Here is a 54,009-nt window from a genome sequence, read left to right as displayed (position 1 = left end):
CACTGTCTCGCCGTTCAGCCGCGTCTGCAGCCGCAGCGCACGCCCGGGCTCGATCTCGTCGGCCGTCACCATCCACGGGCCGAACGGGCCGGTGCCCTCGAAGTTCTTGCCGGAGGCGATCTGCTTGGCGTGGAACTGCCACTCGCGCACGCTGACGTCGTTGTAGATCGAGTAGCCGGCCACGTGCTCCCAGGCGCGCTCGGCCGGGATGTCGCGGCCGGGCTTGCCGATGATCACGGCCAGCTCGCCCTCCCAGTCCAGCGTATCGGACACACGCGGCTTGACCACCGGCTGCCCGTGGCCGACCTGCGAGCGCCAGACGCGCAGAAAGATCGGCGGCTCTTCCGACAGCTCGCGCTGCATGCCCGCGGCCAGCACTTCCTGGTGATGGTCCATGTAGTTGCGCACCGCGCAGACGATCTTTTCGGGCCGCGGAATCACCGGCAGGAAGCTCAGACCGGCCAGCGGCCGTTCGGCTTTCAGGCCTTCAGTGACCTGCGCGCGGCGGCCGTAGGCCTCGCTGCCGAGGAACTCGGCCAAGGTGGCGCATCCGGTGCGTGCCGACAAGGGCGCGACGCCATCACCGATGACCACGCCCCACTCTTCACGGTCTCCATCGAGATAAGACAGCAACTTCATTCGTTTCTCCTGTGAGTTCAGTAATAGGCTTAAAGATACGTTTTACACATAAAACGTTGCATGGGCATAAACCCTTAATAAACCTGCAAAATTGGCTGATGGACAATGCCTGCCCATGGACAAGAAGGTCGAATCACCGGACGCAGCCGCACCGCTGGCCGTCGAGCGTGCCTACCGGGAGCTGCGTCGCGCACTGGTGCGCGGCGACTACGCGCCTGGAGCGCGGCTGCGCATGGAAGAGCTGACGCAGCGGTTCACGGTCAGCAGCAGCCCGCTGCGCGAGGCGCTGAACCGGCTCTCCGGGCAGGGGCTGGTCAAGATCCTGGAGAACCGCGGCTTCCGTGTCGCGCCGCTGACGGCCCAAGGCGTCAGCGATCTGGCGCGCGTGCGCTTGCTGGTGGAGTGCGAGGCGCTACGCGACGCCATCGGGCATGGGGACGACACCTGGGAAGCGCAGGCGGTGGCCGCCGGACATGCGCTGGCGTTGTGCGAGCGCCGCCTGGGCGACGAGCCGCGCGCGCTGGACGACGACTGGTCCGCGCGGCATCGGCAATTTCACCTCTCGCTGTACGCCGCCTGCACCTCGCCGATGCTGCTGGACCTGGCGGACATGCTGTTCGACAACGCCGAGCGCTACCGTCTCTGGGCTGCACGCCATCGACAGTCGCCTCGCCACAAGCACGATGAGCACCAGCAGTTGCTGAAGGCTGTGCTGGCCCGCGAGGCAGACAAAGCCGTGGCGCTGCTGCGCACGCACATCACGCGCACGGAGCAACTGGTCGTTGCCGCGCTGCAAGGCGTGGCAAACGACATGCTGTAGGCTGAAGCGGCCACCCGGTACCTTTTGGAGGAAGAGCGAGCCGGCAAGGCATCGCTCTCGACGGCGTGCTACCTGCTGGATCCGGTGGTCGCGTGCATCGGCCATCTGCAGTTCGACCAAGTGCGCGACGGGACGCCGAGACCTTGTCGTGGACAAGCGGCTGGTAGACGGCAAATCAGCATCCGCATGGCCGCCAGGGTCTGCGTGCCGACGCGCAGGCCGATCACATCGCGCACATCGCGCACATCGCGCACATCGCGCCTTCAGCGTACTGGGCGCGGATGTTGGCAAAACGCTGATTCGTTTTGCCCGCGATGTGCTTCACAACAGGCTTGGGGACAAGTACTACGTGGCCGCTATCGCCTCCTACGGCGGCGCCTCGGCGAACGACTCGATGCTCAAGAGCATGCTCACCGCAGGTGTGGCTTCGCTTGAATCTTCCGGCCCGCCACGCTACTATACGTTTCGTATAGTCATTTGAGCCGTCGCCAACATCAACATGAAGATCGGACATGAAGCCACCGCACCTGCTGCAGATCCGCGCCTTCGGAGTTCAGCATGCCGTCGGCGCTCCGGCGCCACGCGAAAGCGCCGCCGCACGTCCGAGACAGCGGCCGTTGCCGCGGGCCCGCTGGCCGGGCCGGACAGCTACCGGGTCCCGAGTCGGCGGAATACGGCAAGCGACATCGTCGGCTCACTCACGGCGGCCTTGCCTGCAGCCCAGCCAAGCATGGAGGCCATCGGGTCAGCCCCAGGCAACCCCGCCGTCTTTCGATGCCGACTCGCTTCAGCTGAGCGAGGCCATTTGATAATGAGACATGGCAAACAAAACCTATGGTCAGCTCTGCCCAATGGCCAGGGCGCTGGACATCCTGGGCGATCGCTGGACACTTCTGCTGATACGCGAGCTGCTGCTGGGCCCCAAGCGCTTCAAGGACTTGTTGGCCATGCTGCCCGCGATGGGCACGAATCGGCTTTCCGAACGCCTGGCCATGCTGGTGGACAACGGCGTCATTCGCCCGACCACTCTGCCGGCATTGGCTGCCGCGCCGGCCTACGAGCTGACCGAGTTGGGCGAACAGTTACGCAAGCCAATGATTGCACTGGGCTTGTGGGGCTTGAACCTGCCCGTGGACGAGCGCATCGACCCCTCGAGTGCACGCGCAGAGTTGATCGCGCTGTGTCTGACCGGCGTGAGCGATCCCACGACCAGCGCCGGTTTGCACGAGGTCGTCGAGTTCCGGATCGGCGCAGAAACCTTCCACATACAGATCAACGACGGCAAAGTGCTGGCGCGCTCCGGGGCGCCTGCGGAGCCAGCCGACCTGCAGGCAGAGTGCGACATGGACACGTTCATGGCCTTGGCCTTGCGGCAGATCACGCCCTCGAGCGCGCTCCGCAAGGGGCAGGTCAGGCTGTTGCGCGGCAGCCAGCCGGCCTTCACTCAAGTATTCAAGATCCTCGAGTACAGGCCCTGAGGCTCGCTGCCCGGTCACCGGGCAATCGACATCGGCATTCATTTGAAGCGGACCGACAAGCGCTTGCCGCCCGTGCCGTCGCGCCCCGCCGCCGGAGGGACTAGCGATGAGTGCCTCCTACGACTTCGACTACATCGTCATTGGCTCGGGCTTCGGCGGCGGCGTATCGGCTTGCCGGCTGACCGAGAAGGGCTACTCCGTCGGCGTGATGGAGATGGGTCGGCGCTGGAAGGCCGAAGACTTTCCCAAGTCCAACGGGGACTCGGGCCGCCACATCTGGCGGCCGGGCATGCGCATGTTCGGCTTCGACAACATTCGACTGCTCCGCCACATACAGCACTACGCGACGGCAGAGCCCATGCTGGGCGTGACCGACAACAAGCTGCTGGGAGAGGCCGATAAAGCAGCGAGGCTCGCTGCCGCGCATCCGCGACGATCTCGGCAAGCGGATTCGCACCAACGCCGAGTCCCTCATCGGCGTGCGCTTTCCCGCGCATGACAAAAGCATGTCAGCGGGCGTGGCGGGCGGCGCCGCCGTCTACATCGACGAGCAAACCCACATCGCATTCCCACGAAAGCCACCCTTGAAGCCACACCACCCCCGAGAACTCGCCATGGTCACGCCGCGCTTGTCTGAGCCAGATCTGTTGAATCGGCCCTTGCATCTGCCCAATGGCAGCGTGCTGCGCAACCGTCTCGCCAAGGCCTCGATGAGCGAGACGCTGGCCACCTATGACAACCATCCGACGGCCAAGCATGTCGAGTTGTACCGGCGCTGGGCCGCCTCCGGTATCGGATTGCTGCTCACCGGCAACGTGATGATCGACCGGCGCGCACTTGGAGAGCCCGGCAATGTGGTGATCGAGGATGAGGCCGACCTGCCGATGCTGCGGGCATGGGCGCGCGCCGCCACGGACCAGGGCACGGCCTTGTGGGTGCAGCTCAACCATCCCGGCAAGCAGTCGCCGAAGGGGCTGAATGCCGTCAATCTGTCGCCATCGGCCATCCCCTTTCGCGAAGACATGGCGTCGTTTTTTGACACGCCGCGCGAAGCCACCACCGCCGAAATCCTGGACATCATCCAGCGCTTCGGACGCAGCGCGGCGATCTGCAAGAAGGCCGGCTTCAGCGGGGTGCAGATCCACGGCGCCCACGGCTATCTGGTCGGCCAGTTCCTGTCTCCTCATCACAACCATCGCACGGATGAGTGGGGCGGCAGCCCGGAAAACCGTCGTCGCTTCGTCATGGCCGTCTACGCCGAGATTCGCCGCCAGGTTGGCCCGGATTTTCCCGTCACCATCAAGCTCAACTCAGCGGACTTCCAGCGCGGTGGCTTCACCGAAGAGGAGTCGATGGCGACCATCCTCGAGCTCGCCGGTGCCGGAATCGATCTGATCGAGATCTCCGGCGGCACGTACGAGGCCCCAGCGATGAGTGGCGCCTTTCAGCAGCCGAAGACGGCCTCGACGGCAGCACGTGAAGCGTATTTCCTCGAGTTCGCAGCGAAAGTGCGGGCGAAGGTGCAAGTGCCGCTGATGGTCACCGGCGGCTTCCGTACCGCGGAGGGCATGAACGCGGCGCTGCGTACCGGCGCACTCGACATCGTCGGACTGGCTCGATTGATGGCCATTGACCCCGACGCGCCTGTTGCCCTGCTGCGCGGGCGCGACAGCGTGCAGCGCGTACGACCGATCACCACGGGGATCAAGCCAGTGGACCGCATGGGCATCATGGAGATCCTCTGGTACACGCGGCAGCTCAAACGCATCGCAGAGGGAAGCAGCCCTCGTCCCGGCGAAAGCGGCTTGGTGGCGCTCATCAAGGGTCTGATGACGAGCAGTTGGGGAACCTACCGCACCAGGCGCATGCGCGCTTGATCGGTGGCGGTCGTCCCTTCAATCACTGGAAACTCACCTCGTGCGCAACCTACTCAAAGCAGTCGCCCTGATCTTCGCGTTGGCGACACCGTTCACTTCCTGGGCAGCGGACCCGGGTGATGGTTCGCAAGACAATGCCAAAGCCAGTCAGCCGGCAGCGTCGCAGACAACGGGAGTCACGTGGACCAACGTGCCGACGCAAACCCTTTCCGCGGGAGGCGTGGACTTCGCATACCGCGAACTCGGGGAACGAAACGGCGGGACGCCGCTCGTGTTCCTGAACCACCTGGCCGCGGTGCTGGACAACTGGGACCCCCGCGTTGTCGACGGTATTGCGGCAAAGCACCACGTGATCGTGTTCGACAACCGCGGTGTCGGCGCGTCCACTGGTACGCCAGCCAATTCGATCGAGCAAATGGCGGACGATGCCATCACCTTCATCAAGGGGATGGGCTTCAAGCAGGTCGACCTCTTCGGCTTCTCGATGGGCGGAATGATTTCGCAGGAAATCGTGCTGAATGAACCACAACTCGTTCGCAAGATGATCCTGGCGGGGACCGGCCCGGCTGGCGGAGAAGGCATCAGCGCGGTGGCCGGCGTCGCGAACTATGACCTGGTCCGAGGTCTGTTCACGGGCCAGGATCCGAAGCAGTACTTGTTCTTCACTCGCACGCCCAATGGCATCGAGGCGGGCAAAGCGTTTCTGGAACGATTGAAGGAGCGCTCGCAGAACCGTGACAAAGAGATCGCCGTCAGTGCCTATGTGGCGCAGCTTCAGGCGCTCAGCGCTTGGGGTCAGAAGAAGGCCGCCGATCTCTCGCTGATCAAGCAGCCCATCCTCGTCGTCAATGGCGATGACGACCGGATGGTCCCGACGCCCAATTCGCGCGACCTGACGCGGCGGCTTCCGAACAGCACCCTCGTCATCTATCTCGACGCCGGCCATGGCGGAATTTTTCAACACCACACCGACTTCGTGCCGAAGGCTCTCGACTTCCTCGCGCGTTAAGGCTGCAGCCGGCGCGGCCGCAGCGACGCACACGGCCTTGGCAGAGACACACCTACCTCACCTGATGGAAGACCAGATCATGACCGATACGCACCTTACCGCTCCGACTCGATTCGTGGACGTCGATGGCAACAACTACGCCTATCGCCGCTGGGGCGATACCACGACGGGGCAGCCGCCACTGTTCCTTCTCCAGCACTTCCGCGGTGGCATGGACCATTGGGACCCTCTGATGACCGACGGCCTCGCCGCGGGACGAGAGGTGATCCTCTACAACGGGCGCGGCGTCGCATCGTCCTCGGGGAAGCCACGTACCCGCATCGAACACATGGCTGACGATGCGGCGGCCGTCATTCGCGCACTTGGCCTGAACAAGGTCGACGTGGTGGGGTTCTCGCTGGGTGGCTTCCAGGCCCAGGACCTGACGCGCCGTCATCCTGATCTTGTGCGCAAGCTCATGCTGCTTGGCACCGGGCCACGAGGCGGGAATCCAGATTCGGACCCAGGCGTGCTCGAGGCGGCTCCGCGTCCGGTGCCGACTCTGGAGGATTTCCTGTTCCTGTTCTTCGGTCGATCAGAGGCCGCAAAGAAGGCCGGCCGCGATTTCTGGAACCGCCGTCACCAACGGGTGGATCAGGATCCTCCGAGTTCCCCGGAGGTGATTCAGGCGCAAGTCGAGGCCAACATGTACTACCTGCCGAAGCTCGATGTGAATGACCCGTTTGCTCACCTGCGCGAGATCAAGCAGCCGACGTTCATCCTGAACGGCGTCAATGACGTGATGATCCCGACCCTCAATTCCTGGCACATGGTTCAGAACATTCCGAATGCTCAACTGTTCGTCTACCCTGATGCCGGGCACGGCGCCCAGTTCCAGTACCCCGACCGATTCCTGAACCACGCCATTCAGTTCCTTGACCGAGAGTGAAGCAAGACGTCGGCACTCGGCTCACACACTCATCGAATACACCCACAAGACGATCATGCTGAAATTCAAACTCCTGCTGTGGGCTCTGACAAAGTTGTTGCAGAGGACCATCAAGAACAACCCCGGCTGCGCCAACTACGTGAAAGGCAAGGAGTTGACGTTCCAAATGCAAACGCTCGCTGGAGTTGGCCGTCATTTCACCATCAAGAATGGCGCAATCAAGTCTGCTTCGGGGCTTACCAAGTCACCGCAGTTCACGATGACCTTCAGAGACGCGGCCAAGGGCTTCGCGATTCTTTCTGCAAAAGACGGCAAGGAGGCATTTCTCGGAGCGTTGCGCGATGAGGACCTTGTCATCAAAGGTGATTTTGTCGAGGTGATGTGGTTTCAAGGATTGACCGAGTACCTGCAGCACAAGAAGCAGCAGGGAATCTAGTGTAGTGCGCCACTCTGTTCTGTACTTATCCAGCGGCGGTGGCGAGAGCGGCCTTCGCCCGCGTAACCTTTGTCAGGATGTCGGACGCACTGGCGGTCCAGATGAACGGCTTGGGATCGATGTTGTGATGGGCGACGTACAAGTCAATCGCCAGTTCGAGTTCTGCGACGCTGGTGAAGCTGTCACGCCGGATGCGCCTGTCGGTGATGTCGCGGAAGAAGCGCTCGACCCTGTTCAGCCACGATGCGCTGGTCGGTGTGAAGTGCATGACGAAGCGCGGGTGGCTGGCCAGTCACTTTTGCACCTCGGGGTGGCTGTGCGTGGCGTAGTTGTCGACGATCAGGTGCAGGCTCAGGTGCTTGGGTGTACGGCGATCAATGAGCGGCTGGCCGGTGGTGCCGCCCCTGTGGATAACGGGTCCCGCAGCGGTCCCGCAGTGACAAAAAGGACTTGGATCTTTCAACCCAAGTCCTTGTCACATGGTGCGGCTGGCAGGAATCGAACCCACGACCCCTTGGTTCGTAGGCGGTCATCGAAAGTTGCGACGCTGTCGCAAGATTCGTAGCTCGCATGGTGCAGTGCATCGGCGAAATCGATGCCAGCTTCGCAGTTGAAGAGCGCTTGCTCGACGGCACCACGGTCTTCGACGGTGATGTGTGCCTGCTCAAACAGGTGCCGCATGACGGATGCCACCTCGGCCTGGTCGAAGCCATCAGGATCGCGTCGCATCGCCGCACCGCCTCGACCACATCGCGCCGGGTCGATCGCGCCGGTCGAGTTCGTCAGACTGCAAGGCGTCAGCCCTCTTGGCGACAAGTCGTGGGCGTCATGCCCCAATGCCGCCCTTCCCTCTCGGTCAATCGAGCGTCAAGTTCGCCGCGGTGATGACATCGCGCCAGGAGGCGGTCTCCTGTCGAATCAGTTCCGCGAATGCCGCAGGCGACATCTTGGGCAGTTCGTAGCCGAATGTGCGATAGCGCTCGGCCACCGTGGGATTGGCCAACACTTCGGCGATGTCGGCAGCAACGCGAGCACGCACCGCGGCAGGCGCCGTTGCCGGAGCGAACAGGCCGGCCCAGGCGCTGACTTCGAATCCACGCACAAAGGCCAATTCGGAAGTGGCAGGCACGTTCGGGTGTTGAGCATCCCGGGCGGGAGCAGCCAGCGCGATGAATCGCAGACGACCTGCCTTCTCCAGCGGTCCCGCACTCGCGATGCTCCCCAGCGCCCAGTTCACCTCCTGCGATGAAACCGCGGCGTAGAGCGCACCGAAGTCGCGGAACGGAACATGAACCATTTTCGTGCCTGTCATGGACTGCAGGCGCAGCGCCCCAATGTGGCCCGGACTCCCCACGAACCACGATCCGTAGAACATGGCGTCCTGCTTCTCTCGGGCTTTGGCGATCAAGTCATCCAGGGTCTTGATGGGACTGTCCGCAGCCACAGTCACAAAGAACGGCGTGCGCAGAATCATGCCCAATGGCGCGAAGTCCGCCGCCACGTTGTAGGGCAGCTTCTTGTAGGTGTGAGGGTGGGTCGTGATGTGGTTGCTGTCCAGTTGGATGAGATCGTGGCCATCGGTCACGCCCTGCTTGAACTGGCTCACGGCGATGAACCCGCCGCCGCCGGGCTTGTTGTCGACCACCACCGGCTGACCCCACTTCTTTCCCAGGTGCTCGGCGACCAGGCGCAAAGCCGCGTCAGGGCCGCTTCCCGCCGGGAACGGCGTCGTCGTCCGAACGGGTTTGCTGGGAAAGGTCTGGGCCATGGCCCGTTCAGCCAGAAGCGGCGAGAGTGCGGCTGCACCACAGCCGGCGATGACCTGGAGTGCTTTGCGGCGATCGTTCATGGGTTTCAGTCTCCTTGGATTCGATGTCGTCATGCCACCGCGGGCGCGCTCGAGCGGGTCTTCAGGAGATCGAGCGCGACGTCCACGATCATGTCTTCTTGCCCGCCGACCATGCGCCGGCGACCCAACTCGACCAGGATGTCCACGGTCTTGAGCTCGTACTTCCTTGCCGCCAACTCGGCGTGGCGCAGGAAGCTGGAATACACGCCGGCATAGCCCAGCGCGAGCGTCTCGCGATCCACGCGCACCGGCCGGTCCTGCAAGGGGCGCACGATGTCGTCGGCGGCATCCATGAGCTTGTAGAGGTCACAGCCGTGGTTCCAGCCGAGTCGCTCTGCCGCGGCGATGAAGACCTCCAGCGGCGCATTGCCGGCGCCGGCGCCCATGCCGGCGAGACTCGCATCGACGCGGTCGCAACCTTCTTCGACGGCGACGATGGAGTTGGCGACGCCGAGACTCAGGTTGTGGTGGGCGTGCATGCCGGTCAGCGTCTCGGGCTTCAGCACGTCCTTGAAGGCTCGGAAGCGCTCGCGCACGTCGTTCATGCCGAGCGCACCGCCGGAGTCCACGACGTAGCAGCAGGTGGCGCCGTAGCTTTCCATCAGCTTGGCCTGCTGCGCCAGTGCCTGCGGCGTACTCATGTGGCTCATCATCAGGAAGCCCACCGTATCCATGCCGAGTTCGCGCGCGTACTCGATGTGCTGGCGCGAGATGTCGGCCTCGGTGCAATGGGTGGCGATGCGGACCACGCGCGCACCGGCCTGGTAGGCCGCCTTCAGGTCATGCACGGTGCCGATGCCGGGTAGCAGGAGCGTCGCAATCTTCGCGTGCTGCACCACGTCGGCCACGGCCTCGATCCATTCGATGTCGGTGTGCGCGCCGAATCCGTAGTTGAAGCTGCCACCCTGAAGACCATCGCCATGGGCGACTTCGATCGAGTCGACGCGGGCGTCATCCAGCGCCTTGGCAATCTGGCGCGCGTGCTCCACCCTGTACTGATGGCGGATGGCGTGGCTGCCGTCGCGCAGCGTGACGTCGGAGACGTAGATCTTCTTTGCCGGATCGTGGACCATGGTCGTCTTTCGTCAATCGTGAGTCAGCTTGGCCAGCATGCGCGCAGCCACCCTGTCCGCCGTGCGCAGCGCTGCGCTGGTCATGATGTCGAGGTTGCCGGCGTAGGCGGGCAGGTAGTGCGCGGCGCCCTCCACTTCCAGGAAGATCGAAGTCTTCAGCCCATGCATGCGCAAGCCCACGCCCGGAATGCGGATCGGGTTCGCGGCATCGATGCGGTCGAACTGCAGCTTCTGCTTCAGCCGGTAACCTGGCACGTAGCTCTGAACCGCAGCGACCATCTGCGCCACCGATTCGGCGATCCGCGCCGCGTCGGCGGGTTCGCTGAGCGTGTAGACCGTGTCGCGCATGATCAGCGGCGGCTCGGCCGGATTGAGCACGATGATGGCCTTGCCACGGGCAGCGCCACCCACGCCCTCGATCGCACGCGAGGTGGTCTCGGTGAACTCGTCGATGTTGGCCCGCGTGCCCGGCCCGGCGCTGCGGCTGGAGATGCTGGCGACGATCTCGCCGTAGTGCACCTTGGCCACCCGCGACACAGCGGCCACCATCGGAATGGTGGCCTGGCCGCCGCAGGTCACCATGTTGACGTTCTGCGCGTCGAGGTGGTCCTGCCCGTTGACGACCGGAATGCAGTACGGCCCGATGGCCGCAGGCGTCAGGTCCACCATCCGGATGCCGGGCTTCAGAGAGCGCAGGAAGGCATCGTTCTTCACATGCGCGCCGGCGGAGGTCGCATCGAACACGATGTCGATGTCCGCAAACACCGGCAACCGAACCAGCCCTTCGACGCTTTCGTGCGTGGTGGCAACGCCGAGTCGGGCGGCACGCGCCAGGCCATCAGAGGCGGGGTCGATGCCGACCATGGCGCCCATGTCAATGTGTTGGCCATGGCGAAGGATCTTGATCATCAAGTCCGTGCCGATGTTGCCGCTGCCGATGATGGCAACCTTCAGTTTGCGCTCAAGCATTCTTGGCTTCTTTCGTCGTGCTGGCTTTGCACACACCGCCGACACCCCAGTGCGCCGGCGGCACCTCCTGGAGGATCACGCGGATGGATTCGCGCGGCGCGCCGATGGCATCGACAGCCGCTTCGGTGAGCCGGAAGATCAGCGCGGCCTTCATGTCGGCGCTGCGTCCTTCGAGCAAGGTGACCTGGATCAGGGGCATGGGAATCTCGTTTGGAACGCGACGACTGCTTGCACGGCCACCTCAGGCAACGGTGTTGAACTCGACACGGCCCAGCCCTTGCATTTCCAGCATCACGTGCTGTCCAGGCAGCAAGGCCTCGGCGGCGGTCGCGCCACCGGCCATGACGATCCATCCCGCCTGCAGCGGCTCGCCCGCAGCGGCGCTCAAACGCGCGGCTGCGACGAGTGAGCGCAGCGGGTGGCCGAGGATGCCGGCGGTACTGCCGACCTGCCGCGCCGTGCCGTTGATCGACATCAGCAGCCCGCGGTTGGCGAAGTCCTGGCGCGGATCGCACCACGGCCCGATCACATAGCCCGAAGACGATGCGTTGTCGGCGACGACGTCGCCGAGCGTGAACTTGAAGTTGTCGAAACGCGAATCGATGATCTCGAGCGCCGGCGCAATGGCGGCCACGGCATCGAGCGCCTCGGGCAGGCTCACGGCAGCCGGCAGCGGCTTGGCCAGCAGGAAAGCCAACTCGGGCTCCACGCGCGGATGCACGAAGCGCCGTAGCGAAACAGGCGCACCGTCCGTTTCGGCCATCGCGTCGGTCAGGCGCCCCCAGATCATGTCGAGCACACCCATCTGGACCATCTTTGCGCGGCTGGTGAAGCCCATCTTCATGCCGGTGCGGCGCTCGCCGCGTGCAAGCCGCCGAGCGATAGAGGCGGCCTGGATGGCGTAGGCCTCGGTTTCGCCAATGCCTTCCTGCTCCGCGAATTGCGCGATGGCGCGTGCGTGGTACGCCGCGGAGTCGACCACTTCGGCCAAGGCGGCGATGCGTTGCTCGTTCATGCCTGCTGCTCCTCGAAGACGGCGCGCACCGAGCCCAGCCCTTCGATGCGCGCCTCGAAAACATCACCGGGCCGGACCGGGACCATCGGTCCCAACGCGCCGGTCAGGACCACGTCGCCGGCCCGCAGGCCCCGACCGAGCTCGGCCATCTTGTTGGCCAGCCACAGCGCGGCATTCAACGGGTGCCCCAGGCAGGCCGCACCAGCGCCCAGCGACACCTGTTCGCCAGCGCGCTCCATCACCATGCCGGCCAGGCGCAGGTCCAGGCCAGCCAGGCTGACGGGCGTGTTGCCGAGCACGAAGGCGCCGCTGGAGGCGTTGTCGGCGACGGTGTCGACGAAGCGGATATTCCAGTCCGCGATGCGACTGCCCACGATCTCGATGGCCGGCAGCGCGAACGCGACCGCGCGGATCAGCTTGGCGACGGTGATGCCGGCCTCGGGCAGGTCGCGCTCCATCACCAGCGCGACTTCGGCCTCCACCTTGGGCTGCATCAACCGACGCCAGGGCACCGGCTCGCCGTCAGCAAAGGCCATGTCGGCGAAGAGCATCCCGAAGTCGGGCTGGTCGACCCCGAGCTGCCGCTGGACTGCACGTGCGGTGAGACCGATCTTGCGTCCCACGAGACGCGCCCCGCCCTTCAGCCGGCGTTCGGTGTTGAACGTCTGGACGGCGTAGGCGTCCTGCGCCGTCATGCCCGGATAAGCGTCGCGCAGTGGCGCGACAGGCTCGCGGCTCGCTGCTGCGTTCCACAGCAGGTTCGCGGCCAACCCGACCTCACTGTCGTTCATTGGGACTCTCCATGGAGCTTGATGCACACGTTCGACAACTCCGTATAGAACTCGAGGGAATGCACGCCGCCTTCGCGCCCGATGCCGGACGCGCCGGATCCGCCGAAAGCCGTGCGCAGGTCACGCAGGAACCAGGTGTTGACCCAGGCGATGCCGACGCGCAGCGCGGCGGCGAAGCGATGCGCACGATCGATGTCGCGGGTGTAGACGGAGGCCGCCAACCCGTACGGCGTGTCGTTGGCCAGCATCAGCGCCTCCGACTCGGTATCGAACGGAATGACCGCGCAGCACGGCCCGAAGATTTCCTCGCGGGCCACACGCGAGTCGTGCTGCAGACCTGTCCAGACCGTCGGCTCGATCCAGGCGCCGCGGGCGAGATCACTGGGCATGCCCGGCACGCCGCCCCCCGCCACGGCCAGGCCACCTTCGTCGCGCGCGAGTTGGTAGTAACTCAGCACCTTCTGCTGGTGCTCCGCCGAGATCAGCGGGCCGAAGTTCGCGGCCGGGTCATCCGGGCGGCCCGGCTTGAGCTGCCGAGCGACTTCGGCCAGACGCTGGACGACGGCCTCGTAGACGGGCCGCTGCACATAGACGCGCTCCGTGCCGAGGCAGACCTGGCCGGTGTTCTCGAACACCGAGCGCGTGAGCCCGGCCATCACGACATCGAGATCGGCGTCGGCAAACACGACGGCCGGGTTCTTGCCGCCCAACTCCATCGAGACCGGCTTCACGCCGGCCGACGACGCGCGGATGATGGCCGCGCCGGTGCGGGTCTCGCCGGTGAAGGTGATCGCATCGATGTCCGGGTGGGTGGTCAGGAACTCGCCGGCCGAACCCGGCCCGAAGCCGTGCACGACGTTGTAGACGCCCTTCGGGATGCCGACCTTGTTCATCACCTCGCCCAGCAGGGCTGCAGTGGCCGGCGTTTCCTCGGAAGGCTTGACGATCACCGTGTTACCGCAGGCCAGCGCCGGCCCGACCTTCCAGGTCATCAGCAGCAGCGGCAGGTTCCACGGACAGACGACGGCCACCACACCCTTGGGGCGCCGCAGCGCGTAGTTCAGCGCTGGCTTGCCGTCGGGCGCGTGGCCGATGAAAGTCTCGGTCGCCACGTTGCGCACGACATCGGCGAACACCCGGAAGTTGGCCGCCCCACGCGGGATGTCCAGATGCGACGCCAGCTCACGCGGCTTGCCGGTGTCGGCCACTTCGGCGGCGAGGAAATCCTCGGCGCGCCGGTCGATCTCGGCGGCAACCGCGTACAGCAGGTCACAACGCTGAGCCAGCTTCAGCGCGGCCCAGGGGCCGCAGAGCGCACGACGCGCCGCGCGAACGGCGTCGTCGACATCCTCACGAGCGGCCTCGCTGACTTTGGCGATCAGCGAGCCGTCCACGGGGTTGATGTCGTCGAAGCTGCGCCCGCTGCGCCCCTCGCGGTACTCGCCATCGATGAAGTTGAGAATCACGATTCGTCCTTCTGTCACTGCGCCTCGGGATCACCGGACGTCAGGTAGTCCCACATGCGTTCGAAGATGCCCCCGGCCGACGTGGCGCGGCGCTCGCATTCGGCCGGCGTGAGCACGGCGGATGCGTCTTCGAGCCCCGCACCCAGCACGGTCAACTCGAGCCGTGCAGCCTCTTCCAGGTACCACGTCAGGCAGACCACTTTCTCCAGCGAGTCGGCGGCCACGACAAGCCCGTTGCCGCGCATCACCACCGCGTTGGCCTGACCCATCGCATCGATCACCGCGACCGCATTCGTGTCCTCACGGACCAGTTGGGGGTCATCCCACAGAGCCGCCCCGGCTCCGAAGTAGGAACCGAGTCCATGCCGTGGTCGCGGCGTGCGACGCGCCGTTCCCAGCGCCATGACGAACGGCGGCATCGTGCGAGCGACCGCGCGGATCTCCGACCGTCGGCGGTAGATCTGCTGGTGCAGGCGAACCTCGCCCAATACGCCAGCCGGAAGGGGGCCGTCGACAGGCACGACCACACCCGGCTCGCCGGCTCCGATCAATCCCATCGGGCGTGACGCGCACACCAGGAAGTGGCTGTCGTCCAGCCGCACGCTGCAGTGACCGTAGGCATGCGCGAGCCCATGCCGACCCAGCGCGCGAGCGGCCATGCGCAGCCGTCGCTGCACAGCTTCGGTCGGCGTCATGCGGCCTCCGGCGGCTTGCGGAATTCCGCGATGTCCGGCACGGCGCCCCACATGCAGAACGACTCGTTGGTCCGGGGAAACTGGCGCGGCCGGTAGAACGGCTCGTCGGCGGCCGTGATGTGCCGCACGCCGGTGGAGTACTCGTACACCATGCCATCCGGGCCCTCGAAGTACAGGAACATCGCACCGGAAGTGGGATGCCGGCCGGGGCCGAAGACGACTCGCACGCCGCGGTTCTGCAGGTGGTACCAGGCCCGCATCAGGTCGTCGATGCTCTCGACCTGGTGGTTGATGTGCTGCACGCCGTTGCGTGCGGCGGGGAACAGGGCCACCTTGTGGTGGACCTCGTCGATGCGCAGCAGTGGCGCGTCGCCGATGCGGTCGCTCACGCGTGCGCCGAGCACCTCGGTCCAGAACTTCTCGTCGCGCGGCGCATTCGTGGTGCACAGCCCGACGTGGCTGAATCCGGTGATGCCGGCATCGCGCGACGGAAAGTAGCGGCGGCCGCTGTGGTGCGGCCTGACGACCAGGTCGATGCTGTTGCCGCTGGGGTCGCGGAAATTGGCGAAGGCCTGCACGTGGCGCTGCTCGCACTGCTCGGTGCTGCCAGCGTGCACATCGACCCCTGCGTTGCTGAGCAGCGAAGCCGCCTGGTCCAGTTCGTCCGCTGTGCGCAGCTCGAAGCCGACCACGTGGTGGGTCGGATCGCCCTCGAAGTACACGAGCGTGTGGTCGCGACTGTCGCTGCGGTAGTAGTGCGCACCGGCCTCGATGCGCACGAGCTCGAGCCCGAGGATGTCGTGCGCATACTGGTTCGCCACGGCGACGTTTCGCGTGCCGAGGCGGACGTAGCGGATGTCGTGAAGGTCGATCACGGGCAGGCCTCTGGAGTGCGAAGTCGAGCGGGAATGTCGACAATGTAGGGAGGCGGCCGGTATCCGTGAAATGACAAATCAGGAATCGTGATATGCGCATGCGTGATGACAGCGGGAAGTTGGCACCGCATCTCGACCTGAACCTGCTCGAGCTCTTCGAAAGCATCTGGCGCACCCGCAACCTGACGGCGACCGGCGAGCGGCTGGGCCTGTCGCAGCCGACGGTCAGCCGGGGATTGGCACGCCTGCGCCAGACCTACGGCGACGAGCTGTTCGTGCGCCAGCAGCGCGGCGTCGAGCCGACGCCGTTCGCCGCGATGCTGGCCGAGCCCGTCTCGGCGGCGCTCGCCATCGTGCGCAGGACGATCGAGAAGCCGCGCTTTTCTCCCGCCGAGGACGTTCGCCGCTTCCGTGTGGCACTGAGCGACATCGGCGAGCGCTACTTCCTGCCGCGAATGGCTGCCTGGCTGGCGCAGCACGCACCCCACGTCAGCATCGACACTGTGTCGGCGTCGCGAGAAGGCTTGCTGACCGGACTCGCCTCCGGTGAAATCGACCTGGCCGTGGGGTTCCTGCCCGGCCTGGGCAAGCAGGTGCACGAGAAGCGCCTGTTCCGCGAGACTTTTGTCTACATCGCACGACGCGGCCACCCTGCGGTCGATGGTCGACTGCAGGCGAGCAAACTGCGCGAGTTGCCGCATGTCGTCGGCAGCCCGCACGGCACACAGCACGCGGCGGCCGTGGAGAAGGTCTTGATGGGCCCGCACGTGCGCGCAGTCGTCGCGATGCGCGTCAGCAGCTTCTTGAGCATCGGCCCCATCGTTGCCGGCAGCGACCTGGTGGCCGCCGTCCCGAGCAACCTCGCTGCACTCGTTTCAGAACACGTCGCGCTTCAGCTCATCACACCGCCAGTGCGCTTTCCCGGCTTCGACGTCTCGATGGTCTGGCACCGGCGCTTCAATGACGACCCGGCCGGGGTCTGGCTGCGGGGCGTCTTCGCCGAGCTCTTCGGCGACTAGCACGACGGGCATCGATCTGCGGGGACGCTCGCACTGCCGAGCACGCGCAGTGCAGCACCGCACCGCTCGGCTCGCCAATCACTGCACGAGCCCTGCCCCAAAGCGGCTGAGCGCTACTTGACCAGCAGGAGCTTCTGCAGGTTCGCCATGTTTTCCTGCGTCCGGTCGCGCACGACTTGCCAGGCGTTGTTGCGCGACTGCGTTTCCATCTCCGCCAGTTCGCGCACATGGTCGATCGCCTGCTGCAGCCCGAGCTTGGCGCTGTCGGCCTGCTTGGCGAGCGCGTCGGTGCCGATGGCATTCTTCAGTGCCTCCTGCCATTGCACGAGTGTCTCGCGCAGGATCTCGTCGCGGCGTTCGGCGAGTGCCTTGATGCCGGCGTAGGCCTGGCGGTTAGCCTCGGCCAGCGCGTCGAGGTCCTTGCGCTGCCACGCGATGAGCGCGTCGGCATCGACGCCGGGCAGGCGAAAGCGCTCGAGCAGCTTCACCAGATCGTCGAGCGAAGGCAGTTCGTTGGTCGTGCTCGCGGCCGCGGCGTCCGGTTTCTTGGTGGTGGTGGTTGCCATGGTGGTTCCTTGTGGTACAGGGTTGGGAAAGCGGGGATTCGAAAGTCTTGTCAGGCCGGCAGCGCGGAGTGCCGCGCCGGCACCTTGGCCGAGCGCGCGGTGACGAACAGCAGCAGCACGCCGGCCAGCAGGTACAGCGCGATGACCAGCACCATGCTGTAGACGGTGCTGCCGGTGCGCTGCGTGATCAGCCCGTTGAGGGTCGGCGCGATCGCCGGCCCGAGATTGCCGAAGCTGCTGATCAGCGCGATGCCGACGGCTGCCGCAGCGGGCGACAGGTATTCGCTGACCTGCGTGAAGAAAATCGGCGTCGCGGCTGCAATGCCGACCGTCGCGAAGCACAGCGCGACCAGAGAGCCGGTCAGGTTGCCGGCGAGCATTGTTGTTACGGCCAGGCTCGCGGCCGCCAGGCCGACGCAGCCCGCGAAGTGCCAGCGGCGTTCACGCCGCTTGTCGGAACTGCGACCGATCAGGATCATGCCGGCGACACCGAAGGCGTTCGGGATCGCGGCCAACAGCCCGATCGTGAGCATGTCCTTGACGCCCCAGCTCTGGATCAGCGAAGGCAGCCAGAACACCATCGTGTAGGTCGCGCCGAGCAGGAAGAAGTAGGTCAGCGCGAGCAGCCAGACCTTGGGGTCGCGCAGCATCGTGCGCGGCGTCGCGCCAGCGGTATGCGTTGCGTCCGACGCGAGGCTGTCGAGCACCTGCTTCTTTTCGCCGGCCGACAGCCACTTCGCGTCGGCGGGCTTGTCTTCGAGCAGCAGCCAGATCAGCGCGCCGAGCAGCACCGCCGGCAAGCCTTGCAGCAGGAACAACCATTGCCAGCCGTGCCAGCCGCTGACGCCGTGAAAGTACTTCAGCATCGCGCCGCACAGCGGGCCGGTGATGACGCTGACGATCGTCGTTGCCGACATGAAGATCGCGATCACCTGGCCGCGCCGAACCGACGGATACCAGTAGGTGAAGTACAGGATGATGCCGGGGAAAAAGCCGGCCTCGAACACGCCGAGCAGGAAACGCGCGATGTAGAACTGCGTCGGCGTCTCGACGAAGGCCATCGCCGCGGCGACGAAGCCCCAGCAGACCATGATGCGCAGCAGCGTCTTGCGCGCGCCGATCTTCTCCAGCAGCATGTTGCTCGGCACCTCGAAGAGGAAGTAGCCGATGAAGAACATGCCGGCGCCGAGGCCGTACACCGCATCGCCCCACGACAGCGTTTGCTTCATCTGCAGCTGTGCGTAGCCGATGTTGACGCGATCGAGGTAGGCGATCATGTACGCGATCAGCAGGATCGGCAGGATGCGCCAGCTGATCTTCGAGAACACCGCATCGGTGCTCGACGGGGTGGGATGGGGCATGGGCAGGGCGGCCCGTGTCGCGCTTGAGGTCATGGCTTGTCTCCAGTCTGGTTGTCGTCGGTCTTCAGTGCATGCCGCTGGCGGTGGCGTTGCCGCGTGTCTTTGCTGCGGCCGGCTTGGCGGTCGGCTTGGCTGCCTTCTTCTTCGCGGCCTTGGCGGGTTCCGGCAGCGCGGGCAACGGCGCCGCGGCGGCGGCGACATCGGCGCTCTGCTCGACGCTCGGCAGGCGGCGGATCTCTTCGAGCGCGTCGCGCAGGTAGCCGACGATCTCGTACGACTCCTCCTGCGACAGCACGCGGCGGCACGCCGTGAGCGCGAACTCGAGCGAGCCGGCGTAGCTTTGCACGGTGATGTTCAGCGCCATGCCGTGGTACGGGATCGACACCGGGTAGTAATGCGTCATGCGCGCGCCGGCCATGTAGAGCGGCATCGCCGGTCCGGGGACATTGGAGATCAGCACATTGCCGATCTGCGGCAGGCGCCGCGCGAGCTTGGAGCGGCCGTACAGCGAGGCCAGGCCGGTCATCAGCCAGGGCGCGCCGGTCACCGGCATGTCGACGCCGAGCACCGGCTTGAGCTCGCGCACCACCGCCTTCGCGGCCTCGGACGATGCATGAATCGCCTTGAAGCGCTCGGGCAGGTCGGCGATGTCGGTCGCGAGGTCGACACGGATCCCCGACACCTGGTTGTTCATCGAGCTGTCGTCGGCGCCGCGCAGGCTCACCGGCACCGACGCGATCAGCGTCTGCTTGGGCAGCAGCTCGCGCTCGCTGAGGAAGCGGCGCAGCGCGCTGCTGCACATCGCCATCACGATCGTGTTCACGGTGCCGCCGACGCGGGTGCCGAGCGCCTTCAGATCCGCCAGCGGCAGCGACAGCGTGCTGTACGAACGCTGGTTGGTGATCGAGTCGTTGAAGATCGACTTCGGTGAGAGGCCGAGGTTCAGCGAGCGCGCGCCTTTCGGCGTGCGTTGCGAAACCAGCACCTTGCCGGCCGCGCCGAGCGCCTTGGCCGCGGTGGGCAGCAGTTCGGCGACCTTCTTGTACTGCCGCGCCGAGTTGGCGACGGCCGCCTGCAGCAGTTCGGCGACGCCGAGCTGGTAGCCGCCATCCCGCTTGCGCCGCGCCGGCGCTACCTCGCGCATGCGCGGCGAGACGTCGTACAGCACCTTCGCCAGCTCGACGCCGGCCTTGCCGTCGACGCCGCTGTGGTGGGCCTTGCTGTAGAAGGCGACCTGGCCGTTGTCGAGGCCGTCGATCACGACCATCTCCCACAGCGGGCGGCTGCGGTCGAGCAGCGTCGCGTGCAGCCGCGAAATGAGCTGGTGAAGCTGCGCCAGCGTGCCGGGGCGGCGCAGGCTGACGCTGCGCACGTGGTAGTCGAGGTCGATGTCGTCGTCGTCGATCCACACCGGCTCGGCCAGCTCGAAGGGCATCGGCGCGAGCTTGCGTGTCAGCACGGACGACAGGTGCAGGCGCTTGGCCAGCATGGCCTTCACGTCCTCGTAGTAGTCGCCTTCATAGCCTTCGGGCAGATCGAACAGCATCAGGCTGCCGACGTGCATCGGTGTCTCGGCGGTCTCGAAATGCAGGAACGAGGCGTCCATGCTGCTCAGGTGTTCCATGACGTGTCTCCGGGTTGGTGTTGCTGTTGGTGTTGCTGTTTGAGTTGGTGTGCGTCGCGCTTCGGATCGGGGTAGACGAGGCTGCGCAGGCCGCTGCGGTCGAAGGGCTGCCAATGGCCTTCGGGTTGCGACAGCCGGTCGGCAATCGCGTACAGCACGACCGGGTTGTGGCCGAGGCCGCTGTGGCTGCCTTCCACCTCGATGTTTTCCGAGCGCGGGCCTTCGCGCTCGAGGCAGCCCTGCCAGGCGACGATGCCGTCGCTGCGGCTGAAGATCGCGGTGGCCGGCACGGGCGGCGGCTCCTTCATGCGCTGGCGCTCGGGCCAGTCCTCGGCGCGGCGGCCGCTCGCCAGCTCGTACAGCTGCCAGGCGTTGCTCGCGCGCGGCTCGCCGGCGAACGGGCTGCCCAGCGTGATCACCGAGCGCACCTGCGCCGGTGCGCTGCGCGCCAGCTCGCGGGCATAGACGCCGCCCAGGCTCCAGCCGACCACGCTCACCTTGCGCTCGTAACGCGCATGCAGCTCGGCCAGGCGCGCCTGCATGCCGGCCTCGACGCCCGGACGCGGGCCGAGATTGCGGCCGAGCTTCCAGCCGTGCGCGCGGTAGCCGCGGTCGGCCAGAAAGGCTCGCAAGGGCCGCGTCGAGACGTCGCTTGCCGCGAGCCCCGGCAGCACCAGCACCGGGTGGCCGTCGCCCGCCGGCGCCAGGCGCAGCATCGGCAGCATCGAGAAGAAGGCGGCCAGCTCCGCGATGGCGCGTGCCTCGAGCAACAGCAGTTCGCGCGAGGGGGGAGTGGCGGGATCGGTGCTTGTCATGGTCGTGGTGCAGTTCACGACCGTGATCTTTCCCGAGCTGCGCCCATCGAAAAAGGTTCGAACTGGCCGCTTGCCGGGTGAATTCGGGACGGGCCCGATTCCCGGGCTCCCGGCGCTCGGCTATTCTGGCCGCCGATGCTTCCGCCGCCCGCCTTCGACCAGCCCGCTTATTCGCCGCAGAAGATCGCCGTCGTCGTCGCCGAACTGGCCGAGCAGGGGGTGGCGCCCAGCGCTGCGCTCGAAGGCACCGGGCTCGATCCGGCGCAATTGCGGACGGCATCGACCCGCGTGTCGTATCGGCAGTTCGACACCGCGTTCCGCAATGCCTTGCGCTTGTCGCGCGATCCCGCGATCGCGCTGCGTGCGGGGCAGCGCATGCACATCACCGCACACGGCATCTACGGTTATGCGCTGATGAGCAGCCCGACCTACGCGGACGCGGTCGACTTCTCGGCGCGCTACTTTCGCGTCATGGGGCCGCTGACCGACATCGAGTGGGCAAGCGCCGACAGCAGCGTGACCTACACCTGCGAGCCGGTGCATTGGCCCGACCCGACGCAGCCGATCTACCGTTTCGTGGTCGAGTTCGCGCTGTCGATGCACCTGACGGTGGCGCTGGACATGGCGGGCGATTCGTTCGCCTTCTCGCGCGTCGACCTGGCCTACGCCGCGCCGGCACACGCCGAGGCTTACACGAGCCTGTTCCAGTGTCCGGTGCGTTTCGGCCAGCCCCATAACGGACTGCAGTACGACGGCGCTTGGCTCGCGCGTTCGGTGACGCTCGCCGACCCGATCACCAACGCAACGGCGCGCGAGATGTGCGAGCGCATGTTGAGCGAGGTGAGCGACGCCGGCGGCATCGCGGCCAACATCCGGCGCGCGCTGATGGCGCAGCCGGGTCGCTTCCCGAACGTCGAGGCGATGGCCGAGACGCTGGCGATGCACCCGCGTGCGCTGCGCCGCCGCCTCGAGACCGAGAACACGTCTTACCGCGACCTCCTGGCAGAGGTGCGCATGCGCCTGGCGATCGAGTACCTGCGCAAGACGCGGATGACGAACGAAGACATCGCCAGCCGGCTCGGCTACAGCGACGCCGCCAACTTCAGACATGCGTTTTCCCGCTGGACGGGCAAGAGCCCGTCGGAGTTTCGTGGCGGGTAAATTGCGGGTTCTGTCGCAATAACAGCGTTTTGACAAGGTGGCCGCGGCGAGGTCTCGGTGGGCACGGAGCAGGAAGTCAGTGGTCTTGCCATCGCGGTCGACCGCGCGCCTATCGCTGGTGATCCATCCAACTCAGCAATGCCCGAGACACAGCGGCTGGCTGCTCCATCGTGCTCATGTGACCGCTGTCCTCGATGACGACCAGGCGCGATCCCGGGCACAAGGCGTGCATCTCTTCGTGACGTGACAAAGGACTCCAGTTGTCCTGCCGACCACACGCGAAGAGGGTCGGACAGGAAATGCCCATCAGGGCGTCGCGTCCATCCGGCCTGTTCAGCAGCGCATCGATCTGAGCTTGAAACATCTCCGGCGTCTGCCTCTCGATCATGTCGAGGATGTCCTCGAAGACCGGCGTCTCGAGCCTCGCAGGGTGCACCATGCCGCGGGCCCACTGCTCGCCCATGTGCCGCATGCCCTGCTGCTGTGCTACCCGCAACAACGCCATCCGATTCTCACGTTCGTGCTCACCTGCCGGGCCTTCGGCAATCGGATCGAGGCCACTGTCCAGCAGGGCGAAGCGCTCGATCCGCTCCGGGACCAGGCGCGCGATCTCGAGCGCGACACGTCCGCCCATCGAATGGCCGGCCACCGAGAACCGCGGTGTCGACACCGCGTCGATCACGCTGCGTGCCATGGCCGTCAGGGAGGCCAGCTTCCCGAACGAAGGCACCACGCAATCGGCGAAGCGCAGCGCAGTGCACTGTTCGCGCCAGACGGCAGCGTCGCACAGCAGACCGGGCAGCAGAACGACACAGGGTCTAGCCATCGATTGATCCACCCACGTGATGACCTTCAGGTCGCCGTTCGGACAGCATCAGTCCCCTCCACCGGCGTCGACCCCGTGCTCTCATCGACGTGCGGTGACCGCCCCCCACGCAGCATCATCTGGCGGTAGTCGTCTTCGGACATGTTGGCCATGCTGGCGCACATGCTCTGAACGCTGACACCGTCGGTCGCACCAATCTTCACCAGGAAATAGATGTTGCCCCCGAGGGAAATGCAGCGATTCAGGTCACGGTCCAGCACCGCCTGCACTTGCTGCTCGGTCATGGCCCACTCACCCAGATAGGCGCGCTCGTCCGCCTTGAACCGTGCCCGGTTTTCCGGCTTCATGAGCGACATGCAGAACTGATTGAGCCAATAACCCTTGCGGGCCTCATCGGTGTCGAACACCGTAGTCCCGGGGACATCCTTGTACGGCTTGTGCAGCGCCATGGGGGGTCTATCTCCAGCAATGTGGGAACGCAGGCAAAGACGATCTGTGCCTGCAGCTCATAGGTCGAGCACCTTGCCGTCGACCTTTGTCACGCACGGCGTCTCGTCCATCGCCTTCTGGCCGATGCTGAAGACCATGGCCTCGTTGCAGATCTTGCGCCCGAGAGGCTTGCCTTCGATCTCCTCCGGCTTGCAGGCGACGTACCAGGTGTTTTTGAGGAACATGATCGCTTCCTTGAACGCTGACGCAGGACGGTGTGATGTCAGTGGCTTGCGGCGACCCCCAGCCAGGTGTCCAGAGGGCTCGGGTCATCCAGCAACGCTGCGCTTTCGGCTCGGTAGGCGATGCTGCCGCGGTCGAGCACGATGGCATCGTCGGTCACGCCCAGAACCATGTGCGGATGCTGTTCCACGACGATGGACGACAGCCCGTCTTCGCGTGCGACGCGGCGGATGGCGCGCAGCAGTTCCTCGACGATGATGGGCGCCAGGCCTTCGAGCGGCTCGTCCAGCAACAGCAGCTTGGGATTCAGAACCAGGGCGCGGGCGAAGGCCAGCATCTGCTGCTCGCCGCCGGAAAGTTGCTGGCCCAGGTTGCGCTTTCGTTCGGCCAGCCGCGGGAACAGTTCATAGGCGCGCTGCGCCGTCCACGGCCCGGGCCGTGCGACAGCGCTGAGGTTCTCGTCGACAGTCAGCGACTTGAAGATGTTGCGCTCCTGGGGCACCCAGCCGATGCCGGCCGCCGCGCGCTCGTAGATCGGCAGCGACTGGATCTCCCGCCCGCCCAACACGATGCGGCCGGCATGCCGGCGCGTCACGCCCACGAGGGTGTCCAGCAGCGTGGTCTTGCCGGTGCCGTTGCGCCCCAGCAGCGCCAGCGAACGCCCTTCGCGCAGCGCGAAGCTCAGGTCGGAAAGCACCACCGCCTCGCCGTAGCCGCAGGTCAGTCCGCTCACTTCCAGCAATAGCGCTTCAGCCATGGTGCATCACCTCCGATTCACCCAGGTAGACCGCACGCACCTGCGGATCCGCGGCGATCTGTGCCGGCGTGCCCTCGGTCAGCACCGCACCGTTGACCAGCACGGTCATGCGCTTGGCGAAGCTGAAGACGAGATCCATGTCGTGCTCGATCAGCAGCACCGAGACGTCGTCGGGCAGGGCCGCCACGGTGTCGAGGATGTCGCGCCGCTCGGCCGCCGGCACGCCGGCCGCCGGTTCGTCGAGCAGCAGCACGCTGGGCTTGAGGGCCACTGCGAGGCCGATCTCGAGCAGCCGTCGCTTGCCATAGGGCAACTCGCGGGTCAGGCGGTCGGCATGCTCGGTGAGGCGGAACTGCGCGAGCAGCTTCTCGCATTCGGCGGCGATGTCCGGGTCGTGTCCCATCGGCTGCCACCACCGCCGGGCCGCGTCGCGCCGGCTCGCCACCGCGACAGCCAGGCTCTGCAGCGGCGTGAGTGAGCTGAACAGCTGGTTGATCTGGAAGGTGCGCACGAGCCCCAAGCCCACCCGCTGGTGCGGTGCCAGGTCGGTGATGTCGCGTCCATGCAGCAGCACGCGGCCCTCGGTCGGGGGTAGCACGCCGGTGAGCTGGTTGATCAGCGTGGTCTTGCCAGCGCCGTTGGGGCCGATCAGTGCATGGCGCGCGCCACGCTCGATCGTCATCGAGACGTTCTGCGTCGCGGTGATGCCGCCGAAGCGCTTCACCAGATTGCGGGTTTCGAGAACGACGCCGCTCATTGCAATCCCCGCCCGAACCAGCGGCGCGGCCTGAACAAGCGCTCTCGCCCGACCAGCATCAGCACGACCAGGAACACACCGATCCAGAACGTCCAGTACTGGGGCGTGAAGGCCGACAGCACGTCGTGCATCACCTTGAAGGCGATGGCGCCGATCAAGCCGCCCCAGAGCCAGCCGGCGCCGCCGATCACCAGCGCCAGCATCACGTCGGCACTGCGATGGAACTCCAGCACGTCCAGCGACGCGAAGCCGGTGGTCTGCGCCAGCAGCGCCCCCGCGGCACCTGCCAGCGCCGCCGCCAGCGTGTAGACCGCGGCCAGCCGGCCCTGCACCGACAGCCCGATCGCCATCAGCCGCAGCCGGTTGTCGCGCAGCGCCTGCATCGAGACGCCGAGCGGCGAATGCACGATGCGGCGCAGCAGCAGAAAGGCCGCGAACAGCACCGCGAGCGAATAGAACGAGCCGACACGAGCGCCCAGGTCGAACTCGAAGTGCCCCAGCAGCGGCCCCATCACGACGCCCTGCAGCCCGTCGGCGCCGCCGGTGAGGGTGTCGAACTTGTTCGCCAGCTCGAGCAGCACGAGCGCGACGCCCATCGTCACCATCAGCCGCGTCAGGTCGGTGCCGCGCACGATCATGGGGCTGGTGATGATGCCCAGCACGGCACCCAATGCCGTGCCGACCGCCAGGCCCACCAGCGGATCCGGCATCACGTGCTTCGCGAACAGCGCCGCCCCGTACGCCCCAACGCCGAAGAAGGCGGCGTGGCCGAGCGAGACGATGCCGGCATAACCCAGGATCAGGTCGAGCGACAGCGCGAACAGCGCCAGGATGGCAATCTCGTTGATCAGCGCCGCATGCTGGCCGAAGACCACGGGCATCGCCCAGATCAGCAGCCAGAGCGCGATCTCCCACGGCCGCCAGCGCGACGGTGCGAGCAATCTTGCAGCGGCCGGCACGGCAGTTCGGCCTGTGGCCGCCACACCGGGCGCCGCCTGGTCCGAGAGCACTTCATTCATCGCTTCGCCTCACGGGTGAAGAGGCCCTGGGGGCGCCAGAGCAGGATGGCGATCATCAGCATGTAGACGATGAAGGCGCCGAGCTTGGGAACGTAGTACTTGCCCACCACGTCCGCGATGCCGAGCACCAGCGCCGCCACCAGCGGCCCGGTGATGGAGCTGGTGCCGCCGACGGCGCAGACGATCAGGAAATAGACCATGAACTTGAGAGGAAAGCTGGGGTCCAGGCCCAGGATGTCGGCGCCGAGCGCGCCGCCCAGACCGGCCAGCCCCGAGCCCACGGCAAAGGTCATGAGGAACACCCGGTTGACCGGGATGCCGAGACCCGCCGCCACGCGCGGATCGTCCACGGCCGCGCGCAGCCGGCTGCCGAAGCGGGTGCGCGTGAGCACCGCCTGCAGGCCCAGCGCCAGCGCCACACAGCTGACCACGATGAACAGCCGGTAGGCACCCATGCCCAGCGTCCATGGCCCGGCGCCGAACTCGAAGCGCTGGCGCAGCCAATCGGGCAGCTGAACGTTCTGCTGCGAGCTGCCCATCACGTAGTCCACCGCCGCCATTGCCATGAAGGTCAGGCCGATCGAGAACAGCACCTGATCCAGGTGCGGCCGGCCGTACAACGGCCGGTACAAGGTCGACTCCAGCAGCGCGCCCATGGCCGCGGTGACCAGGAAAGCCGCCGGAAGGCAGGCCAGGAACGGCCAGCCAGCCTTGTGCATCAGCGCCACCAGGATGTACCCGCCGGCCATCGCGAACGCGCCGTGCGCCAGGTTGATGAAGTTCATCAAGCCCATCGTCACCGCCAGACCGAGGGACAGCACGAACAGCAGCATGCCGTAGGCCACACCGTCGAAGAGCAGGGTCAGCATGCCACCTCCGTACAAGTCTCGAACGTCATGGTGATCCGTCAGGCGCTCCTACGCTGCAGTGCAGACGTAGTTGCTCGCGACGTTGCCGCCCGCAGGCGTGGACCCCACGTACTTCGGGTAGTAGCCGTAGCGGCACATCGGCTTGGACGCGACGATGTCGTAAGGCGGCAAGGCGGTGCGGTTGGTGAGCGTCACCGACTCCGCCGGCTTGACCCCGTTCACCACCCAATCGTCGATCAGCCCGACGAAGTCGTTGCGGCCCGGCGTGCCATAGCTGGGCGCGTTCGCCGTCCCGCCTGCCAGCCCGGGCGAGGTGTGAGGCAGTCCCGTGGCGCCGTAGGCGACGAAGAACTGGTCAACCTTGTCCTTGCCCAGCTTCGCGACGACTGCGTCGTAGTAGTCGAAGCCGGTCTGCGGGCTGTTGCCCTTGTCACTGAGGTTCTCGCGCAGGATGAGCTTGCCACCGCGTGCATGGAATGCGCTGAGATCCGGGTTGGTCATGTCCATGAGCTTGGACAGTTCCTGGAGCCGCGGCTGGTGGGCCACCGCATTGAAGGTAAGCGGGTTGAAGCTGAGGTCCTTGGTCACGAAGTAGCGCACCAGCTGTCCACCGATGGTGTAGCTGCGGCTGACGCCCGCGGCATCCGGATTCGTCGTCGGTGCGGTGGTGCCGACGACCCAGGCGTCCAGCGCCGCGGGCACGCCCTCGCTGCCATACAGATAGCCCGGGTACGAATTGATGCCGTTCGCCAGATTGAAGGGATACAGCTGGCCGGTGTAGATCCACCGCAATGCATTGATCTGGCCATCGGAGAAGCACGTGGCGCCCTCGTCGGTACCCGAGGCGCAGCGCTTGGCGACAATCGCGGCGTCTGCCAGGGGCCTGCACGCCTTGGTGTTGCTCACCACCTTGTCTGCGATGCCGTCGAGGCTGTCGCAGGCGGCTTCCACGGTGTCGTGGATGAGCTGGATCTTGCCGCCCAGCCAACTGCCTGGCGTGCCCTGGATCTGACCCATGCTGAGCTGGTACTGCCACAGGCCGATCAGGCGGATGACGGGATCGACGACCACGATGCCGTCGAAATCCGCCGGATAGCGCTGCGCCATGATCATGCCCTCGCGCCCGCCTTCCGATCCGCCAATGTAGTAGGCCTTCATCGGGCGATGACCGTAGTACGCAAGGCTCAGCTCGATACCCACGTCGCGCGTCTTCTTGTAGGCCGCATAGGCGTAGTTGGTGAGGGCTTCGTTGTTCGCCGAGAAGGCCGCGGTATTGACGCCGGCGGCGTTCTGGTGGCCCGAATCGGTGCCCAACGTCATGTAGGAGCGGGTCAGTGCGAGCGGCGTGTCCGGGCCGGCCGAGCGAACAGGATCCAGGCCGGTGACGAGAACACCATTGAGGCCACCGCCGCCGAGCTGCACACTCTTGCCGTTCCAGGAGGCGGGCAGGTTGACCTGGGCCTTGATCACCGGCGCCGCAGCGTCGACCGGTTTGATGTCGACCAGCACCTGGCAGTAGTCCGGCGTCCCCTGCACGATCGCCGTGCCGGCGGCATTCGGCGCATCGGCGACCGCAGGCTTGAAGGTCGCCGCCGTCACGACGGCGCCTGACGTCGGCTCAGCGATCGATGAGGCCGCGATCGTCTTGCTTGCCAGGGCGGCGCACTGGGCCTGGGCGTTGGCGACAGCGAGCGGCGTCGTGAACGTGTCCGTTGCGCTCGCCTTGTCGTCGTCACCGCCGAAGCAGCCGGCCAGCAGCGCCGCCGCAGCGGCACCAGCCAGCAGCGAGGGAAGAAGCGCCATGCGGCGATGGCGCTGTTGCAGGGAATGGAGTCGAGTCATGATGTCTTTCCGAAGTTGTCGGGTTGTCTTGTTCGCCGGAGTCCGCGTTAGAACCGCGTTAGAAGATGTGGCGGATGCCGGCCATGACGCCGTTCTGCGAACTGCCCGCCACCGGGGCGCCACCGGCCTGGGCCGAGCTGACGCCGAACGCCAGCCGCGAACCGTTGCTGATGTGCCCGGCCTGCAGATAGACCGCGCTGCGACGAGAGAGGTTGTAGAAGCCGCGGATCACGCTCAGCGTCGACTTGTCACCACCGCCGGCGAAGTCGATTCGCTGCACTTGCCCGTCCAGCGTGAACAGGGTCCCTGCGGGCGACCAGGACGCGCCGAACCACGCGATGTTGCTGCGCGACGTGGCGCCGTTCGTGGCCGAGGCGGCGGCGGCCGCATCGTTGTCGCGGCGCAGCACCCCGGCGGCGAGCTTGACCTGCGATCCCAGCTTCGCGTAGCCGTTCAGCGTGATGCGCCGGTCGGTGAGATCGCTGCGCACGAGACCTGCGAAGGCGCCGGTACCGCCGCGGATTTCGTCGACGCCGAGCGCCACCCCCCAGGCAGGCGCGTCGTACTTGAGCAGACCCGACCATTCACGGCACGCCTTGGAGTCCAGCGGATTCTCGCCGGCACAGTTCGTTCCAGCCGGACTGGGACCCGCATTGACGGCATCACGCCCGAAGCTGTACGTCGCACCCACCGTCAGACCGCTGAAGGTTCCTCGGTAGGCGATGGAATTGTCGACGCGCGTGTTCGGAACGTAGCTGTCGAGGCTGCCGATGCCGAATGCGTTCGGGCCGAGCAGATCGCCATCGAAGACGCCCCAGTACAGCATCGAGTAGTTGCGTCCGAGCGTCACGCTGCCCCAGGGACCGGACAGACCGACGAAGGCCTGGCGGCCGAACCCACGGCCGCCCTGGTTGTGCGTGCCCGCATCCAGTCCGATGCCCATCTCGAGGGCGAAGATGGCTTTCAGCCCGTCGCCGAGGTCTTCGCTGCCGCGAAAGCCCAGCCGTGACGGCAGCGAGCCCGTGAGTCCTGGCATGCGCGTGAGGCTGCCGCCACCGGCGCCGACATTCGTCAGTCGCTCGACACCGAGGTCGGCAATGCCGTAGATCGTCACCGATGAACTCGCCGGGGCCGTCTGTGCTTGTGCGCCGATGGCAAGGCCAGCCAGTCCAACAGACGCCAGAATGCATTTCATGATTCTTGTCTCCACTTGTTTGCCTCAACTTGTGCGATGTGAATGAGGAGCGGCGTGATTCGTTGACGTGCGCAGTCCCGCCACTCCGGTAGGCGCGCACTTGAACAAGGGGCAGAAATCGTGCAGGCGATGCCTGTCACCACGAGGCGGCGGGCGGCGATTGCCGCTGCGCGCCTACTTCGTCGATTTGCCGGGATCCTTCACGCTCTTGAAGGTTTCGAACTCGACGTTGTAGAGCTCGCCGCCCACCCGTTCGACGCGGCGCACGTAGATGTCATGGACGACATCGCGCGTCTGGGCATCGATCAGTAACGGTCCGCGCGGGCTCTCGAAGGTCTGGCCCTTCATGCCGTCCAGCAGCGCGTCACCACCCTGCCCCTTGCTGGTTTCGAGCGCCTTGTAGATCACCCGCATGCCGTCCCACCCGCCAACCGCCATGAAGTTGGGGCGCAGGCCCTTGTTCGCGGCCTTGAAGGCTTCCACGAACTTCTGGTTGGTGGGGCTCTTGTGCGCCGCGGAATAGTGGAAAGCGGTGATCGCGCCGATCGCCGAGTCACCCATCTCCGGCAACTGGTCGTCATCGGTCACGCTGCCGTCCCCGATCAGCTTGATGCCGGCCTTGTCGAGGCCCCGCTCGGAAAATTGCTTGAGGAGCACGGCACCCGCACCCGAGGGCACGAAGGCGAAGATGGCCTGGGGCGACGCATCCCGTGCACGCTGTAGGAAGGGCGCGAAGTCGGGGCTGCGCAGCGGGACTCGCAGCGCCTCGAGGACCTTGCCGCCGTTGAGTTCGAAGCGATCCTTGAACGCCTTTTCGCCGTCCAGACCGGGGCCGTAGTCGGTCACCATCGTGACGACGTTCTTGATGCCGTTCTTGCTCGCCCATTCAGCCATCGTGCTCGCCGTCTGCGCCAGCGTGACGCTGGTGCGCACGAAGTAAGGCGACGCCGCGACGATGGAGGAAGTTGCCGCCGACATCACCACCGCTGGCGTCCTGGATTGGCTGACCATCGGCGCCACCGCCAAGGCCAGCGGCGTCAGGCCGAAGCCCGCGAGCACCGTGACCTTGTCGTTGGAGATCATTTCCTGGACCAGGCGCCGCGTGTTGTCCGCGACCCCGGCGTCATCGCGCAACAGCACTTCGACCCTGCGCCCAGCAACTGTGCTGCCGTTCTGCGCCATGTAGAGCCGCACGGCAGCATCGATTTGGCGCCCGGTGGAGGCGAAGGGGCCGCTCATCGGAAGGACCAGACCGATCTTGACCGGCTCCTGCTGCGACCGGGCAGGCATGGCCACCGCGGTACCCATCAGGGCTGCGATCAGCATTCGGCGGCTCGTCGGACGATTCATCGTTTGTCTCCAGTGGGTTATTTCTCGAGTCGGCGATCGGTGGGACCGATCGCTCGCGTGTTCGTCGACGCAAAGTCGGGGCCCTCGGCTCGAAGGTCGCGATGCAGCACGAAGCGAATCGAAACCTTGCCGGGCACGAGACGAAGGATTTCACTTTCAGCCTTTCTCGGCCAATGCGAGTCGTTCCCGAGGCTATGCTTTCTGCTGATGACACCCGGGTTAACCCGAGACGACACTCCTGGGACTCGGAGGCACTCGGCTATGCCAAATTCGGCGCGATCAGAGGGCGACGCAATGCGTGAGACATCGGAAGACCTTCAGGTCCAGACGAGACCGATGGGCGAGACCGCGCCGCCCCTGCTGGCGTACATCAAGTCGCTGCGGGCCGTGCTGGCGGTATCACGACACGGCAGCACCGTGCGCGCGGCAGAGGCGATCCACATTTCGCAGCCGGCCGTGGCCAGATCCATCATCGAACTCGAGAAGGCCTGCGGGCTCGCGCTGTTCTCCCGTGCGACCAAGGGAATGGCACCCACACCGCCCGGCGCACGCCTTGCCGCGCGGGCAGAAGCCGTGTTCCAGCACCTGACCTTGGGCGCGACCGAGTGCGCCGCTGCCGCTCCGGTAGCGAGTCGGTCACCACCGCCACCCGACCGCTTCCCCGCGGTGGTGTCGCCCGGGCAGCTCCGCGCCTTGGTGGCCATCGCCACCGGCGGCAGCGAGACTCGCGCCGCCCAGTCGCTCGGCGTCACACAGCCCGCCGTGCATGCCGCTCTCCAGGGCCTGGAAGATCTATTGGGCATTCGTCTCTTCTACAAGCTGATATCCGGGACCAGGCTCACGCCGGCCGGCGAGGCCATGTTGCGGCGTGTCAAGCTGGCGATGGCGGAGGTCCGCGCCATGGAAGGCGACATCGCAGCCTGGAGAGGCGAGATTCGCGGCCGAATCGTCGTCGGGGTTCTGCCGCTGTCCGTCCCGATCTTCTTGCCGCGAGCGGTCGATGCCCTGCTCGCCATTCATCCCAACATCGACATCCAGATCGTCGACGGAACCTACGAAAGCCTGGTACGGCAAGTGCTCAGCGCCGATGTGGACGCCATTGCTGGCGCCCTGCGGGCGGATGTGCCGGCCAGCGAGATACGGCAACTTCACCTCTTCGACGACGATCTCGTGGTGGTCGCCCGGGCCGGCCACCCGTGTCTGCAGCGTGAACTGAAAGGCCTGAGCGATCTCCTGCAGTGGAACTGGGTGATTCCGCTTCCCGGCACGCCTGCCGACCGGGCACTCCGCGAAGTCTTTCGATCCCAAGGATTGCTTGCACCGGCCAGCGGCCTTCAGGCCAGCAGCCCTGCACTCACGCTCTCGTTCGTCATGCAGACCGGCCGGCTGGCAATCGCTTCGCGTGGGCAAGCCCTGGTCGACAACCACGGTGGACAGCTGTGCATCGTGCCGCTCGAGCTGCCGTCGACGATGCGGCGGATCGGCGTGGCGACTCGGGCGATGGGCGAGCCCTCGCATGACCTGCGGCTGTTCCTTGAGGCGTGTCGAACCGCCGTACCCGATGCGGCGCGTTGACGAATGCGCTCGTCTACACCCGGGTCGATGCGGCCCGGCTGTTGTCGCCGGTTTGCGAGGGACTCGCGGGCCTACCCGGACGCGACAGCATCCCGCGGGCCACCTCGGCCCACTGCGACAGCTGCGCCTTGTAGGACTTCATGTCCTTCTGCCAGATGCTGTTGACGGCCATGCCGCGCACGAGGTTCAGCGTCAGGTTCAGCACCGTCTCGGCCTGCGGGCGCGGCACGCCCGTGTCGACGAAGACCTCGAGCCAGAGCTCGTTGGTCAAGCTGCGGTAGCGCTGCATCACCGGCAGGATCTGCGGCATCAGCTCGGTGTCGGTGCGCGCGACCATCAGCACTTCGAGCGCGGCGATGAAGGGCCACTCGAAGTAGACGCTCATGCAGTCCTTGATGAAGCCGCCGACCGGATCGCGGTGCGCTGCCGGCGTGCGCGCGATGCGCTGGCCGCGCTCGATCGCGGCCTCGTAGATGTCAGCCGTCGCGTCGATGACCAGTTCCATCTTCGATGCGTAGTGGTGCATCAGCGCGCCGTTCGAGACCCCGGCGCGGACGACGACCTCCTTCGTCGTCAGCCCCGCATAGCCCCGTTCCACCAGCACGGCAATCGTCGCCTCGCGCAGGCGCAGGCGCGCCTCGCGGGTGCGGTCTTCCTGCGTGCGGCGCTTCGCAGGTGCGGCGACCGACGCGGACTTGGCGGAGGGCGAAGGCATGGCGGAAGGCAGGCGAGGCATCGGTTCCGCAGTGTAGGCCGGCGCCGGCAATGACCCTGCACATTCGTCAACTAACAAACAGAGTGCTCTCTCTGTTTCTTATCATGTAGGCCATCGAACGAGACAAGGAGACAACATGGCCTTCCTGCGCAACGCCTGGTACGTGGCCTGCTGGAGCGAGGACGTGCGACCCGGCCAGCTCTTCCACCGCAAGCTGCTCGACGAGGATGTCGTGCTGTTCCGCAAGCCCGACGGGGCGCCCGCGGCGCTGTACGACCGCTGCCCGCACCGCTTCATTCCGCTGCACCTCGGCAGCCTGAAGGGCGAGGTCATCGAGTGCTGCTACCACGGACTGCAATTCGACTGCAGCGGCCGATGCGTCAAGAACCCGCACGGCGACGGCAAGATCCCGGCCGCAGCCAAGGTGCGCAGCTACCCGGTGGCGGACCGCCACGGAATCCTCTGGATCTGGATGGGCGAACGCGAGGCCGACGCTTCCCGGATTCCCGACTACGCCATGCTCGACGCCGACTCGGGTTTCCACCTGACGCGCGGCCACGTGCACATCGAGGCGAACTACGTGCTGATGGGCGAGAACCTCCTCGACCTGAGCCACGTGGCCTACCTGCACGACGGTCTGATCGGCAGCCCGCAGATGGTCGAGACCCTGCCGGCGGTGCGCGAGGACAACGACGTGCTGCACGTCGACCGCCACATGCCGAACGTCGACGTGCCCGCGGTCTTCGACATGCTGTTCCGCCAGGACGGCCAGCCGGTCGATGCCTGGCAGAACATGCGCTGGGTGCCGCCGAGCTGCTACCTGCTCGACGCCGGCGTGAAGGCGCCGGGCGGCGAGCGCGAGGTGATGGGCTGGTACTACGGCATCCATTTGCTTACGCCCGAGACGAGCCGCACGACTCACTACCACTTCGCATCGGCACGCCCGCCCGGCTCGGTCTCCGATCCGGCGACCGATGCCGAGCTGGCCCGGCTGCGCCGCATCGCGTTCGCCGAGCAGGACAAGCCCATCGTCGATGCGCAGCAACGCGTCGTGGGCGACCAGGATCTGTGGGGCATGAAGCCGGTGCTGCTCGCGATCGACGCCGGCCCGGTGCGCATGCGCCGAACCATCGAGCGCCTCATTACCCAAGAAAAGGAGACCACATGACCCGCTTCAAAGCCGCCGCACTCGCCGCGGCATCCGCCTTCGGGATCGCGACTGCGGCTTTCGGCCAGGCGCCGCTCAAGATCGGCTTCATCGGCGAGCTGTCCGGGCCCCAAGCCTCCGTCGGGCAAGACCAGTACGACGGTTTCATGCTCGTGGTCGAACGCAACGGCGGCAAGCTCGGCGGCGTGCCGGTGCAGGTGCTGAAGGAAGACACTCAGCTGAAGCCCGAAGTCGCGACGCAGGCCGTGCGCAAGCTGATCGAGAAGGACAACGTGTCGATCATCACCGGCGTGTCGTTCTCGAACATCATGCTGTCGGTGCATAAATACGTGACCGACAAGGAAGTCTTCCTCGTCGGCTCGAACGCCGGGCCGTCGCAGATCGCGGGGCCGCAGTGCTCGCCGTTCCAGTACATCGTCTCGTGGCAGGGCGACCAGGCCGCCGAAGCGGTCGGCAAGTACGCGGCCGACAAGGGCTACCAGCGCATCGCCGCGATGGCGCCGAACTACCAGGCCGGCAAAGACGTCATCGCCGGGCTGAAGCGGCACTACAAGAAGCCGCTGCTGGACGAGATGTACACGCCGCTGAATCAACTCGACTTCTCGGCCGAGCTCACGCAGGTCGCCGCGGCGAAACCCGATGCGGTGTTCGCGTTCTACCCGGGCGGCCTGGGCGTCACGTTCTCGCGGCAGTTCCAGCAGGCCGGCTTGCTGAAGAGCACGCCGCTGCTGTCGACCTTCATCGTCGATGCCACGACCTTGCCGGCGCTGAAGGAATCGGCCATCGGCGTCGTCAGCGGTGGCTTCTGGGCACCCGACTTCCCGAACGCTGCCAGCAAACAGTTCGTCGCCGACTTCGAGCGCAAGTACAAGCGTATCCCGTCCAACTACGCAGCCCAGAGCTACGACGCCGGGATGCTGCTCGACTCGGCGATCGCGAAGGTCAAAGGCAGCATGGTGGACAAGCGCGCGTTCATGACGGCTATGAAAGCCGCCGACTTCGCATCGGTACGCGGATCGTTCAAGTTCAACCACAACAACTTCCCGATCCACGACATGCACATCATGGAAACCGTGCGGGACGAAGCCGGCCGGTTCACGCTGAAGACGATCGCGACGCCGCTGAAGGGTCTGGTCGACGCATACCACGAGCAATGCCCGCTGAAATGACACCGCGGGCGCTCAGTGTCCGCGTCGCACGCAAGCACATCGAAGCGGTCGACATCTGCAGCTTCGAGCTCGTCAGTGCGGACGGCGGCGCGCTGCCCGCCTTCGCCGCTGGATCGCACATCGACGTCGGCCTATCGAACGGGCTGACGCGCCAATACTCGCTGTGCAACGACCCGACCGAGAACCACCGCTACGTGATCGGCGTGCTGAAGGATCCGGCCTCGCGCGGCGGGTCGAGAGCAATGCACGAGCAGGTCCACGAAGGCAACCTGCTGCTCATCAGCCCGCCGAAGAACCACTTCCCGCTTTGCGACGGCGTACGGCGAGCCCGAGCACCGCGACATGTACCTGACGCCACACGAGCAGGCCGCCAACGACTGCTTCGTAGCTTTTTCTGCACCGCCAAGTGCATGATTTCATTGACATTCTGACCGAGCCGCCTGTCCAAGCCCTCCTCTGTCATGTACTGTCGCGCTACGTCAGGTGCCTTCACGGTCCCTTCGGCAATGGGCTCAGTCAGTGATAGTCCTCTTCGAGCTGGTGACGCACTGCCAGGATGGTCACCGTCGCGCTATTCTCAATTTCAAACAGCGCGACGTAGCCCGAACGCCCGAAAGAGACGATCAACTCGCGCAAGAAGGGGCTGCGGCCCGCCTTGCGGCACGTGAAGGGGGAAGTCTTCAGCGTGTCGATGCCGGCTCGGATGGCTGACAGCGCCTGCTCTGCAAGTGCCAGGTCACCACCGTCGCGCGCAAGCTCTCGCTCGAGAATGAAATCGAAGAGTCGATCCAGATCGGCTTCGGCATCGCGGGTGAGGCGAACCCCGAAGTTCACTTCTTGGTCTTTGCCATGCGGACGCGCGCAGCGTCGAGCTTGCGCTGCAACTGATCGAGCACGACCGCTGCGTCGACATACTCATCCGTACGGCGCGCGTCGTCGCGCGAGCGCAGGCCGCGCGCAACGAACTCCGCCTGGACACGACGGCGCTGCACGCTCGCGCGAACCGAGGCCTCGACGAATTCGGAGAGCGTTTCGCCCTCGCCCAGCAGCGACTCGACTTCAGCCCGCAGTTCGGGGTCGACACGAACGGACGGAATGGTGGCGGTCTTCATCGGGGAAGTGTAGCGCAATTGCGCTGCATGACAGAGTTCGTTCGCGCATGTGCACGGCACCGTGCGAAAGCGAGAAGGCCCGCGCCAGCTCCAGGGTCTCTGATCAGCATCACGCAATGGATCAGTGGGTCTCCCACGGCGCCGGGCTTGCACCACCCGTCGCCGCTCGTCATCGTTCCTCCTCTCGCCCGAAAGGAGGCCTCTCAGGGCCGCGACCCGCACCCCCGGCATCACCATCGACACTGACGGCAACTAGCTCATCGACAAGCTCCACCGCGGCACGCGTATCTGCGTGCGCCTCGGCCCGACCTTTATCGCCACGCCGATCAATCGCAGCCACGAAATCGTGCGCGCCGTCCTCAATCGTGCGGCGCGCTCTGGTCCGCCGGACGCTTTCATGAAGCGATCGCAGATCGGCGGAACGACACGCCCGGTTGGACTGAAGTTCGTTGCACGCGGCAACCTTGCTCTATGCCAGGAGCGTAAGCACCTGCCTCTGGCAACAGGCAGCAGGCCCGAAGTGGCGGCACTGCGCCCGGGTCTCGCGTAACGGCAAGCCCTTGGTCCGCATCACTCGGCTCGAGGTGCCGCTGGCGCTGCAGTGCGCGCTGGTACTCAATCGCCTGCGTTCAGCTCGGCGCAGCCGTCGAAGCGCGCAGTACCAGCATAGGTCGCAGCACCACGGTGGCTCCGAGGCTGCCGGGCGTGGCGCGCAGCGCTTCGAGCAGCAGCCGCGCGGCACGGAAGCCCATCTCGTAGTGCTGAATCCGCACCGACGATAGCGGCGGGTTCATCTGGTCGAGCAGCGGCATGTCGTTGTGGCCGACGACCGACATCTCGCCCGGCACCGCGATGCCGTGCTCGCGCAAGGCCTGCAGCGCGCCCAGGGCGATCAGGTCATTGGCGGCGACCACGGCGGTGAACGGGCGCTTGCCGCGGAGCTTCTTCAGCGGCAGCAGCGTCGACATCGCGGCGTGACCGGCGTCGACGGTGTAGGCGGCGCACTCCACCACCGCCGCGGGCTGCAAGCCATGGGCGCGCAAGGCCTGTTCGAAGCCGATGTGCCGCGACAGCCCAGTCGACAAGGCGGCCGGCCCGGCCAGATGGGCGATACGCGCATGGCCCAGGCCGACGAGGTGGTCCACCGCCAGCCGCATGCCCAACATGTCGTCGCTGATCACCGCCGGCAACTCGCCGCGGCCATCGGTGCGGTTGACGAGCACGATGTGCACGCCGCTCTTGCGCAGCCCTTCCAGCCAGGCATCGTCGCGCACCGCGGTGGCGACGAGAAACCCTTCGACCCGCTGCGCCTGCATGCGCTCCACGGCGGCGTGCGCAGCATCGTCGCGGCGCGCGGAGTCGGTGTTCGCCAGCAGCGCGAAGTAGCCCTCGGCCGCCAGCGCGTCTTCGATCCCGCGCAGGATGGGCGGGAACACGGGGTTCGTGATGTCAGGCAGCAGCACTCCGATGGTCTTGCTGCGCCCGGTGGACAGCGACGCAGCGGCGTGGTTGGGGCGGTAGCCGAGTTCGCGCGCGGCGACCTCCACGCGCTGCAGCAGCTCGGCGCTGATCAGGTGGCGGCGCGCCGGGTCCATGGCACGCGACACGGTGCTCTTGTGTACGCCCAGATGCTGCGCAAGGTCGTTGATGGTCGGGGCCAGTGGGCGGGTCATGAGGTGATGCTAGTGCAGTGTCGAACACCGCACTTAGCCGGCACTGATGCTCAATGTTTGACAGCCGGCCTGTGCCTGTTTAAACTCCTTGCAACCGGTTGCATTGAAATTGCATCGATATACCAGACCCGAACCCATGCGTCCGCTGCCCACCACCCCTGAATCGCTGCTGCCGCTGGTGCTGGCGGCCTTTGCCGAGACACCTGACGCTCGGTTGCGCCAGTTGCTGGCGTCGCTGACCACGCACCTGCACTCTTTCGTGCTCGAGCACCAGGTCAGCCAGGCCGAGTTCGAACGTGCGGTGGCCTTTCTCGTCGGCATCGGCCAGGCCACCGGCGAGACCAAGAACGAGGTCATCCTCGCAGCCGACCTGCTCGGCGTCTCGACGCTGGTGGCGCTGCTCAACAACCCCGGTGCCGGCGGGCACGATTCAGACGCGGCCTTGCTCGGGCCGTTCTGGCGTGCGAATGCGCCGGTGCTCGAGGCCGGCGCCAGCATCGCCTGCGACAGCACGGCCGGTGTCGCGCTCGAGGTCAGCGGTACGGTGGCGGATGCCGAGGGCCGGCCGCTGGCCGGCGCCGAAGTCGATGTCTGGCAGGCCTCGCCGGTGGGCTTGTACGAGAACCAGGACCCGCAGCAGCCGGAGATGAACCTGCGTGGCCGCTTCCGCACCGATGCCGAAGGCCGCTACCGCTTTCGCACCGTGTTCCCCGCCGGCTATCCGGTGCCCACCGACGGCCCTTGCGGCGAATTGCTGCGCGCTCAACGGCGCCATCCGTTCCGCCCGGCGCACCTGCACTTCATGGTCTCGAAGCCGGGCTGCAAGGTGCTGATCACCCAGGTCTTCCCGGAGAACACCGAGTACCTGGACAGCGACCCGGTGTTCGGCGTCACCACCGCGCTGGTCGGCCGCTTCGAGGCGGCCAGCGGCCCATTGCCGGCACGGCTGCGGCGCGACTTCACGCTGGCACCAGGCGAGACGGTATTCCCGCATCCACCGATTCCATAACGCCAGAATGACATGGCCGACTTCACCCCCATCGACTCCCTTGCCGGCCGCGTCGCCGTGATCGCCGGCGGCACCGGTGCCATCGGCCTGGCCACGGCGCGACGGCTGTCCGCGCTGGGCGCGCGCTGCGTGCTGCTGTATGCGCGCAAGCCCGTGGCCGACGCCGAAGCCCTGGCGGCGGCATTGCCCGGCACAGGCCATGCTGCGATCGCGGCCGAGATGCTCGACAGCCGCTCGCTGCAGGCCGCAGCCAGCGCAGTGGCCGAGCGCTTCGGCGTCGTGCACATGCTGGTCAACAGCGCCGGCCGCACCGAGCCGGTGCCGGCGGCCGACCTCGACGCACTCAGCGACGAGTTGATCGACGAGATGCTGCGAATCAACTTCCGCGGCGTGATCGCCACCATCCGCGCCTTCGTGCCATTGTTGAAGGCCTCGGGCGACGGCCTGATCGTCAACATCTCGTCGATCGCCGGCTTCACAGGCAGCGGCAGCAACCTGGCCTACGTCGCCGCCAAGGCCGGCATCGATGTCGTCGGCGATGCGCTGGCGCGCGTGCTGGCGCCGGCGGTGCGCGTGCTGACCGTGTCGCCCGGTGTCGTCGACTCGAGCTTCGTGCCCGGCCGCGGCGCCGATTTCAATGTGAAGGCGGCCGCGACGATGCCGCTGCGCCGCGTCGGCACGCCCGACGACGTGGCCGCCGCGGTGCAGGCCTGTGCCACCACGCTGCGCTATGCCACCGGCACCCGCATCGTCGTCGACGGCGGCCGGCATCTCTAGTGCAGTGTCCGGCGCTGCATCGAACACTGCACCAGGAAGAACACGATGACCAAGACGCTACTCACCTGCGCCGTCACCGGCAACCTCACCACGCCCGAGCAGACACCGCACCTGCCGATCACACCGGCACAGATCGCTGACGAGTGCCTCGCCGCGGCCGAAGCCGGCGCGGCGGCGGTGCACATCCATGTGCGCGACCCGGCGACCGGCCGGCCGTCGATGGACGTCGAGCTCTACCGCGACGTGGTCGATCGCATCCGCGCGAAGAACCGCGAGGTGATCATCAACCTCACCACCGGCCCCGGCGGCCGCTTCGTGCCCGGCGATGCCGACCCGAAAGTCGCCGGCCCCGGCACGACGCTGCTGCCGCCGCTGGAACGGGTGCGCCACATCGAGCTGATCAGGCCCGATGTCTGCTCGCTGGACCTCAACACGATGAACTCGGGCGCGCAGGTCGTCATCAACACGCCGCGCAACGTGCGGCTGATGGCGCAGGCCATGCGCAAGGCCGGCGTGCTGCCGGAGCTGGAGATCTTCGATTCGGGCGACATCCACCTCGCGCTCGATCTCATCAAGGACGGCACGCTCGCCGGGCCCGGGCTGTGGACCTTCGTCACCGGCGTCAAGTACGGCTTCAGCGCCGGCGCCGACACGCTGGCCTACGCGCGCGGGCTGCTGCCGCCGGGCGCCATCTGGTCGGCCTTCGGCATCGGACGGCACGAGTTCCCGATGGTGGCCCAGGCCTGGCTGCTTGGCGGCCATGTGCGCGTCGGGCTCGAAGACAACATCTACCTGGAAAAAGGCGTGCTGGCCAAGAGCAACGCCGAGCTGGTGAGCAAGGCCGCACGCATCGTGCGCGACCTCGGCGGTGAACTCGCCAGTTCGCGCGAAGTGCGCGCCATGCTGCAACTGCAGGCCTGACGATGACCGAGCTTGAATCCCTGCCGGCGGTGCGCGTGCTCGCGAAAGCGGCCTCGGTCGATGAATTGGAACTGGCCATCGTTCGCGTCGCCGCGCCGCGACCCGCGCTCGGCCAGGCGCTGGTGCGCGTGGCCAGCGCCGGCGTGAACCCCAGCGATGTCAAGGCAGCGCTCGGCCTCATGCCCCAGGCCGTCTTTCCACGCACGCCCGGCCGCGATTTCGCCGGCACCGTCGTCGACGGCCCGAGCGAGTGGATCGGCCGGCAAGTCTGGGGGTCGGGCGGCGACATCGGCATCACGCGCGACGGCTCGCATGCCGGCTGGCTGCTGCTGCCGGTGGCCGCGCTGCAAGAGCGCCCGCAGCGGCTGAGCTTCGATGAAGCCGGATCGGTCGGCGTGCCCTTCGTCACCGCCTACGAAGGTTTTCGGCGCAGCGGCCAGCCGCAGCGGGGCCAGGCGGTCGCAGTGATGGGCGCCAACGGCAAGGTTGGCCAGGCGGCAGTGCAACTGGCGGCGCAGGCCGGGGCAACCGTGTTCGCGGTCCAGCGCGGCGGTGAATTCACCGGCTTCGCCGCGGCACCGGTGACGGTGGTCGACGCGCGGCACGAGGACGTCGCCACGCGGCTGCGCGAACTCACCAAAGGCCGCGGCGTCGATCTGGTCTTCAACACCGTCGGCAGCCCGTATTTCGAGGCCGCGAACCACGCCATGGCCAAGGGCGCGACGCAGGTCTTGATCGCCACCGTCGAACGGCCGGTGCCCTTCGACATCTTCGCGTTCTACCGCGGCATGCACAGCTATGTCGGCATCGACACGCTGGCACTCGATGCACAAGCCAGCGCCAGCCGGCTGGCCGCGATGCGCGACGGCTTCGAGGCCGGCACGCTGCGGCCCTTCGTTGTTGAATCCACTTCGGTCTATGCGCTGGCCGACGCGCACACCGCCTACCGGCGCGTCATCGGTGGCGACCCGCAACGCATCGTGCTGCGTCCAGCATGAACGTCACGCGCTTCGCCCAGGCGCCCGAGTACGTCGCGCCGAACCACTTCGACATGCTGTGCCAGCGCCTGCAGGGCCGCGAGGCCGGGCCAGCCGAGCAGCTGTGGCTGGGCGTCTCGACGATCGCACCCGGCGGCCATACCGGGCTGGACGGCTCGCCGATGGAGAAGCACTACGTCGTGCTCGAAGGCGGGCTGGTGCTGATCGGCGAGATCGACGGCGTGCGTCAGGAAGCCGTGCTCGGCCGCTTCGATTCATGTCGCTTCGCACCGGGCGAAAAACGACAGCTCGTCAACCGCAGCCAGCAGCCGGCCCGCGTGCTGCTGGCCATGCCCTTGCAGCCTCCGCAGGAGACAAAAGAATGAGATTTGGATTCATCGTGGCGCTGGCACTGACGCTGTTGCAGGGCGGCCTGGCCGCGGCGCAACCGGCCGAGCTGATCGTGCACAACGCCAAGGTCACGACGCTGGACGCCAAGGGCAGCGTCGCGCAGGCACTGGCCGTGCGCGATGGTCGCATCATCGGCGTCGGTGATAACGCCACAGTGCAGCGGCTGGCCGGCGCTGGCACGCGCAGCATCGATGCCGGCGGCCGCAACCTGATCCCGGGTCTGATCGACTCGCACATGCACGGCGTGCGGGCTGCGCTCAGCTACTCGACCGAAGTCAACTGGATCGGTGCCGGTACGGTGGCCGAGGCGATGGCGCGGCTGAAGGAAAAGTCGGCGGCCTCGCGTCCCGGCAGCTGGCTCATCGTTGCCGGCGGCTGGACCGAGCAGCAGTTCGCCGAGAAGCGCCGGCCGACCCTGGCCGAGGTGCTGGCCGCGGCGCCCGACAACCCGGTCTACATCCAGCTCTTCTACGCGGCGGTGCTGGTGACGCCGAAGGCACAGGCGGCGCTGAACCTGAACACCGAGAGCCTGTCGAGTGCGGCACCCGGCATCACGGTCGAGCGCGATGCCGCGGGCGGCGCCACCGGCTGGTGGACCGGCAACATCATCGCTGTCTCGGCGCTGTTCGACCGGTTGCCGAAGCCGACCTATGCCGACAACGTCGACGGTACGCGCCAGTTCTTTGCCGAGCTGAACCGGCTTGGCGTCACCGGCATCATCGACACCGGCGGCTTCAACATCGCCGCGCCGCAGTACGCGGCGCTGTTCCAGCTTTGGCGCGAGAAGTCGATGACGGTGCGCGTGGCCTGGCACCTGTTCGCGCAGAAGCCCGGCATCGAGCTCGACGAGTTCAAGGCACCGACGCAGATGATGCCGATGGGCTTCGGCGACGAGATGCTGAAGTTCAACGGCATCGGCGAGCGCATCACGCTGGCCATGTACAACAACAACTTCCCGAACGACGACGCCAGGGCGAAGTTCTTCGACGTCATCCGCTGGGCCGCCGAGCAGCGCCTGGCGGTGACCATCCACTGGAGCGAAGCGACGTCGGTGGGCACGCTGCTCGAGCTGTTCGAGCGTATCGACCGCGAGGTCACGCCGATCGCCCCGCTGCGCTGGTCCATCGCGCACCTGGAGAACGCATCGCCGCAGACGCTGGCCCGCATGGCAGCGCTGGGCGTGGGCTGGACGATGCAGATGGCGATGTACTACGGCGGCGACCGCGAGATCGCGGCTCGCGGCGACGCGGCACGGCGCATGCCACCAGTGGTGACGGCGCTGAAGGCCGGCGTGCATGTGGGGGCCGGCACCGATGCGCACCGGGTCGCGTCGTACAACCCCTTCGTCGTACTGCAATGGTTGCTCGACGGCAGGACGGTGGCCGGCACGCCGCAGCGCGTGGCCGACGAGATCCCGACGCGCGAGCAGGCCTTGCGCCTATACACCCAAGGCAGCGCCTGGTTCAGCTTCGACGAGAACAAGCGCGGCTCGATCGAGCTCGGCAAGCTCGCCGACTTCGCGATCCTCGACCAGGACTTCTTCGCCGTCCCGGTGGAACGCATTGGCCGCACCGTATCGCTGATAACGGTCGTCGGCGGCAAGGTGGTCCATGCCACCAAGCCCTTCGACCGCTGACCCACACCGACAGGAGACATTCAAATGAGCACACTGCAAGACCGCCGCCTCGCACTGCAAACGCTGGCCGCCACCGTCACCGGCGCCGCCTGGCCCGCGGCGATGGCGCAGGCCGACTGGCCCAAAGGCGGCGCGATCAAGTTGATCGTGCCCTTCACCGCCGGCAGCGGCACCGATGTGCTGGCCCGCACGGTCGGCGAAAAACTCGGCTCAGCCCTGGGCACGCAAGTCGTCATCGAGAACAAGCCCGGCGCCGGCGGCACGCTGGGCGCGGCTCTGGTGGCAAAGGCGCCGGCCGACGGCTACACCTTGCTCGTGCACAGCTCGGGCCATGTCGTGAACCCGGCGCTCTACCCGAAGCTGCCCTACGACACGCTGAAGGACCTGGCCGGCATCACGCCATTGGCCAGCTTGCCGAACGTGCTGGTGGTGCCGCCCTCGAACGGCATCAAGGACGTGGCCGACCTGGTGGCGCGCGCCAAGGCCAAGCCCGGCATGTTCTACGCATCGGCAGGCAATGGTTCGGCCACGCACATGAATGCCGAGAAGTTCCGCGTCGCGGCGGGCATCAGCGCGCAGCACGTGCCCTTCCGCGGCACGCCGGAAGCGATGACCGAGACCATCGCCGGCCGCACGGACTGGTTCTTCGCACCGCTGGTCTCGGCGCTGCCGCTGATCAAGGACGGCAAGCTGCAGGCGCTGGCGGTGGGCACGGCAGCACGTTCGCCCGTACTGCCGAACGTGCCGTCGATTGCTGAGGCCGGCCTGCCCAACGCGGCCTACACCTTCTGGGTCGGCCTGTTCGCGCCGGCCAGGACGCCGCGCGCCATCATCGACAGGCTGCACGACGAAGTCGCCCGCGTGCTGGCGCTACCCGATGTGAAGGAGCGGCTCGACAAGCTCGGCGCCAACGCAATGCCGATGGCGCAGCAGGCCTTCGAAAAGTACCTCGACGAGGAGACGACTTCGGCGGCGCAGCTGGTGCAGGCGGCGGGCATCAAGCTGGAGTGACGCCAGGCGATGCAAGCCTTCGTTCCCGAGCCGGTCCTGGGGGCTGACAACTGGCAGTGACCCGCCGCTGTTGCAGGGACCCGATGTTGAGGTCCAAAGGCCCGGCGCCAGGGCACAAGGGCCTTCCCGACGCTGTTGAGCGCGTGACGAGGGCTACGATGCACAAGGCACGCTCTGGCGGGTCGGCATCTCGGTGCCGATGATCCTTCCCGAGGCGCCCCTGGCCCACGGCAACAACCAGTGGTCGGTCTATAACCTGCTGGGTGGCGTGTATTTGTCCGCGACCTTGTCCGGCTGGACCAGTCCGAACTTCAAGTTTCACCAGCGCGTCATCGATCGCACCAAGGTGCCACTGACGCGCTTCACGCCGGACCCGATGGCGGGTGAGGGGCCCCGCTGACGTGAAGACCGGCCGCGATGTGGCGCGACCTGGAAACGACTGCTGGATGGGCGCAGGCGGCCGCGTTGATGCTGGCCGATGCCGAGTCACGCACCGGCATCGACGCACGCGAGCAAGCCGATCTCGTGGCGGAGGCCAAGCGCTTGGTGGATGACGGACCGGACAAGCCGTTTCTGGATGTCCACTTCAGCGATTCGAAAAACGGCCTGATCGTGGGTGCCTTCGGCATGGCCCTGTCGACGGCGGATGGTGGACTGAGCTGGAAGCCGATTGACCACCTGGTTCCGAACCGAAAGCACAAGCACATCTATCGGATCGTCGCGCAGAAGGCGCAGCTCTGGCTGGTCGGCGAACAGGGTGCGCTGTTCCTGAGTCGAGACGGCGGGCGCTCCTTCGAACCGTCACCCATGGGCAACTTCTTGCAGACGGTCGTATCGCCCTTGTCGATCAGGCCGGGCGTCTGCTTGTCGCGCGCGCTGGGGCCGGCGGGCTCGAACGCAACGGCAAGCTGAACCTGCCCTCGGTCAATGCGGTGATTGATCGAGTCGGCAGACGGTGGCCTCGTGCTGGCCACGATGCGCGGTATGTCCCGCCTCTCACTCGGCCCGTCGGAGAAGCAATGACCCCGTCGAACATGAAGGTCGAGACGCCTCTCGACACTACCGCTCGAGCTTGTCAAACAGCTCTACGGAACGCTATGTGATGAAGAAGCAAGCAGCGCGCTCCTTGTGACGACCTCAAGCTTCACAAGAGACGCCTATGCCTTCAGCCGAAAGCATCAACACAAATTGGATCTGCTTGACTACATGGGCGTGGTCGCCTGGCTGGACAAGTATGGTCGGCACTCGAATGCGCCCTAACATGTCATTCAACCGGACGCGGCACGGCAAAGCACATGGACCTCGCGGCGGATCGGGGTGCTCATTGTCCACCACCAAGCACAGGAGGCTTGCCGCCGCGCAGCCGCGGCCGCCTCTACGTTGAGCGTCTGCTCGCGGGCGCCGAGCTTGACGCCGGCAATGGCCGCAACGGGTCGGCCAGCGACAGCGGGGCGCGCGATATCCCCGCGGCGTAGCTAACGCCCGTGCTGCGCGGCTTCGACAGCCGACCTCCCTGGCTGGTACTGGACGGCCATCTGCATTCGTTGGTGGATGGCGGTTTCCTGGCATCTCCTCTGCAACCCTTGCGTCGGATCGGTGGGCGGTCACGAGAAGGAGGCCAGGCCGAAGGGCACACACGGATGGTCGGCGGTCAAAGGATTGAGGCCATGCACTTCCTGCTCTCCGACGCCCGCGCGCTGTGCGCACACAGCGCGACGCACCTGTCTGGCTACAGCGCCGACGCTGCTGATGCAGCCTTCTGACACCCTCCCGACCGGCGACGGCATGTGTCGTCGATTCCGACACAAGTCAGCGCTATTCGACGCGTCCGTCGACCGTTGCGGCCTCAAGTCCGGCGCGTTCCGGTCGAGTAACAGGGCATGCGTCTCGCGTATGCACTTGCGCTGGCTTTGGTGCTGCCGGACGTCGCGGCAGCGGCGGTGGTTCCCGTTGCCCTGCTGGAGATCGAACGAGCCATCGGCGACGACCCGCGCGAGGTGGCGGCGCACGCCGAGGCGACGCTGAAATCGGCCACCCCGGCCTCCGATGCGGCATTTGCAGCGCAGCTGCGGCAGATCGCCGCCGCCAGTAGTCTGGAGGAGGATGAACGCGTGGCCGAGCTGCTGCCGGCGGTGATTCGGGCCGCGAAGGCACGCCGCGACGATACCGCCGAGTGCCTGCTCGAGACGCTGCGGGTCCACAACGACCATCACTCCGGGACTCTCGCCCAGGTCGAAAAGAACGCGGCCGCGGCGATCGAGCGCACCCAACGTACCGGCCAGCCCTGGTGCGAAGCGCGCCTGCGCCAAGCGCGCGGCGACGTCTACCTGAACGCGGGGCGCATCGCCCAGGGCACGGCGGATTTCCAGGCCGCGCTGGCGTACTACGAGTCGGCCGGCGAGACGCTGAGGCGTGCCATGGCCCTGGCCGACCTCAGCTGGGCCTACAAGCGCGACACCGAGAATCCGGGCAGCATGGCGCTGGCCATCGAGTCGTCGCGCACGGCGCTCAACCTGGTGGACCAGCAGCAGCAGCGCAGCCTCGCGTCGCTCGTGCACCACAACCTGGCGGGTACCTACCTGGCCGCCGAACGCCGGCCCGAGGCGCGCCGCCACGCCGAGCTGTCGCGCGGCTTGGCCGAACAGACCCGCGACACCCTCGGCGTCGCCTACGCCGACCGGCTGCTCGGCCGCATCGAGCTCGACGAAGGTCACCCGGCGGCGGCGCTCGAGCGCTTCTCGAGAGCGATCGAGGTCTTCTCGAGCTCCGGCATCCCCGAGCTGGAGCTCGTCGCCGCGCTCGGCCGCAGCGAAGCGCTGCTCGCCCTGCGCGAACCCGATGCCGCGCGCCGGCAGCTCGAAGACGCGGCAACGCTGCGCAAACGCGTGGCCCACCCCGACACCGACGTGGACTACTACCGCGTTGCTCTCGACGTCGCCGCGGCACGCAAGGACACGGCTGCCGTGGTGGCTGCCGCGCTGGCCCATGCCGCCGCGGTTCGCGTGCGCGAGCAGGGCCAGAACCGGCGCGTCGCCGCCGAGACCCGCGAGCGCTTCCTCAGCGACCGCACCGAAGCCGAGAACCGCTTGTTGCGCGAACGACAGATCGCCGCCGAAGCCCGCCAGACGTGGCTGACTGCGACCCTGGCGCTCTCCGCGGTGATCCTGGGCCTGCTGGTGGCCTACCTGTTGCAGCAGCTTCGCCTGCGCCGGCGCTTGAAGATCATGGCCGAGATCGACGAGCTGACGCAGTTGCCCAATCGCCGCCGCATCCTGGAACTCGCGCAGGACTTCGCGAAGGGACGGCGCTCAGGCGACATGCCCCTCGGCCTGGCCGTGCTGGACGTCGACCACTTCAAGCGGGTCAACGACGAGTTCGGCCACGAAGTGGGCGATGCCGCGCTCGTCACCCTCGCGCAATGCTGCCGGCAGGTGCTGCGCAAACACGATGCAATCGGGCGCCTGGGCGGGGAGGAGTTTCTGTTGGTGTTGCCATCGACGCGGCAAGCGGACGTCTGCGCGCTGTTCGAGCGCCTGCGCAAGGTCCTGCTGGACACCCCGGTTCCCGGTATGGGTGCCGACCAGCGCCTCAGGTGCAGCATGGGCAGTGCCGAATTGCAGCCCGGCGCGGGCGTGAAGGAAACCCTCCGCCGTGCCGACGAAGCGCTCTACCGCGCGAAGTCCTCCGGCCGCAACCGGCTGGTCCGGGCGGAGGCTCTTGATCCCCTGACCGAGTAAAGAACGACACCTGCGAGATTGCCGCGCCGATCTGCATCGCGGAGTGCCAATGCGACCTCGGCTCGAGGGTCTTCGGGTCGCCGGTGAAGCGGGCACCGTTGTTCTCGGTGATGCCCCATGCGACAGCACCGTCGCGGTCCGCTTTGAGGCGCCTAGTTCAAGGACGTGTGTGTCAGCAACGGGTCGATATCAGACGGTTTCCGAGTTGGTGCGATCCGATCCGGCGTGCTCGGAGGCCAAGCCGCTCTTCTCGACCTTGGAGCAGCCGGGCGTCGGGCGCTACCTGGCGCCGGGCTTGCCTCTTGACTTCTCGGGTGTCCCGCGATGTCCCGCGATGCCCCGCGCAGCCCGCGCCGCGCCTCGGCCAACACACGGAGGAAGTACTCGCCGGCGTGTTGGGCCTTGGCAGCGCCGAACTCGGGCGCCTGCTCGACAAGGGAGTGATCGCGCAAGCCACGAGCGCCGGCGCATGAGGCCCACGCTCCACGACTCCACCTTCAGGCTCGAGACCGGCCTCAGGATGATGGCCGGGTCCTGCCCACAGTCGCGGCTTCAGTTCGACGAGGGGCGAGCATGACAAGCGTTCCCGACCTCGCGCCGTATCTGCGAGACGGCGATACCGTCACCTGGCGCCAAGCCAACGCCGAGCCGCTCACGCTGGCGCGCGCAGGCTTGCCCGACATCATGCCGTGCCCCTATTCCCACCTGCCCAAACTTCTGCGGAATGGCACGTTGAAGGTCGACGTCGTGCTGGTACAGGTCTCGCCGCCGGACGACGATGGTCGCTACCGCCTGGGGCTCGCCAACGATCTGCTGCCCGCTGCGCCCGACGCGGCCCGTGTCGTGATCGCCGAGGTCTACCCGGACGTACCCTGGACTCATGGCACGCGCACGCTGCGGGCCGCAGATATTGACCTCCTGGTGCCCGCGACCGTGGCATCTCTCCAAGCACCGGAGACCGCCCTGTCCACCACGGACTCGGAGATCGCGAGCCGCGTCGCAGCGCTGATCGACGACGGTGCGACGCTCCAGATCGGCCTGGGTGGCAGCGCCGAGGCAACCCTGTCACTGCTGCGGGATCGTCGCGACCTCGGCATGCACACGGGTATTGCGGGCGATGCGCTTGTCACGCTGACGGAGTCGGGCGCATTGACAAACGCACGCAAGTCGATCGACCGAGGCGTCAGCGTTGCCGGCCTCCTCATCGGCAGCCAGCGGCTGTACCGACACGCACATCGCAACCCGATGGTGCAGTTGCGTGGCAGTGACTACACGCATAGCGCTGACGTACTGCGAGCAATCGACAAACTGGTCGCACTCAATTCCGCAATCGAGGTCGACCTCACCGGGCAGATCAATGCTGAAACCGCAGCCGGACGCTATGTCGGCGCGGTCGGTGGAGCACCCGACTTCCTGCGTGCGGCACACTTGAGCCGCGGTGGCCTGCCGGTCGTCGCGTTGCCGGCCACGGCCGGAACTCGCAGCCGCATCGTCAGTGCCCTCTCGGGGCCGGTGTCGACGCCCCGCTGCGACGCTGGCGTGATCGTGACCGAGCATGGTGTCGCCGACCTGCGGGGGCTGACGCTGACGCTGACGCTGACGATGCGGATGCGGATGCGGATGCGGATGCGTCGGATGCTCGACATCGCCGCGCCCGAACATCGGGAATCATTGGATCGCCCCTGTGGGTAGAGGCTTCACGAAGGCCAAATGGACCACGCTGGTCTCGCCGCTGCTGCGCCTGATCGCCAAAGGCGACGCGATGCGCGAACCGAAGGAAGAGGCATGAGCAAGAAGATCGAACGCGCCCTGCCGGCGCTGCAGTCAGCAGCTAATGTTGCTGTGGCACCAGCGGCCGAAAGCGCGGCGCCGCCGCCACCTGAAGCCCACCCGCTTCATCGGCGACGTAGGTACCGCGGGCGACGTTGTGCGCATGCGCTGCCGCCTCCGCGCTGCTGAGCACCGGCGCGAAGCAGGCGTCGGTGCCTTCCGGCAGTTGGCACCAATGCGCGCGCAGCGCCTCGATCATCGTCATCATCCACTCGTCGGGTTCAGACCAGCCTACCAGCTCCGTCCTATTGCGACAGAACCACGCGTCGCTGGGTGCGGGCGGGCCTCACTTGTCCAGGGGTTCGGTGCATTACCGCAGAGTCACCAGCTCTTCTGCATTGGTGGGATGAATCGCAACTGTGTCCTGAAAGTCCCTGAACGTTGCGCCCATTCGGATGGCGACGGCAAAGCCTTGCAGCATCTCGTCTGCGCCGTCACCGACGATATGGCAACCGACCACGGTTTGCGCTTCACCGGCCAGGACGAGTTTCATCTCGCACTTCGGGCGCTTCTCGCTGAGCGCGTGGACCATCGAGACGAAGCTGGTGGCCTTGATGGTGACCAGCGCATGGCGTTGCCGTGCTTCCGGCTCCGTGAGCCCGACGGTCCCCACGGGGGGATGCGAGAACACGACGGTGGGGATGCAGTCGTAGTTCAGGTGCCGTCCGTCGTGCCCGCCGAAGAGACGATCCGAGAGGCGGCGCCCCGCTGCGATGGCGACCGGGGTCAACGCGCTGCGTCCCGTCACGTCGCCGATCGCAAAGATGTGCGGGACATTGGTGCATTGCCAGGCATCCGTCGGAATGAAACCCGACGGGTCCGACAGCACGCCCGCGTTGTGAAGGCCCAGGCGATCGGTCACCGGTTCTCTTCCGATCGCCCAGAGGACGGCGTCGTAGGGCCCGAACCGGCGGCCGTCCTGCGCGCTCAGGGCGTATTCGCCACCGTCACAGCGCGCCAGTGAAGCGGGCACCACGCCGCCGACGATGTTGATTCCGCTGCCGCCCATTTCGCGCATCAGCGCGGCCTGGATCATCGGATCGAAGCCGCGCAGCACGGCATCCTTTCGAATGAGCAGATCGACCCGGGCTCCAAACCCATTCAGAACACCCGCCAACTCGACAGCGATATACCCACTGCCCACGACGGCGACCCGCTCGGGCAAGGCGTCGAGCTTGAAGAAATCGTCCGAGTTGAGTCCCAGGTGTGCCCCTGGCATGACGGGAAGCGACGGTCGACTGCCCGTGGCGATGACGATGCGGTCAGCGGTGAGCAAGCGATCGCCGACGCTCAGCGTGTGTGCGTTGACGAAGGCCGCTGCGCCGACGTGCACTGCCACCTGGCGTCGGTCGAGATTGCGCGCGTAGACGCCGTTGAGCCGGGCGATGTACGCATCACGACGGCGGCGCAGCTCCGCCCAGTCGCACCGAGGTGGCGACACCTCGATCGCGTAGGCCGAAGCGTCGCGTGCCCCTTGCATCAGGTGAGCTGCGTTCCACATCACCTTCTTGGGAACGCAACCGGCATTGACGCATGTCCCGCCGAGCCGTTCGGGTTCGACCACCGCCGTCCGTGCGCCGTACTCGGCGGCGCGCTGGGTCACGGCGAGACCACCGCTGCCACCGCCGATGGCAATGAGCTCGTAATGCTGGACAGTCGTCAATTTGCTCCCTCACTCGATTCAGAACCGATAGCTCACACCGCCGTGGATCAGCAAGGGGTCGAGCTGCACGGATGCATGCGCCGGCGCGGGCCCGACCCAACCGTCAGCCGTGGTCTTCAGGAAGACTTTCTTGACGTCGACAAACAGTCCCCAGCGCGGACCCAGCGGCATGTCGAACCCTGCTTGCAGCACGCTGCCGAATGCGTTCTTGACCTTCAGCGACGTGATCGCCCCATCGGGGGACTCGAGCGCGATCGTGTAGTTGACGCCCGCGCCGAGGTACGGCCGGAACGCGCCCAGCCCATCGAACGACCAGGTCGCCGAGAGGACCGCCGGGCCATACTTCACGCGACCGAGCTCACCCGCGCCTGCCAGCGGTCCCGTGCCGGAAAGTCTGGTCGTGGGCGGCACGCCGATGGTCAGACGGGCCGCGATGTTCGGCGTCATGTCGTGGCCGATCTCAAGGCCCAGCGTGGTGTTGCTGCTCGCGTCGACGCCGGCGCCAGGCAGTGGGGCGCCGCCGACTCGCACATCGGCCTTCGTGTGGAACTGCACCTGCACCGGCCCGGCATGCAGCCACCAGGGGCTGGCCCGGTCGGGCGCCGCTTGCGCCACGGCAGTCCCTGTCGCCGCGAGCAGGCAAGCAAGCGCGGCAACGCTGATCATTGCTGTCATATGATGTCTCCGTTGTGGTTCAGCAAAAACGATCGAAGAACACGCGGTCGGCCTGCGCACGGCCGGTGGCGACGAGATCACGCAACACATGGTCGACCAGGCCTGGTGGGCCGGCCATGTAGAGGTCGCACAGCGGCAGGTCGTCGATGTCTCGATTCATCACCTCGCCCACGGCGCCCTGTCGGCACGCAACGGGG

Annotated in this window: 54 protein-coding genes and 6 pseudogenes (1 of these 60 only partly in view); 27 read left to right on the top strand and 33 right to left on the bottom strand. The window is 66.6% G+C overall.

The genetic code is table 11. The features are described from left to right. Window positions 1-639 carry the 5' portion of a fumarylacetoacetate hydrolase family protein gene (locus VLK61_RS11470; protein WP_325421221.1) on the bottom strand. 222 nt of this gene lie to the left of the window's left edge, so the window shows 639 of its 861 coding nt (coding positions 1-639); its start codon is at window positions 637-639; its stop codon lies off the left edge, out of view. A 115-nt stretch (window positions 640-754) separates the two neighbouring features. On the opposite strand from VLK61_RS11470, the gene VLK61_RS11465 reads away from it, so the two are divergent. From VLK61_RS11465 to VLK61_RS11430, 8 genes and pseudogenes are all read left to right on the top strand, one after another. Next, a complete protein-coding gene (locus VLK61_RS11465; RefSeq protein WP_325421219.1) occupies window positions 755-1,459 on the top strand; it encodes a GntR family transcriptional regulator in 705 nt (234 codons plus the stop codon). A gap of 148 nt (window positions 1,460-1,607) precedes the next feature. Further along, window positions 1,608-1,940, top strand: a complete 333-nt coding sequence (locus tag VLK61_RS11460; protein ID WP_325421217.1) for a hypothetical protein — start codon at window positions 1,608-1,610, stop codon at window positions 1,938-1,940. Window positions 1,941-2,277: 337 nt separating this feature from the next. Then, window positions 2,278-2,937 (top strand): helix-turn-helix domain-containing protein, encoded by a 660-nt coding sequence (locus tag VLK61_RS11455; RefSeq protein ID WP_325421215.1) that lies wholly within the window; start codon window positions 2,278-2,280, stop codon window positions 2,935-2,937. Window positions 2,938-3,335: 398 nt separating this feature from the next. After that, a pseudogene (locus tag VLK61_RS32245) lies at window positions 3,336-3,518 on the top strand (cholesterol oxidase); the annotation flags it as partial. Window positions 3,519-3,551: 33 nt separating this feature from the next. Beyond that, the gene (locus VLK61_RS11445; protein WP_325421261.1) at window positions 3,552-4,814 is read left to right on the top strand and encodes an NADH:flavin oxidoreductase/NADH oxidase family protein; all 1,263 of its coding nucleotides are present in this window, start codon (window positions 3,552-3,554) and stop codon (window positions 4,812-4,814) included. A gap of 190 nt (window positions 4,815-5,004) precedes the next feature. After that, the gene (locus VLK61_RS11440) at window positions 5,005-5,823 is read left to right on the top strand and encodes an alpha/beta fold hydrolase (protein ID WP_414636804.1); all 819 of its coding nucleotides are present in this window, start codon (window positions 5,005-5,007) and stop codon (window positions 5,821-5,823) included. Between the two features lie 64 nt (window positions 5,824-5,887). Further along, window positions 5,888-6,751, top strand: coding sequence for an alpha/beta fold hydrolase (locus VLK61_RS11435; RefSeq protein WP_325421211.1), 864 nt, complete (start codon window positions 5,888-5,890; stop codon window positions 6,749-6,751). A 55-nt stretch (window positions 6,752-6,806) separates the two neighbouring features. Then, on the top strand, window positions 6,807-7,187 hold the full coding sequence (locus VLK61_RS11430) for a helicase (protein WP_325421209.1): 381 nt from the start codon (window positions 6,807-6,809) through the stop codon (window positions 7,185-7,187). Between the two features lie 25 nt (window positions 7,188-7,212). On the opposite strand, the pseudogene VLK61_RS11425 reads toward VLK61_RS11430, so the two are convergent. The 11 genes and pseudogenes from VLK61_RS11425 to VLK61_RS11375 form a co-directional block, all read right to left on the bottom strand. Continuing rightward, a pseudogene (locus tag VLK61_RS11425) lies at window positions 7,213-7,566 on the bottom strand (transposase); the annotation flags it as partial. An 80-nt stretch (window positions 7,567-7,646) separates the two neighbouring features. Beyond that, entirely contained in the window at window positions 7,647-7,916 is a 270-nt protein-coding gene (locus tag VLK61_RS11420; protein WP_325421207.1) for a hypothetical protein, read from the bottom strand. 127 nt (window positions 7,917-8,043) lie between these two features. Beyond that, the gene (locus tag VLK61_RS11415; RefSeq protein WP_325421205.1) at window positions 8,044-9,036 is read right to left on the bottom strand and encodes a Bug family tripartite tricarboxylate transporter substrate binding protein; all 993 of its coding nucleotides are present in this window, start codon (window positions 9,034-9,036) and stop codon (window positions 8,044-8,046) included. A gap of 29 nt (window positions 9,037-9,065) precedes the next feature. After that, entirely contained in the window at window positions 9,066-10,109 is a 1,044-nt protein-coding gene (gene dmpG, locus VLK61_RS11410; protein ID WP_325421203.1) for a 4-hydroxy-2-oxovalerate aldolase, read from the bottom strand. Between the two features lie 12 nt (window positions 10,110-10,121). Further along, entirely contained in the window at window positions 10,122-11,078 is a 957-nt protein-coding gene (locus VLK61_RS11405; RefSeq protein ID WP_325421201.1) for an acetaldehyde dehydrogenase (acetylating), read from the bottom strand. After that, entirely contained in the window at window positions 11,071-11,277 is a 207-nt protein-coding gene (locus VLK61_RS11400; RefSeq protein ID WP_325421199.1) for a 2-hydroxymuconate tautomerase, read from the bottom strand. Before VLK61_RS11400 ends, VLK61_RS11405 begins: the two co-directional genes overlap by 8 nt. Window positions 11,278-11,319: 42 nt before the next feature. Further along, the gene (locus tag VLK61_RS11395) at window positions 11,320-12,093 is read right to left on the bottom strand and encodes a 2-keto-4-pentenoate hydratase (protein ID WP_325421196.1); all 774 of its coding nucleotides are present in this window, start codon (window positions 12,091-12,093) and stop codon (window positions 11,320-11,322) included. Further along, on the bottom strand, window positions 12,090-12,884 hold the full coding sequence (gene mhpD / locus VLK61_RS11390) for a 2-keto-4-pentenoate hydratase (RefSeq protein ID WP_325421194.1): 795 nt from the start codon (window positions 12,882-12,884) through the stop codon (window positions 12,090-12,092). Before mhpD ends, VLK61_RS11395 begins: the two co-directional genes overlap by 4 nt. Next, window positions 12,881-14,350 carry a 2-hydroxymuconic semialdehyde dehydrogenase gene (locus VLK61_RS11385; RefSeq protein ID WP_325421192.1) on the bottom strand — a complete coding sequence of 490 codons (1,470 nt, stop codon included), beginning with the start codon at window positions 14,348-14,350 and terminating at the stop codon, window positions 12,881-12,883. The genes mhpD and VLK61_RS11385 overlap by 4 nt, the downstream gene beginning before the upstream one ends. Window positions 14,351-14,364: 14 nt before the next feature. Beyond that, window positions 14,365-15,045, bottom strand: coding sequence for a class II aldolase/adducin family protein (locus VLK61_RS11380; protein ID WP_325421190.1), 681 nt, complete (start codon window positions 15,043-15,045; stop codon window positions 14,365-14,367). Continuing rightward, on the bottom strand, window positions 15,042-15,920 hold the full coding sequence (locus VLK61_RS11375) for a VOC family protein (RefSeq protein ID WP_325421188.1): 879 nt from the start codon (window positions 15,918-15,920) through the stop codon (window positions 15,042-15,044). Before VLK61_RS11375 ends, VLK61_RS11380 begins: the two co-directional genes overlap by 4 nt. 98 nt (window positions 15,921-16,018) lie before the next feature. Here VLK61_RS11375 and VLK61_RS11370 point away from each other — a divergent pair, with 98 nt between their 5' ends. Next, entirely contained in the window at window positions 16,019-16,939 is a 921-nt protein-coding gene (locus VLK61_RS11370; protein WP_325421186.1) for a LysR family transcriptional regulator, read from the top strand. 113 nt (window positions 16,940-17,052) lie between these two features. On the opposite strand, the gene VLK61_RS11365 is transcribed toward VLK61_RS11370, so the two are convergent. Genes VLK61_RS11365 through VLK61_RS11350 form a run of 4 tightly spaced genes read right to left on the bottom strand, consistent with a single transcriptional unit; the run spans window position 17,053 to window position 21,305 of the window. Further along, window positions 17,053-17,505, bottom strand: a complete 453-nt coding sequence (locus tag VLK61_RS11365) for a phasin family protein (RefSeq protein WP_325421184.1) — start codon at window positions 17,503-17,505, stop codon at window positions 17,053-17,055. Between the two features lie 50 nt (window positions 17,506-17,555). Next, window positions 17,556-18,899 carry an MFS transporter gene (locus tag VLK61_RS11360; RefSeq protein WP_325421182.1) on the bottom strand — a complete coding sequence of 448 codons (1,344 nt, stop codon included), beginning with the start codon at window positions 18,897-18,899 and terminating at the stop codon, window positions 17,556-17,558. A 31-nt stretch (window positions 18,900-18,930) separates the two neighbouring features. Beyond that, a complete protein-coding gene (locus tag VLK61_RS11355; RefSeq protein WP_325421180.1) occupies window positions 18,931-20,490 on the bottom strand; it encodes a WS/DGAT/MGAT family O-acyltransferase in 1,560 nt (519 codons plus the stop codon). Next, window positions 20,478-21,305: a lipase family alpha/beta hydrolase gene (locus VLK61_RS11350; RefSeq protein WP_325421178.1), complete on the bottom strand. Its 828-nt coding sequence runs from the start codon at window positions 21,303-21,305 to the stop codon at window positions 20,478-20,480. Before VLK61_RS11350 ends, VLK61_RS11355 begins: the two co-directional genes overlap by 13 nt. A gap of 135 nt (window positions 21,306-21,440) precedes the next feature. Here VLK61_RS11350 and VLK61_RS11345 point away from each other — a divergent pair, with 135 nt between their 5' ends. After that, window positions 21,441-22,466, top strand: coding sequence for an AraC family transcriptional regulator (locus VLK61_RS11345; RefSeq protein ID WP_325421176.1), 1,026 nt, complete (start codon window positions 21,441-21,443; stop codon window positions 22,464-22,466). Between the two features lie 109 nt (window positions 22,467-22,575). Here VLK61_RS11345 and VLK61_RS11340 read toward each other — a convergent pair whose 3' ends face one another. The 10 genes from VLK61_RS11340 to VLK61_RS11295 form a co-directional block, all read right to left on the bottom strand. Continuing rightward, on the bottom strand, window positions 22,576-23,292 hold the full coding sequence (locus VLK61_RS11340; protein WP_325421174.1) for an alpha/beta fold hydrolase: 717 nt from the start codon (window positions 23,290-23,292) through the stop codon (window positions 22,576-22,578). 26 nt (window positions 23,293-23,318) lie between these two features. Next, entirely contained in the window at window positions 23,319-23,741 is a 423-nt protein-coding gene (gene ligA / locus VLK61_RS11335; RefSeq protein WP_325421172.1) for a protocatechuate 4,5-dioxygenase subunit alpha, read from the bottom strand. Between the two features lie 57 nt (window positions 23,742-23,798). Continuing rightward, entirely contained in the window at window positions 23,799-23,966 is a 168-nt protein-coding gene (locus VLK61_RS11330; protein WP_325421263.1) for a hypothetical protein, read from the bottom strand. Between the two features lie 38 nt (window positions 23,967-24,004). Next, a complete protein-coding gene (locus VLK61_RS11325; RefSeq protein ID WP_325421170.1) occupies window positions 24,005-24,721 on the bottom strand; it encodes an ABC transporter ATP-binding protein in 717 nt (238 codons plus the stop codon). Further along, entirely contained in the window at window positions 24,714-25,478 is a 765-nt protein-coding gene (locus VLK61_RS11320; protein ID WP_325421168.1) for an ABC transporter ATP-binding protein, read from the bottom strand. Before VLK61_RS11320 ends, VLK61_RS11325 begins: the two co-directional genes overlap by 8 nt. Next, window positions 25,475-26,497, bottom strand: coding sequence for a branched-chain amino acid ABC transporter permease (locus VLK61_RS11315; protein ID WP_325421166.1), 1,023 nt, complete (start codon window positions 26,495-26,497; stop codon window positions 25,475-25,477). The genes VLK61_RS11320 and VLK61_RS11315 overlap by 4 nt, the downstream gene beginning before the upstream one ends. Then, entirely contained in the window at window positions 26,494-27,366 is an 873-nt protein-coding gene (locus VLK61_RS11310) for a branched-chain amino acid ABC transporter permease (RefSeq protein ID WP_325421164.1), read from the bottom strand. The genes VLK61_RS11315 and VLK61_RS11310 overlap by 4 nt, the downstream gene beginning before the upstream one ends. A gap of 48 nt (window positions 27,367-27,414) precedes the next feature. After that, entirely contained in the window at window positions 27,415-29,169 is a 1,755-nt protein-coding gene (locus VLK61_RS11305; RefSeq protein ID WP_325421162.1) for a tannase/feruloyl esterase family alpha/beta hydrolase, read from the bottom strand. A 97-nt stretch (window positions 29,170-29,266) separates the two neighbouring features. Beyond that, complete coding sequence (locus tag VLK61_RS11300; protein WP_325421160.1) at window positions 29,267-30,403, bottom strand: porin; 1,137 nt, start codon at window positions 30,401-30,403, stop codon at window positions 29,267-29,269. A 174-nt stretch (window positions 30,404-30,577) separates the two neighbouring features. Continuing rightward, complete coding sequence (locus tag VLK61_RS11295; protein WP_325421158.1) at window positions 30,578-31,753, bottom strand: ABC transporter substrate-binding protein; 1,176 nt, start codon at window positions 31,751-31,753, stop codon at window positions 30,578-30,580. A gap of 336 nt (window positions 31,754-32,089) precedes the next feature. Between VLK61_RS11295 and VLK61_RS11290 the strand changes: the two genes are divergently transcribed. Then, window positions 32,090-33,328: a LysR family transcriptional regulator gene (locus tag VLK61_RS11290; protein ID WP_325421156.1), complete on the top strand. Its 1,239-nt coding sequence runs from the start codon at window positions 32,090-32,092 to the stop codon at window positions 33,326-33,328. 13 nt (window positions 33,329-33,341) lie between these two features. Here VLK61_RS11290 and VLK61_RS11285 read toward each other — a convergent pair whose 3' ends face one another. After that, the gene (locus VLK61_RS11285; RefSeq protein WP_325421154.1) at window positions 33,342-34,043 is read right to left on the bottom strand and encodes a TetR/AcrR family transcriptional regulator; all 702 of its coding nucleotides are present in this window, start codon (window positions 34,041-34,043) and stop codon (window positions 33,342-33,344) included. 136 nt (window positions 34,044-34,179) lie between these two features. Between VLK61_RS11285 and VLK61_RS11280 the strand changes: the two genes are divergently transcribed. The 3 genes and pseudogenes from VLK61_RS11280 to VLK61_RS11270 form a co-directional block, all read left to right on the top strand. Continuing rightward, the gene (locus VLK61_RS11280) at window positions 34,180-35,211 is read left to right on the top strand and encodes an aromatic ring-hydroxylating dioxygenase subunit alpha (protein ID WP_325421152.1); all 1,032 of its coding nucleotides are present in this window, start codon (window positions 34,180-34,182) and stop codon (window positions 35,209-35,211) included. Beyond that, on the top strand, window positions 35,208-36,380 hold the full coding sequence (locus VLK61_RS11275; protein WP_325421150.1) for an ABC transporter substrate-binding protein: 1,173 nt from the start codon (window positions 35,208-35,210) through the stop codon (window positions 36,378-36,380). The genes VLK61_RS11280 and VLK61_RS11275 overlap by 4 nt, the downstream gene beginning before the upstream one ends. Then, a pseudogene (locus VLK61_RS11270) lies at window positions 36,377-36,703 on the top strand (ferredoxin reductase); the annotation flags it as partial. The gene VLK61_RS11275 and the pseudogene VLK61_RS11270, both read left to right, overlap by 4 nt. 193 nt (window positions 36,704-36,896) lie before the next feature. Here VLK61_RS11270 and VLK61_RS11265 read toward each other — a convergent pair. From VLK61_RS11265 to VLK61_RS11255, 3 genes are all read right to left on the bottom strand, one after another. Continuing rightward, entirely contained in the window at window positions 36,897-37,214 is a 318-nt protein-coding gene (locus tag VLK61_RS11265; RefSeq protein ID WP_325421148.1) for a type II toxin-antitoxin system RelE/ParE family toxin, read from the bottom strand. Next, window positions 37,211-37,492 (bottom strand): YlcI/YnfO family protein, encoded by a 282-nt coding sequence (locus VLK61_RS11260; protein ID WP_325421146.1) that lies wholly within the window; start codon window positions 37,490-37,492, stop codon window positions 37,211-37,213. The genes VLK61_RS11265 and VLK61_RS11260 overlap by 4 nt, the downstream gene beginning before the upstream one ends. A gap of 629 nt (window positions 37,493-38,121) precedes the next feature. Continuing rightward, entirely contained in the window at window positions 38,122-39,165 is a 1,044-nt protein-coding gene (locus tag VLK61_RS11255; protein WP_325421144.1) for a LacI family DNA-binding transcriptional regulator, read from the bottom strand. A 136-nt stretch (window positions 39,166-39,301) separates the two neighbouring features. Here VLK61_RS11255 and VLK61_RS11250 point away from each other — a divergent pair, with 136 nt between their 5' ends. The 13 genes and pseudogenes from VLK61_RS11250 (at window position 39,302) to VLK61_RS11195 (ending at window position 51,336) form a co-directional block, all read left to right on the top strand. After that, the gene (locus VLK61_RS11250) at window positions 39,302-40,174 is read left to right on the top strand and encodes a dioxygenase (RefSeq protein WP_325421142.1); all 873 of its coding nucleotides are present in this window, start codon (window positions 39,302-39,304) and stop codon (window positions 40,172-40,174) included. A gap of 12 nt (window positions 40,175-40,186) precedes the next feature. Continuing rightward, entirely contained in the window at window positions 40,187-40,951 is a 765-nt protein-coding gene (locus VLK61_RS11245; protein WP_325421140.1) for an SDR family NAD(P)-dependent oxidoreductase, read from the top strand. A 45-nt stretch (window positions 40,952-40,996) separates the two neighbouring features. Further along, a complete protein-coding gene (locus tag VLK61_RS11240; RefSeq protein ID WP_325421138.1) occupies window positions 40,997-41,872 on the top strand; it encodes a 3-keto-5-aminohexanoate cleavage protein in 876 nt (291 codons plus the stop codon). Between the two features lie 2 nt (window positions 41,873-41,874). Further along, entirely contained in the window at window positions 41,875-42,870 is a 996-nt protein-coding gene (locus VLK61_RS11235) for a quinone oxidoreductase family protein (RefSeq protein WP_325421136.1), read from the top strand. Then, on the top strand, window positions 42,867-43,235 hold the full coding sequence (locus tag VLK61_RS11230; RefSeq protein WP_325421134.1) for a cupin domain-containing protein: 369 nt from the start codon (window positions 42,867-42,869) through the stop codon (window positions 43,233-43,235). The genes VLK61_RS11235 and VLK61_RS11230 overlap by 4 nt, the downstream gene beginning before the upstream one ends. Then, window positions 43,232-44,896: an amidohydrolase gene (locus VLK61_RS11225; RefSeq protein WP_325421132.1), complete on the top strand. Its 1,665-nt coding sequence runs from the start codon at window positions 43,232-43,234 to the stop codon at window positions 44,894-44,896. Before VLK61_RS11230 ends, VLK61_RS11225 begins: the two co-directional genes overlap by 4 nt. Window positions 44,897-44,920: 24 nt before the next feature. Next, a complete protein-coding gene (locus VLK61_RS11220) occupies window positions 44,921-45,907 on the top strand; it encodes a tripartite tricarboxylate transporter substrate binding protein (protein ID WP_325421130.1) in 987 nt (328 codons plus the stop codon). A gap of 160 nt (window positions 45,908-46,067) precedes the next feature. Continuing rightward, window positions 46,068-46,307 (top strand): annotated as a pseudogene (locus tag VLK61_RS11215) (DUF1329 domain-containing protein); the annotation flags it as partial. 17 nt (window positions 46,308-46,324) lie between these two features. Next, window positions 46,325-46,819: a WD40/YVTN/BNR-like repeat-containing protein gene (locus VLK61_RS11210; RefSeq protein ID WP_325421128.1), complete on the top strand. Its 495-nt coding sequence runs from the start codon at window positions 46,325-46,327 to the stop codon at window positions 46,817-46,819. A gap of 162 nt (window positions 46,820-46,981) precedes the next feature. Next, window positions 46,982-47,167: pseudogene (locus VLK61_RS32240) on the top strand (restriction endonuclease); the annotation flags it as partial. 224 nt (window positions 47,168-47,391) lie between these two features. Then, window positions 47,392-47,670, top strand: a complete 279-nt coding sequence (locus VLK61_RS11205; RefSeq protein WP_325421126.1) for a hypothetical protein — start codon at window positions 47,392-47,394, stop codon at window positions 47,668-47,670. Between the two features lie 117 nt (window positions 47,671-47,787). Beyond that, window positions 47,788-49,644, top strand: a complete 1,857-nt coding sequence (locus VLK61_RS11200) for a GGDEF domain-containing protein (RefSeq protein ID WP_325421124.1) — start codon at window positions 47,788-47,790, stop codon at window positions 49,642-49,644. A gap of 573 nt (window positions 49,645-50,217) precedes the next feature. After that, window positions 50,218-51,336 carry an acetyl-CoA hydrolase/transferase family protein gene (locus tag VLK61_RS11195; protein WP_325421122.1) on the top strand — a complete coding sequence of 373 codons (1,119 nt, stop codon included), beginning with the start codon at window positions 50,218-50,220 and terminating at the stop codon, window positions 51,334-51,336. 139 nt (window positions 51,337-51,475) lie between these two features. Here VLK61_RS11195 and VLK61_RS11190 read toward each other — a convergent pair. The 3 genes and pseudogenes from VLK61_RS11190 to VLK61_RS11180 form a co-directional block, all read right to left on the bottom strand. Next, window positions 51,476-51,655: pseudogene (locus VLK61_RS11190) on the bottom strand (CoA transferase); the annotation flags it as partial. A gap of 129 nt (window positions 51,656-51,784) precedes the next feature. Continuing rightward, window positions 51,785-53,137 carry a glutathione-disulfide reductase gene (gene gorA / locus VLK61_RS11185; protein ID WP_325421120.1) on the bottom strand — a complete coding sequence of 451 codons (1,353 nt, stop codon included), beginning with the start codon at window positions 53,135-53,137 and terminating at the stop codon, window positions 51,785-51,787. Between the two features lie 18 nt (window positions 53,138-53,155). Beyond that, complete coding sequence (locus VLK61_RS11180) at window positions 53,156-53,812, bottom strand: OmpW/AlkL family protein (RefSeq protein WP_325421118.1); 657 nt, start codon at window positions 53,810-53,812, stop codon at window positions 53,156-53,158. Window positions 53,813-54,009: the final 197 nt, after the last annotated feature.

This window comes from Aquabacterium sp. (genome assembly GCF_035476535.1).
In the GTDB taxonomy this organism is placed as follows: Bacteria; Pseudomonadota; Gammaproteobacteria; order Burkholderiales; family Burkholderiaceae_C; genus Pseudaquabacterium.
Note: the sequence above shows the minus strand (reverse complement) of the source record. Positions and strands in the feature narration are given on the sequence as shown.

Excerpts from the sequence above, each read along its gene's own strand:
- VLK61_RS11465 (WP_325421219.1), top strand. The coding sequence starts at position 755 with ATGGACAAGAAGGTCGAATCACCGGACGCAGCCGCACCGCTGGCCGTC.
- VLK61_RS11455 (WP_325421215.1), top strand. The coding sequence starts at position 2,278 with ATGGCAAACAAAACCTATGGTCAGCTCTGCCCAATGGCCAGGGCGCTG.
- VLK61_RS11445 (WP_325421261.1), top strand. The coding sequence starts at position 3,552 with ATGGTCACGCCGCGCTTGTCTGAGCCAGATCTGTTGAATCGGCCCTTG.
- VLK61_RS11435 (WP_325421211.1), top strand. The coding sequence starts at position 5,888 with ATGGAAGACCAGATCATGACCGATACGCACCTTACCGCTCCGACTCGA.
- VLK61_RS11430 (WP_325421209.1), top strand. The coding sequence starts at position 6,807 with ATGCTGAAATTCAAACTCCTGCTGTGGGCTCTGACAAAGTTGTTGCAG.
- VLK61_RS11420 (WP_325421207.1), bottom strand. The coding sequence starts at position 7,916 with ATGCGACGCGATCCTGATGGCTTCGACCAGGCCGAGGTGGCATCCGTC.
- VLK61_RS11415 (WP_325421205.1), bottom strand. The coding sequence starts at position 9,036 with ATGAACGATCGCCGCAAAGCACTCCAGGTCATCGCCGGCTGTGGTGCA.
- dmpG (WP_325421203.1), bottom strand. The coding sequence starts at position 10,109 with ATGGTCCACGATCCGGCAAAGAAGATCTACGTCTCCGACGTCACGCTG.
- VLK61_RS11405 (WP_325421201.1), bottom strand. The coding sequence starts at position 11,078 with ATGCTTGAGCGCAAACTGAAGGTTGCCATCATCGGCAGCGGCAACATC.
- VLK61_RS11400 (WP_325421199.1), bottom strand. The coding sequence starts at position 11,277 with ATGCCCCTGATCCAGGTCACCTTGCTCGAAGGACGCAGCGCCGACATG.
- VLK61_RS11395 (WP_325421196.1), bottom strand. The coding sequence starts at position 12,093 with ATGAACGAGCAACGCATCGCCGCCTTGGCCGAAGTGGTCGACTCCGCG.
- mhpD (WP_325421194.1), bottom strand. The coding sequence starts at position 12,884 with ATGAACGACAGTGAGGTCGGGTTGGCCGCGAACCTGCTGTGGAACGCA.
- VLK61_RS11380 (WP_325421190.1), bottom strand. The coding sequence starts at position 15,045 with ATGACGCCGACCGAAGCTGTGCAGCGACGGCTGCGCATGGCCGCTCGC.
- VLK61_RS11370 (WP_325421186.1), top strand. The coding sequence starts at position 16,019 with ATGCGTGATGACAGCGGGAAGTTGGCACCGCATCTCGACCTGAACCTG.
- VLK61_RS11365 (WP_325421184.1), bottom strand. The coding sequence starts at position 17,505 with ATGGCAACCACCACCACCAAGAAACCGGACGCCGCGGCCGCGAGCACG.
- VLK61_RS11360 (WP_325421182.1), bottom strand. The coding sequence starts at position 18,899 with ATGACCTCAAGCGCGACACGGGCCGCCCTGCCCATGCCCCATCCCACC.
- VLK61_RS11355 (WP_325421180.1), bottom strand. The coding sequence starts at position 20,490 with ATGGAACACCTGAGCAGCATGGACGCCTCGTTCCTGCATTTCGAGACC.
- VLK61_RS11350 (WP_325421178.1), bottom strand. The coding sequence starts at position 21,305 with ATGACAAGCACCGATCCCGCCACTCCCCCCTCGCGCGAACTGCTGTTG.
- VLK61_RS11345 (WP_325421176.1), top strand. The coding sequence starts at position 21,441 with ATGCTTCCGCCGCCCGCCTTCGACCAGCCCGCTTATTCGCCGCAGAAG.
- VLK61_RS11340 (WP_325421174.1), bottom strand. The coding sequence starts at position 23,292 with ATGGCTAGACCCTGTGTCGTTCTGCTGCCCGGTCTGCTGTGCGACGCT.
- ligA (WP_325421172.1), bottom strand. The coding sequence starts at position 23,741 with ATGGCGCTGCACAAGCCGTACAAGGATGTCCCCGGGACTACGGTGTTC.
- VLK61_RS11330 (WP_325421263.1), bottom strand. The coding sequence starts at position 23,966 with ATGTTCCTCAAAAACACCTGGTACGTCGCCTGCAAGCCGGAGGAGATC.
- VLK61_RS11325 (WP_325421170.1), bottom strand. The coding sequence starts at position 24,721 with ATGGCTGAAGCGCTATTGCTGGAAGTGAGCGGACTGACCTGCGGCTAC.
- VLK61_RS11320 (WP_325421168.1), bottom strand. The coding sequence starts at position 25,478 with ATGAGCGGCGTCGTTCTCGAAACCCGCAATCTGGTGAAGCGCTTCGGC.
- VLK61_RS11315 (WP_325421166.1), bottom strand. The coding sequence starts at position 26,497 with ATGAATGAAGTGCTCTCGGACCAGGCGGCGCCCGGTGTGGCGGCCACA.
- VLK61_RS11310 (WP_325421164.1), bottom strand. The coding sequence starts at position 27,366 with ATGCTGACCCTGCTCTTCGACGGTGTGGCCTACGGCATGCTGCTGTTC.
- VLK61_RS11305 (WP_325421162.1), bottom strand. The coding sequence starts at position 29,169 with ATGGCGCTTCTTCCCTCGCTGCTGGCTGGTGCCGCTGCGGCGGCGCTG.
- VLK61_RS11300 (WP_325421160.1), bottom strand. The coding sequence starts at position 30,403 with ATGAAATGCATTCTGGCGTCTGTTGGACTGGCTGGCCTTGCCATCGGC.
- VLK61_RS11295 (WP_325421158.1), bottom strand. The coding sequence starts at position 31,753 with ATGAATCGTCCGACGAGCCGCCGAATGCTGATCGCAGCCCTGATGGGT.
- VLK61_RS11290 (WP_325421156.1), top strand. The coding sequence starts at position 32,090 with ATGGGCGAGACCGCGCCGCCCCTGCTGGCGTACATCAAGTCGCTGCGG.
- VLK61_RS11285 (WP_325421154.1), bottom strand. The coding sequence starts at position 34,043 with ATGCCTTCGCCCTCCGCCAAGTCCGCGTCGGTCGCCGCACCTGCGAAG.
- VLK61_RS11280 (WP_325421152.1), top strand. The coding sequence starts at position 34,180 with ATGGCCTTCCTGCGCAACGCCTGGTACGTGGCCTGCTGGAGCGAGGAC.
- VLK61_RS11275 (WP_325421150.1), top strand. The coding sequence starts at position 35,208 with ATGACCCGCTTCAAAGCCGCCGCACTCGCCGCGGCATCCGCCTTCGGG.
- VLK61_RS11260 (WP_325421146.1), bottom strand. The coding sequence starts at position 37,492 with ATGAAGACCGCCACCATTCCGTCCGTTCGTGTCGACCCCGAACTGCGG.
- VLK61_RS11255 (WP_325421144.1), bottom strand. The coding sequence starts at position 39,165 with ATGACCCGCCCACTGGCCCCGACCATCAACGACCTTGCGCAGCATCTG.
- VLK61_RS11250 (WP_325421142.1), top strand. The coding sequence starts at position 39,302 with ATGCGTCCGCTGCCCACCACCCCTGAATCGCTGCTGCCGCTGGTGCTG.
- VLK61_RS11245 (WP_325421140.1), top strand. The coding sequence starts at position 40,187 with ATGGCCGACTTCACCCCCATCGACTCCCTTGCCGGCCGCGTCGCCGTG.
- VLK61_RS11240 (WP_325421138.1), top strand. The coding sequence starts at position 40,997 with ATGACCAAGACGCTACTCACCTGCGCCGTCACCGGCAACCTCACCACG.
- VLK61_RS11235 (WP_325421136.1), top strand. The coding sequence starts at position 41,875 with ATGACCGAGCTTGAATCCCTGCCGGCGGTGCGCGTGCTCGCGAAAGCG.
- VLK61_RS11230 (WP_325421134.1), top strand. The coding sequence starts at position 42,867 with ATGAACGTCACGCGCTTCGCCCAGGCGCCCGAGTACGTCGCGCCGAAC.
- VLK61_RS11225 (WP_325421132.1), top strand. The coding sequence starts at position 43,232 with ATGAGATTTGGATTCATCGTGGCGCTGGCACTGACGCTGTTGCAGGGC.
- VLK61_RS11220 (WP_325421130.1), top strand. The coding sequence starts at position 44,921 with ATGAGCACACTGCAAGACCGCCGCCTCGCACTGCAAACGCTGGCCGCC.
- VLK61_RS11210 (WP_325421128.1), top strand. The coding sequence starts at position 46,325 with ATGTGGCGCGACCTGGAAACGACTGCTGGATGGGCGCAGGCGGCCGCG.
- VLK61_RS11200 (WP_325421124.1), top strand. The coding sequence starts at position 47,788 with ATGCGTCTCGCGTATGCACTTGCGCTGGCTTTGGTGCTGCCGGACGTC.
- VLK61_RS11195 (WP_325421122.1), top strand. The coding sequence starts at position 50,218 with ATGACAAGCGTTCCCGACCTCGCGCCGTATCTGCGAGACGGCGATACC.
- VLK61_RS11180 (WP_325421118.1), bottom strand. The coding sequence starts at position 53,812 with ATGACAGCAATGATCAGCGTTGCCGCGCTTGCTTGCCTGCTCGCGGCG.